Origin of the sequence: Pseudomonas phenolilytica, assembly GCF_021432765.1 — a bacterium.
GTDB lineage: Bacteria > Pseudomonadota > Gammaproteobacteria > Pseudomonadales > Pseudomonadaceae > Stutzerimonas > Stutzerimonas phenolilytica.
In genome coordinates, this window is the sequence record NZ_CP058908.1 from 624,799 (window position 1) to 682,138 (window position 57,340).

Genomic DNA, 57,340 nt, shown 5'->3' on the forward strand with positions numbered 1-57,340 from the left:
TTGCAGAAACCGCAGTGCACGCAGGAGCGCAGGATGCTCTCGGCTTCCTCGGCGCGCGGCAGTTGCTTGGCGGCTTCGCTCAGATTCGTTTGCATACGTCGTCAGACCTCGGAATACATGCGGCCGGGGTTGAAGATCCCCTGCGGGTCGAGCGCGGCCTTGAGCTGGCGGTGATAGCGCAGCAGCGGTGCGGACAGCGGCTGGAACGGATTGGCCGTCGCGCCCGCGGTGAAGCAGCTGGCGTGGCCGCCGACCTCGACGGCGATGCCGCGTACGGTCACCGCATCGGCATCGGTCTTTAGCCAGCGCTGGGCGCCGGCCCAGTCCACCAGATGCTCGCCCGGCAGGTTGAGCGCCGGCGTGTTGTTCGGCAGCGACAGCCGCCACAGCGGCCGTGCGTCGGCAAAGAACGCCAGGCGCTGCTCGCGCAGCTCGCTCCAGTAACCGGCGTCCAGATCGTCGCCACCGATGCGCTCGCGCGCGGCGTTGACCGAACCTTCGCCGCCTTCCAGGCGCAGGTTGAGGAATCGCCCGTCATGGCTGGCCGCGCTGATCGGCACCGGCTGCTGGCCCCACTCGGCGAGCTTGAGCAGCGCGCGCTCCAGATCGATCTCGAGACGCAGGCTGGTGCACTGGCGCGGCTTGGGCAGCACCTTGAGCGAAACTTCGGTGAGCACGCCGAGGCAGCCGAAGCTGCCGGCCATCAGGCGCGACAGGTCGTAGCCGGCGACGTTCTTCATCACCTCACCACCGAAGCGCAGGTGCTTGCCCTGCCCGGTGATGATCCGCGTGCCGAGGACAAAATCGCGGACCGAACCGCTCCACGGCCGGCGCGGGCCGGACAGCCCGGCAGCGATCATGCCGCCGACCGTGGCGCCTTCGCCGAAATGCGGCGGCTCACAGGGCAGCATCTGCCCGGCGGCATCCAGCGCGGCTTCCAGCTCGGCCAGCGGGGTGCCGGCACGCGCGGTGATCACCAGTTCGGTGGGGTCGTAGCTGACGATGCCGCGATGGGCGCGCACGTCGAGCAACTGGCCCTCGACCGCGCGACCGAGGAAGGCCTTGCTGCCGCTGCCCTGGATGCGCAGCGGGGTCTTGCTCGCCAGCGCCTGGTTGACCTGTTCCAGCAACTGCTCGCTGGCATCGAATGAAACCGTCATCAAAAGCGCTCCAGTTCGGGGAAGGGCAGTTCGCCGTTGTGGATATGCATGCGGCCGAACTCGGCGCAGCGGTGCAGGGTCGGGATGTTCTTGCCAGGGTTGAGCAGGCCACTCGGGTCGAAGGCCGCCTTCACCGCGTGGAACAGGGTCAGTTCGTCGCTGTTGAACTGCGCGCACATCTGGTTGATCTTCTCGCGCCCGACGCCGTGCTCGCCGGTGATGCTGCCGCCGACCTTGACGCAGAGTTCGAGGATCTTGCCGCCGAGGTCCTCGGCACGCTCCAGCTCACCGGGCTGGTTGGCATCGAAGAGGATCAGCGGGTGCATGTTGCCGTCGCCGGCGTGAAACACGTTGGCCACGCGCAGACCGAACTGCTCGGACAGCTCGGCGATGCCACGCAGCACGCCCGGCAGCTCGCGCCGCGGGATGGTGCCGTCCATGCAGTAGTAGTCCGGCGAAATGCGCCCGACCGCCGGGAAGGCGTTCTTGCGTCCGGCCCAGAAACGCACGCGCTCGGCTTCGTCTTTCGCCAGGCGCACTTCGGTGGCGCCGGCCAGCTTGAGCACTTCGCTGACGCGCGCGCAGTCGTCGTGCACGTCGGCTTCGACGCCGTCCAGCTCGCAGAGCAGGATCGCCTCGGCATCCACCGGGTAGCCGGCGTGGATGAAGTCTTCGGCAGCGCGGATCGACAGGTTGTCCATCATCTCCAGCCCGCCGGGGATGATGCCGGCGGCGATGATGTCGCCCACCGCACGCCCGGCCTTCTCCACCGAGTCGAACGCGGCCAGCAGCACCTTGGCCACCTGCGGCTTGGGCAGCAGCTTGACGGTCACCTCGGTGACGATGCCGAGCATGCCCTCGGAGCCGGTGAACAGCGCCAGCAGGTCGAAGCCCGGCGAGTCCAGCGCGTCCGAGCCGAGCACCATGCGCTCGCCTTCGACGGTGAGGATTTCCACCTTGAGCAGGTTGTGCACAGTCAGGCCGTACTTCAGGCAGTGCACGCCGCCGGCGTTCTCGGCGACGTTGCCGCCGATCGAGCAGGCGATCTGCGACGACGGGTCCGGCGCGTAGTACAGCTCGTAGGGCGCGGCGGCCTGGGAAATCGCCAGGTTGCGCACGCCGGGCTGAACGCGGGCGAAGCGCCCGGCCGGATCGACTTCGAGAATCTTGTTGAAGCGCGCCATCACCAGCAGGATGCCCTGCTCCAGCGGCAGCGCACCGCCGGACAGACCGGTACCGGCGCCGCGGGCGACCACCGGCACGCCGCGCTGGTGGCAGAGCTTGAGCAGCGTTTCGACCTGCTCGACGCGCTCGGGCAGCACCACCAGCATCGGCGTGGTGCGGTAGGCCGACAGGCCGTCGCATTCGTACGGCTTGAGGTCTTCGCCGCGATGGAGGATTTCCAGGTCCGGCAGCGTGCGCTGCAGCTCGGCCAGCAGGGCGGCCTTGTCGACCTTGGGCAACGCGCCGTCGACGCGTTCGTCGTAGAGGATATTCATGCAGATTCGCCGCTCTCGTACGGTCACCCCAGCACGGCCGCTGCGGTGAGATGCCGCATGTTTAGCCTGCGCGACGCCGACACGTCCATGCCGGCGCCAACTGGTCCTACCAGTTTCTGTAGTGATAGCCGCTCAAGCACTACCTGAATACCAGGCAAGCCGCCATTTCTGCACGCAGGAAGCTACTCGGGGTAAACTGTCCGCAAACTGGTCCTACCAGCAGTGAGAGCACCTGCATGTTGAGCGAAAAGAACAATGACCGTCGTCAAGTCGCTGACGTGGTCGCCGAGCGGATCGAGCGCCTGATCGTCGATGGCGTGCTCAAAGCCGGCCAGGCACTGCCTTCGGAGCGGCGCCTGTGCGAGAAACTCGGCATCTCACGCTCGGCCCTGCGCGAGGGCCTGCGCGTGCTGCGCGGGCGCGGGATCATCGAGACGGCGCAGGGTCGCGGCTCCTTCGTTGCGCAGCTGTCGGACAAGCGCGATGCCAGTCCGCTGATGCACCTGTTCAATTCGCAGCCGCGCACGTTGTACGACCTGCTGGAAGTGCGCGCGCTACTGGAAGGCGAATCGGCGCGGCTCGCCGCGCTGCGCGGCACCGATGCCGATTTCGTGCTGCTGCGCCGGCGCTACGAGGAAATGCTCGCCGCCCATTCCGACGTGCAGGACGCCGACCCGCGCGAGCACGCGCGCCTGGACCATGCCTTTCACCTGGCCATCTGCGAGGCCTCGCACAATCCGGTGCTGGTACACACCCTGCAGTCGCTCACCGACCTGATGCTGTCCACCGTGTTCGCCTCGGTGAACAACCTCTATCACCGCCCGGTGCAGAAGCGGCAGATCGACCGCCAGCACTCGCGGCTGTTCCACGCGGTCACCGAACGCCTGCCCGACCAGGCGCAACGCGCCGCGCGCGACCACGTGCACGGCATTCGCGACAACCTGCGGGAGATCGAACAGGAAGAACAACGCCTGGTGCGAGCCACCATGCGCCTGGAAGGCTGGGCGTAAACCCGAACTGGAACGGATGGACGTAGGGTGAATGTCGTTTTACATCCACCCTGGCGCGCTGGGCGAGTCGCCTTCGGGCTAAGCCAGTACCGCCTGGTTGCGCCCCTGATGCTTGGCCTTGTAGAGCAGGCGATCCACCCTTTCGAGAAAGGCCTGGGGCTGGTCGAGCGGGCCCGGGATGAGGGTACCCACGCCGAGACTGATCGTCAGCAGCGGTGCGACCTGGGAGTGGGCGTGCTGGATGTTCTGCCCGCGAATCAGCTGGCGACAGCGCTCGGCAACCTGGGCCGCGGCCTGGGCATCGGTCTCTGGCAGCAACAGGACAAACTCTTCACCGCCATAACGGGCCAGCAGATCACGCGGGCGCACGGCGGCCCCGCTCAGGGCTTGGCCAACGCTTTTCAGGCAATCGTCGCCGCGCACATGACCATAGTGATCGTTGTACTGCTTGAAGTAGTCGATATCCAACAGGATCAGCGACAGCGGCAGTCTGTTGCGCTGGGCGTTGCTCCACTCCATCTGCAAGCGGTTGTCGAACATGCGCCGGTTGGCCACGCCGGTAAGGCCATCCTGATAGGAGAGTTCTTCCAGCTGTTTCTGCAGCTGCAACAGCTGTTGCTCGGTCTGCTTGCGCTCGCTGATGTCGAACATGAAGCCGACCAGCGCTTCGACCTCGCCCGCGGCATTGCGCAGCACATGCACCACATCGCGAATCCACACATAGCGGCCGTCGCGGGTCAGAGCGCGATAGTCGGCCTCGTGGTCGAGGCCTGACTGGGACTGCGCCACACAGAAATTCACCACCCACTCGCGGTCTTCCGGGTGCATGCGCTCGGCCCAGTCATTGGCGCTCAGCCAACTGCCCTGCGGCCAGCCCAGCAGGGCTTCGATCTGCGGGCCGATATAGGCAAACGTCATGGTGGCCCAGTCGATCTTCCAGGGAATGGCCTTGGTCGATTCGAGCAGTGTCTTGTACACCGCACTATCGTTGATCATCGAGCCGTTCATCATCGAGTCGTGCATGGCGGACCTTCCGGGCGGGGCATGCGCAGGGTTGTAACCAACATCGGCAACCCGTGCAACCGGCGCAGTCAGCGCGCTTGCCGGCTTTCTTGTTAGACTCCCCGCCTTTCCTGAATCGCACCCTCTATCGCCCGTGCCCGAACTCCACACCTGGCTGACCGCCAACCAACTGCCGACGCCGCTCGATCCGCTGCAGCATGACTGGCTCTATGTCGACAAGGGCTCGCTGACCCGTCGCCTGACCGAGCTGGCCGCCGGCGCCTTCAGCGTGATCCCGCTGCACCAGGCCTGGGAGCCGTTGCGCGACGACGAGTGTGTCGCGCTCGGAGTGGCGCCCGGCAGCCAGGGCTGGGTGCGCGAAGTCTACCTGTGCGGCCACGGCCGGCCCTGGGTATTCGCCCGCAGCGTCGCCGCGCGCGCCGCGCTGGAGCGTTCCGGCATGGACCTGCAGGGCCTCGGCAGTCGCTCGCTCGGCGAACTGCTGTTCAGCGATCCGGCGTTCGCCCGCGGCACGCTAGAAGCCTGCCGCTACCCCGCCGCCTGGCTGCCGCCGGAGCATCGCCAGCCCGACCTGTGGGCGCGCCGCTCGCGCTTCAGCCGCGAGCACCTCGGCGTGCTGGTGGCGGAGGTATTCCTGCCCGAACTCTGGCAAGCCGCCGGCATCGCGCCATGAGCCGCGCTGCCCGCGCCTGATTCGTCATCTTCCGCACGGAGACCGCCGATGTATCTGAAACTCCTGCAATCGTGCAATCGCCTGCACCCACGCGCCTGGGACTTCATCCAGCTGACACGCATGGACAAGCCGATCGGCATCTACCTGCTGCTGTGGCCGACCCTCACCGCGCTGTGGATCGCCGCCGAGGGCGTGCCGAGTCTCAAGCATCTGTTCATCTTCAGCGCCGGCGTGGTGCTGATGCGCGCCGCCGGCTGCGTGATCAACGATTTCGCCGACCGCAATTTCGACGGCCACGTGCAGCGCACCAGCAACCGCCCGCTGGCCACCGGGCGCATCCGCGTGCGCGAGGCCTGGATACTGTTCGCCGTGCTGGTGACACTGGCCTTCGGCCTGGTGCTGCTGACCAACGCACTCACGGTCTGGCTGTCGTTCGGCGCGCTGGCGGTCGCCTCGCTGTATCCGTTCATGAAGCGCTACACCTACTACCCGCAGGTGGTGCTCGGTGCGGCGTACTCGTGGGGCATCCTGATGTGCTTCACCGCCACCCGCGGCACGCTGCCGCCGGAGGCCTGGCTGCTGTTCATCGCCAACGTGGTGTGGACGGTGGCCTACGACACCTACTACGCCATGGCCGACCGCGAGGACGATCTGAAGATCGGCATCCGCTCCACCGCCATCCTGTTCGGCGATGCCGACCGGGTGATCATCCTCGGCCTGCAGGGCCTGATGCTGTTCTGTCTGCTGCTGGCTGGCGCGCGCTTCGAGCTGGGGCAATGGTTCCACCTCGGCCTGGCGCTCGCCGCCGCCTGCTACCTGTGGGAATTCCATTACACCCGCTCACGCGACCGGCAGCGCTGTTTCGCCGCCTTCCTGCACAACCACTGGGCCGGCCTGGCGATCTTCGCCGGCATCGTGGCGGATTACGCGCTCAAGGCCGGCTGAACTGCGCTGAGTCAACGTGCGCGATTTTGTGGGCAACAGGCAGCTATCGCGCAAAAAACAGCCAGCCAATGGCGCTTTGATGGCACGCCGGCCGACCTCGCCAGCCGCTGCCCTCGTGCTGTCACATCGCTGCAATAATTCCGTTATCTAATGCCGAACGACAGAATGACCGAGGCGTGACCATGAACGGCAAGAGCATACTGATCGTCGACGACGAAGCGCCGATCCGCGAGATGATCGTCGTCGCCCTGGAAATGGCCGGCTACGAATGCCTGGAGGCGGAAAACAGCCAGCAGGCCCATGCGCTGATCATCGATCGCCAGCCCGATCTGATCCTGCTCGACTGGATGCTGCCCGGTACCTCTGGCATCGAGCTGGCGCGGCGCCTCAAGCGCGACGAGCTGACCGCCGACACCCCGATCATCATGCTCACCGCCAAGGGCGAAGAGGACAACAAGATCCAGGGCCTGGAAGTCGGCGCCGACGACTACATCACCAAGCCGTTCTCCCCCCGCGAGCTGGTAGCGCGCCTGAAGGCCGTGCTGCGCCGCGCCGCGCCGACCGACAGCGAGGCGCCCATCGAGGTTGGCGGCCTGCTGCTGGACCCGATCAGCCACCGCGTCACCATCGACGGCAAGCCGGCCGAGATGGGCCCGACCGAATACCGTCTGTTGCAGTTCTTCATGACGCACCAGGAGCGCGCCTATACTCGCGGCCAACTGCTGGATCAGGTCTGGGGCGGCAACGTCTATGTCGAGGAGCGCACCGTCGACGTGCATATCCGCCGACTGCGCAAGGCGCTTGGCGAGGCTTACGAGAACCTGGTCCAGACCGTACGCGGCACCGGCTATCGCTTCTCCAGCAAGGTCTGACACCTCACCGCCACCCTACCGTCCGCATGGAGCTTCTCGGTTGAACCAGAACTGGCAAGGCACGCTCGTCCGCCGTCTCCTGCTCCTGCTGGGCGCCTGCCTGCTGCTCGGGCTGGTCACTGGCGAATACGCCTGGATGCTCGTGCTCGGTCTGGGCGGCTATCTGGGCTGGACCTTCCATCAGCTGCGCCGCCTGCAGCACTGGCTGCAGCGCAAGGATGCCGACCAGCCACCCCCCGATGCCGCCGGCGTCTGGGGCGAGGTGTTCGACAACCTCTACCAGCTGCAACGCCGCGACCTGCGCCTGCGCGGCCAGCTGCAGGCGGTGATCGACCGCGTGCAGGGCTCCACCGCGGCACTGAAGGACGCGGTGATCATGCTCGACAGCGACGGCAACCTGGAATGGTGGAACATCGCCGCCGACCGCCTGCTCGGCCTGAAGAAACCGCAGGACATCGGCCACCCGATCACCAACCTGGTACGCCATCCGCGCTTCAAGGACTACTTCGAGGGCGGCCAGTACGACGAGCCGCTGGAGCTGCCGGCGCCGGTCAACGACCGCCTGCGCCTGCAGATCACCATCACCCGCTACGGCAACAGCGAACGCCTGCTGGTGGTGCGTGACGTCACGCGGGTGCATCAGCTCGAGCAGATGCGCAAGGACTTCGTCGCCAACGTTTCCCATGAGCTGCGCACGCCGCTGACGGTGATCGCCGGCTATCTGGAGACGTTGCTGGACAACCCGGAGCAGATCAATCCGCGCCTGCTGCGCGCGCTGCAGCAGATGAACCAGCAGACCGATCGCATGCAACACCTGATCAATGACCTGCTGCTGCTGGCCAAGCTCGAAGCCAGCAACCGGCCGACCGACAACCAGCCGATCGCCGTCGCGCCGCTGCTGCAATCGATAACCAGCGACGCGCGCGCCCTTTCCGGCAGCCACGCGCACCGCATCAGCCTCGACGCCGACGCCGCGCTGTGGCTCAAGGGCAGCGAGACCGAGCTGCGCAGTGCGTTCTCCAATCTGGTGTTCAACGCGGTGAAATACACGCCTGGCGGCGGCGATATTCACATCCGCTGGTGGAGCAACGAGGCCGGCGCGCACCTGAGCGTGGAGGATTCCGGCCTGGGTATCGAGCCCAAGCACCTGCCGCGGCTGACCGAGCGCTTCTATCGCGTCGACTCCAGCCGCGCGAGCAATACCGGCGGCACCGGTCTCGGCCTGGCGATCGTCAAGCACGTGCTGCTGCGCCATCAGGGTCGGCTGGACATCAACAGCTCGCCGGGCAAAGGCAGCACCTTTACTTGCCATTTTCCGACGTCACAGATCGCGCAGCGCTGACGACCGGGGCGCCGGCGGATCCCACGGCGCAACCACGCGATCGTCGGATGGTTGCTTGAAAAGCCCGCGCGCCGCCCCCATTCTGAGCGCTCCATTGCCATCCAGAACACCCCATGGACCCTTCCCCCAGTTACGTTGCACCCTCCTATTTCGCTGATTTCGGCCTGATTCTGTTTGCCCTTTTCCTCGTCCTGCTCAACGGCTTCTTCGTCGCCGCCGAGTTCGCCATGGTCAAGCTGCGCGCCACCAAGGTAGAGGCGATCGCCAGTCAGCACGGCTGGCGCGGGCACATCCTGCGCACCGTACATAACCAGCTGGATGCCTACCTGTCGGCCTGCCAGCTGGGTATCACCCTGGCGTCGCTGGGGCTTGGCTGGGTGGGCGAGCCGGCATTTGCCCACCTGCTCGAACCGCTGCTGGCGCTGGTCGGCATCGACAACCAAGCGCTGGTGCACGGCATTGCCTTCTTCACCGCGTTCTTCATCATCTCCTACCTGCACATCGTGGTCGGCGAGCTGGCGCCCAAGTCCTGGGCAATCCGCAAGCCCGAACTGCTGTCGCTGTGGACGGCCGTGCCGCTGTACCTGTTCTACTGGTTGATGTACCCGGCGATCTACCTGCTCAACGCCAGCGCCAACGCCATCCTGCGCCTGGCCGGCCAGGGCGAGCCGGGCGCGCACCACGAGCACCACTACAGCCGCGAGGAGCTGAAGCTGATCCTGCACTCCAACCGCGCGCTGAACCCGAGCGACCAGCAGATTCAGGTACTGGCTTCGGCGGTGGAGATGAGCGAGCTGGAGGTGGTCGACTGGGCCAACTCCCGCGAGGATCTGCTGCAGCTGGAGCACGACGCACCGCTCGGCGACATCCTCGACACCATCCGCCGCCACAAGTACAGCCGCTACCCGGTGTACGACAGCAGCCAGGGCGAGTACGTCGGCCTGCTGCACATCAAGGACCTGCTGCTGGCGCTGGCCGAGGACGAACGACTGGCCGAGCACTTCGACCTGCACGATCTGCTGCGGCCGCTGGAACGTGTCTCCAAGCACATGCCGCTCAACGTGCTGCTCAACCAATTCCGCCAGGGGGGCGCGCATTTCGTGCTGGTGGAGGAAGGCGATCACAAGGTGATTGGCTTCCTGACCATGGAAGACGTGCTCGAGGTGCTGGTCGGCGACATCCAGGACGAGCACCGCAAGACCGAGCGCGGCATCCTCGCCTACCAGCCCGGCAAGTTGCTGGTGCGCGGCGACACGCCACTGTTCAAGGTCGAGCGTCTGCTGAATGTCGACCTCGACCATGTCGAGGCCGAAACGCTGGCTGGCCTGATCTACGAAACCCTCAAGCGGGTTCCCGAGGAAAACGAGGAGCTGCAGGTCGAAGGCCTGCAGATCGTGGTCAAGAAGATGCGCGGGCCGAAGATCGTGCTGGCCAAGGTACTTCGCCAGGAGTCCTAGCAACCGCAGCGGCGTCGGTTACTCGCCGCCCACCGCGAAATTCGGCAGGCTGTCGACCGGCTGGGAGAAGGCGAAGGGAATCGACTCGACCGCCAGGCCGACGTTGCGTTGCACGACGAAATGCAGGTGCGGCCCGGTGCTGTTGCCGGTATTGCCGGAGCGTGCCAGGCGCGTGCCGGTGGCCACCCGCTGACCTTCCTGCACCGTCACCGAGCCCTTCATCAGGTGCAGGTAGACGCCCATCGTGCCGTCGTCGTGCAGGATGCGCACGAAGTTGCCGGCCGGGTTGGTACCACGCCCGCTCTGCTGATTTTCCACCTTCACCACCATGCCGCCACGCGCCGCGATGATCGGCGTGCCCTCGGGCATGGCGATATCCACCGCATGCCGCCCCTTGGGCGTGAAGTGGCTGTACTGGCCGTTGGCGCCCTGGGTCAGGCGGAACGGCCCGCCACGCCAGGGCAGCGGATACTTATAGGGCTTGGGCAGCAGTCGCGGATCGCCCAGCGCATGACGCAGCTTGGGCGTGTAGCGGAGCGGCTTGCTGGCATCGCGCGGCGCCAGCGTGGCCAGGCGAATCTGGCTGCGCGGCGGCAGCACCCAGCGGATCGGCTCGGCCGGGGCACCCACCGCATTGCTGACCCCCTCCAGCTTCAGCTCGATATCCACCGGGGCGAACAGGTCGTTGCGCACCACCAGCGTTTCACCGGCCGCATGCTTGCGGGTTTCCAGCTTCACCTGATTGTCGAGCTTCTCCACCATGCGGTCGCGGAAGACGAACACCTGCGAACCGGGCGCAGCCTGGTCGCTGTAGGTCACCACGCCATTGGCATCGGTGTACTTGTAGATGGTCAGAGCCAGCGCGGGCGAGGCCAGCAGCGACAGCCCGAGCAAAGGAAGAAGACGCCCCAGCATAACGGCAGTTCTAGTCGTGAAGTCTGTTGGAGGGCGAAGACTAGCAGCGCCGCCAGGACGCCGCGAGCCACCGACCGTCGGGGTGTGAAGCCGGTCAGCTTGTGCACGGCGCCTGCCGACGAACTGTGCGCGACGTGCTCAGGCGCCGGGCACGAAGTGCTTCTGCGCGGTGCCGCGCGCGATCAGTCGCGACAGGTAATCGAGCTTCTGCGCATCGCGGTCGACGAAGCGGAACGACAGCTGCAGCCACTCGCTGTCGGGCTTGGGCTCCAGCGCGGCCACTGCGTGCAGGTAGCCGTTCAGCCGAGCGATCTCGCCGCCCTCGCCCTGCTCCAGATCGAGCACGGCGCTTTCCAGCACCTGCGGCAGCAGCTCGCCGCGACGCACCACCAGCAGCGCCTCCTTCAAGCTCAGCGCCTTGATCACGCACGCCAGCGTACCGGCCGCCAGACGCAGTTGGCCTTGCCCGCGGCCGCCGGTTGCCGCGGCCGGCTTGCTCGCGGCTGGCGCGGCGGCTGGCTGCAGCAGCGGAGAAGCGGCAATCGGCGCAGCGGCCGGCGCGGGACGCACCACCTCGGCCTTGCCACCGGTCAGCGCGGCCAGCGAGTCGTTGGCCATCCCGGGCGACAGCGCGCGCACCGGCGCACTGGCGGCCAGCGCGTCGAGCTTGCCGGCGCGGCCGAGTGCCTTGCGCACCTTGCTGGTCAGTTGCTCGTTGGTGAACGGCTTGCCGATGTAGTCCGAAACCCCGGCCTGGATCGCCTGCACGACGTTCTCCTTGTCGCCGCGGCTGGTCACCATGATGAACGGAGTGGTCTTCAGTGCCTCCTGCGCGCGGCACCAGGTGAGCAGCTCGAGGCCGGACATTTCCGGCATTTCCCAATCACAGAGGATCAGGTCGAAGCGCTCGCGACCGAGCATCTGCTGCGCCTTGCGGCCGTTGACGGCCTCCTCGATGCCGATGCCGGGAAAGTGTCCGCGCAGCCCCTTCTTCACCAGATCGCGAATGAACGGCGCATCATCCACTATCAACACACTGACCTTGCTCATCCATCCCCTCCTGCGAATGCCGGCAAGCATAGCCGCAGCGTACCTACCAACAAAAGCACGGCGTCCTTCGCCGCACCTGTCCGTTGCGCCGGATCAGCGAGCGAGGCACCGCGATTGACGCAGCGCACCGCGGGACAGCGCCCGCCGGGCGCGGCATACTCGGGCTTTCCGTCACCGCGAGGCCAGCATGGTTCAGCACATTCTCGTCGCCCACGATCTCAGCCCCGAAGCCGACCTCGCCCTGCGCCGCGCCGCGCAGCTGGCGCAGCAGAGCGGTGCCCGGCTGAGCCTGCTGCATGTGCTCGACAGTCGGGGCGAGCCGCAGGACGAAGCCCTCGTGCGCGCCGATCTGCAGGCGCGCCTGCAAGCCAATGGCGCGGCGACGGCGCAACTGTGGCTGCGACACGGCCAGCCGGTGGAAGAGGTACTGACCCAGGCACAGGGGTTGGAAGCCGACCTGCTGGTCCTGGGCCGCCACCATCGCCACTCCAGCCTGGGCTTCGCCGGCACCACGCTGGAACGCATCCTGCTGGCCAGCCCGGCGCCGCTGCTGCTGGCAGCCCATCCGGCAGTCGAGCCGTACAGTTGCGCGCTCGCCGCGCTGGACTTCTCACCCTGCGCCAACCGCGCGCTGCAGATCGCCTGGCGACTGCTGCCGGCCAGCGGCGAGCTGCACGCCCTGCATATCCACGAAGTGGCCGAGATTCACGGTGCGGATGCCGATGCGCTGGCGCTGGAGCACGAACTGTTCGAGCAACTGGTCGAGGATGTTCAGGCCACGCTGCCGGACAGCGGCGCCACGCTGAGCTACAGCCTGCATCAGGGCGAGCGCAACAACTGCCTGGAGGCGGCACTGGACGAACTGCATCCGCAGTTGCTGGCGCTGGGCGGGCACAGTCGCGGCGAACTCAGCAGCGCCCTGCTCGGCAGCCTGACGCGGCAGTTCCTCGACCAACCGCCGTGCGACGTGCTGGTGGCGCGCTAGCTTTCGATCAGATCATGCAGCTCGACGAACTGCAGGCTCAGCTTGTGCCGCGGGTCGAAGTGGATCAGCGGCATGCACGCCTGGTGCGATTCGCGCATGCGCACCGAACTCATCAGGTTGACCGGTAGCACCGGCAGGCCCTCCTCCAGCAGCTCGGCGATCATCTGCTGCGGCAGCGCGGCACGCGGCTGGAACTGATTGACCACGATGCCTTCGACCTCCAGCGCCTCGTTGTGGTCCTCACGCAGGTCTTCGATCTCATCCAGCAGGCCGTACAGCGCCTGGCGCGAGAAACTGTCGCAGTCGAAGGGAATCAGGCAGCGGTCGGCGGCGATCAGCGCCGAAACGGTGTAGAAGTTCAGGGCCGGCGGCGTATCGAGATAAATCCGCTCGTAGTCGTCGGCGAGGTTGTCGAGCAGTTTGCGCAGCTTGTTGATCTTGTGCTTGGCCTCCAGCTTAGGTTGCAGGTCGGCCAGCTCGGCGGTCGCGGTGATCAGGTGCAAGTTGTCGAACGGCGTTTCGAAGATGGGCGGTCGCGCCTTCTTGCCGGCCGGGCCGCTGGCCAGCACCTGCTTGAAGAAATCGGCGATCCCGGTCGGCACGTCCTCGCCCGTCAGGCCCGTCAGGTAGTGCGTCGAATTGCCCTGTGCATCGAGATCCACCAGCAGCGTGCGATAACCCTGGGCCGCGCTCACCGCCGCCAGATTGCAGGCGATGCTGGATTTGCCGACGCCGCCTTTCTGATTGAACACCACCCTGCGCATGTCGCACCTCCCTAACCTGACCGGTCGAGTCTATACGGCAAAGATGACAAACAGATGAGCGTTCGGAAAAAACCCTAGCCGGTGGCGGCGCGATACGCGCCACACGTCCTGCCCGGTTGCGCCCGTGCGTTCCCCTGCTACGGTTAGCTCTACCGAATAAGAACAACAAGGGATCGCCGATGCGCCTCGTCAGGGCCGGCACCGCCACCCCCTGCGCAGCGTCGCGAATGCCGACGCGCCGCACCGACGCGCCGCCTCCGAGCGAGCGCTGCCGCGCTATTACGTCACCCACCCGTTCCAGGCTGCGCCCCAATCGCGCCGTCCTCCATGGACCTGCGCGGCCGCCGCTGGGCACCCGTCCGCTTGCCGCTTCGATTCTCTTCCCTGCCGGGCCAGTGAACCACTGCGCCGCGGCTCCGCACGTAAGGAGACCTGCATGAGACTTTCCGCCATCGCAACAGCAACCCTCGCGGCCGCACTCGCCACCCCGGCATCCGCCGCCGAGATTTCCGACGGCAAGGTGAAGATCGGCATCCTCAACGACCAGTCGGGGGTGTATGCCGACTTCGGCGGCAAATGGTCGTACGAGGCGGCGAAGATGGCCGCCGAGGACTTCGGCGGCAAGGTGCAGGGCATGCCGATCGAGATCGTCACCGCCGACCACCAGAACAAGCCGGACATCGCCTCCAACATCGCGCGACAGTGGTACGACCGCGAGCAGGTGGACGCGATCATGGAGCTGACCACCTCCTCCGTGGCGCTGGCGGTGCAGGGCATTTCCAAGAGCAAGAAGAAGATCAACCTGGTCACCGGCGCCGCCACCACCGAGCTGACCGGCAAGCAGTGCTCGCCCTACGGCTTCCACTGGGCCTACGACACCCATGCGCTGGCGGTCGGCACCGGCGGCGCGCTGGTGTCCCAGGGCGGCGACAGCTGGTACTTCCTCACCGCCGACTACGCCTTCGGCTACTCGTTGGAGGAGCAGACCGCCAAGTTCGTCAAATCCAAGGGCGGCGAGGTCAAGGGCGCAGTGCGCCACCCGCTGGCCACCACAGATTATTCGTCCTTCCTGCTGCAGGCGCAGTCGTCCGGCGCCAAGGTCATCGGTCTGGCCAACGCCGGCCTGGATACCGCCAACAGCATCAAGCAGGCCGCGGAGTTCGGCATCGTCGCCGGCGGCCAGCGCCTCGCCGCGCTGCTGTTCACCCTCGCCGAGGTACACGGCCTGGGCCTCGACGCCGCGCAGGGGCTGACCCTTACCGAGAGCTTCTACTGGGACCGTGACGACCAATCCCGCGAGTTCGGCGAGCGCTTCTTCAAGCGCACCGGGCGCATGCCCAACATGATCCATGCCGGCACCTACTCCGGGGTCATGCAGTATCTCAAGGCGATCGACAAGGTCGGCAGCGACGCCACCGAGCCGGTGGCCAAGGCGATGCACGAGATGCCGGTCGACGACGTCTTCGCACGCAACGCCAAGGTCGGCGCCAACGGCCGGCTGATCAGCGACGTCTACCTGATGGAGGTGAAAAAGCCGGAGGAAAGCAAGCGCGACTGGGACTATTACAAGGTGCTGGCCACCGTGCCGGGCGACGAGGCCTACCTCAAGCCGGCCGACAGCGGCTGCGAGCTGGTCGGGCAATGAGCGCAGCGGCGGCACGGCCAGAGGCGCCCGCGACGCCGCAAGCGCATCCGGTGCTGCTTGCGGCGCGTGGCCTACGCAAGGAGTTCGGCGGCTTTGTCGCGGTCAACAACGTCGACCTCGACGTGCGCCATGCGCGGGTGCATGCGCTGATCGGCCCCAACGGCGCAGGCAAGACCACGGTGTTCAACCTGCTGACCAAGTTCCTGCAGCCCACCGCCGGCAGCATCCATCTGCTCGATCAGGACATCACCCGCACCGATCCGGCCAAGGTGGCGCGCATGGGGCTGGTGCGCTCGTTCCAGATCTCCGCGGTGTTCCCGCACCTCTCGGTGCTGGACAACGTGCGCGTGGCGTTGCAGCGCCCAAACGGGCTGGCCAGCCAGTGCTGGCTGCCGCTGCGCTCGCTCAACCGGCTCAACGGCCGCGCCATGCAGCTGCTCGAATCCGTGGGACTGGCTGACCGCCGTCACGAGCCGGCGGCCGATCTGTCCTACGGGCGCAAGCGCGTGCTGGAGCTGGCCACCACGCTGGCGCTGGAGCCCAAGGTGCTGCTGCTCGACGAGCCGCTGGCCGGCATGGGCCACGAGGATGTGCACGTGGTGGCCGACATCATCCGCGAGGTGGCCACCGAGCGCGCGGTGCTGATGGTCGAGCACAACCTCAAGGTGGTTGCCGATCTCTGCCATCAGGTGACCGTGCTGCAACGCGGCGAAATTCTCACCTCCGGCGATTACCGCAGCGTCAGTCAGGACGAGCGCGTGCGGGTGGCCTACATGGGGACCGAAGATGACTGAAGCGCTGCTCAGCGTGCGCGATCTCAACGCCTGGTATGGCGAGAGCCATGCGCTGCACGGCATCGACCTGGACGTGCAGCAGGGCGAAACCGTGACCCTGCTCGGGCGCAACGGTGTGGGCAAGACCACCGCGCTGCGCGCCATCGTCGGCATTATCCGCAAGCGCAGCGGCAGCATCCGCTTCGACGGCAAGGACATGCTGCACGTGCCGCTGCATCGCACCGCGCGCCACGGCATCGGCTACGTGCCGGAGGAGCGCGGCATCTTTTCCACGCTGACGGTGGAGGAGAACCTCACCCTGCCGCCGGTGATCGCCAAGGGCGGCATGACGCTGGCGGAGATCTACCAGTTGTTCCCCAACCTCGAGGAGCGCCGCAAGAGCCCCGGCACCAAGCTCTCCGGCGGTGAGCAACAGATGCTGGCGATGGCGCGCATCCTGCGCACCGGCGCGCGCCTGTTGCTGCTCGACGAGCCCACCGAAGGCCTGGCGCCGGTGATTGTCCAGCGCATCGGCGAGGTGCTGCAGACGCTCAAGCAGCGCGGCATGACCATCCTGCTGGTGGAACAGAATTTTCGCTTCGCCAGCAAGGTCGCCGATCGCTTCTACGTGGTCGACCACGGCACGGTGATCGACCGCTTCGCCGTCGCCGAACTGCCCGGCCGCATGGCGACGCTCAACGACGCCCTGGGGGTCTGATGACGACGATCTTCGATGTACCGATCCAGGCGTTTCTCGGCCAGCTGCTGATCGGCCTGATCAACGGTTCGTTCTACGCCATGCTCAGCCTCGGCCTGGCGATCATCTTCGGCATGCTGAAGATCATCAACTTCGCCCACGGCGCGCAGTACATGATCGGCGCCTTCGCCGGCTACCTGCTGTTGGCCACGTTGGGTATCGGCTACTGGCCGGCATTGATCCTCGCGCCGCTGATCGTCGGCCTGGGCAGCGCGCTGGTCGAGCGGCTGGCACTGTCGCGGCTATACAACCTCGATCACCTCTACGGGCTGCTGTTCACCTTCGGCCTGGCGCTGGCGCTGGAAGGCGCGTTCCGCTATTTCTACGGCTCGTCCGGGCAACCCTATGCGGTGCCGAAGGAGCTGGCCGGCGGCTACAACCTGGGCTTCATGTTCCTGCCCAAGTACCGCGCCTGGGTGGTGCTGGCATCCTTGGTGATCTGCATCGCCAGCTGGCTGCTGATCGAGAAAACCAAGCTGGGCGCCTACCTGCGCGCGGCCACGGAGAACCCCACGCTGGTGCGCACCTTCGGCATCAACGTGCCGCTGCTGCTGACCTTCACCTATGGCATGGGCGCGGCGCTGGCCGGCCTCGCGGGCATGCTCGCCGCGCCGATCTACCAGGTCAGCCCGCTGATGGGCTCGAACCTGATCATCGTGGTGTTCGCCGTGGTGGTGGTCGGCGGCATGGGCTCGATCCTCGGCGCGATCCTTACCGGCTACATGCTCGGCATCCTCGAGGGGCTGACCAAGGTGTTCTACCCCGAAGCCTCCAACATCGTGATCTTCGTGATCATGGCGATCGTACTGCTGGTCCGCCCCGCCGGCCTGATGGGGAGGGACGCCGGATGAACAGTCAAACCCGCATCGTCACGACCAAGCGCCCGGCGCTGCGTCTGGAAACCCTGCTGATCGGCGTCGGGGTGCTGGCGCTGGTGCTGGCGCCGTTCTATTTCTATCCGATCTTCATCATGAAGGTGCTGTGCTTCGCGCTGTTCGCCTGCGCCTTCAACCTGCTGCTCGGCTATACCGGCATCCTCTCGTTCGGGCACGCGGCGTTCTTCGGCGGCGGAGCGTATTTCACCGCTCATGCGGTGAAGGAGTGGGGGCTGACGCCGGAACTGGGCATCCTGGTCGGCGTTGCTGGCGCCGCGCTGCTCGGGCTGGTGATCGGCTTCCTGGCGATTCGCCGCCAGGGCATCTACTCGACGATGATCACCCTGGCGCTGTCGCAGATGTTCTTCTTCTTCTGCCTGCAGGCGCCGTTCACCCACGGCGAGGACGGCATCCAGAACATCCCCCGCGGCCGGCTGTTCGGCCTGCTCGATCTCGCCGAGCCGCTGTACATGTACTTCTTCGTGCTGACGGTGTTCCTCGCCGGCCTGCTGGTGATCTGGCGGGTGATCCACTCGCCGTACGGCATGATCCTGCGCTCGATCCGCGAGAACGAGAACCGCGCGATCTCGCTCGGCTACTCGGTGGCGCGCTACAAGCTCGGCGCGTTCGTCATGTCGGCGGCGCTGGCGGGGCTGGCCGGCGGGCTCAAGGCGCTGGTGTTCCAGTTCGCCACGCTCACCGACGTCAGCTGGCAGATGTCCGGCGAGGTGGTGCTGATGACCCTGCTCGGCGGCATCGGCACGCTGATCGGCCCGGCATTCGGCGCGGCGCTGGTCACGGGGCTGGGCAACTACTTCGCCACGTCGGAGCTGCCGGTGACGCTGGTCACCGGGGTCATCTTCATGATCTGCGTGCTGGTGTTCCGCCGCGGCATGATCGGCGAGTTCTATGCCTCGCGCTTCGGCCGCCGGCTAACCCGGCGCGACGACGAGGACTGAGGCGTCCGCCACGCACGTCAGACGGCGACTGGCGCCTTGATGTGCGGATGGCTCTGGTAGCCGACCAGCTCGAAATCCTCGAAGCGGAAGGCGAACAGGTCCTGCACGGCGGGGTTGAGCTTCATCGTCGGCAACGGCAGCGGCTCGCGCGACAGCTGCAGGTCGGCCTGCTCCAGATGGTTGACGTAGAGGTGGCAGTCGCCGCCGCTCCAGATGAACTCGCCGGGCTGCAGACCACAGACCTGGGCGATCATCAGCGTCAGCAGCGCGTAGCTGGCGATGTTGAAGGGCACGCCGAGGAAGATGTCAGCCGAGCGCTGGTACAGCTGGCAGCTCAACTTGCCGTCGGCGACGTAGAACTGGAACAGCGCATGACAGGGCGGCAGCGCGGCCTGCTCGACCAGGGCCGGGTTCCAGGCCGAGACGATCAGCCGGCGCGAATCCGGATTCTTTTTGATCATCTGCAGCAGGTTGGCGATCTGGTCGACCGACTCGCCGTTCGGCCCCGGCCAGCTGCGCCACTGATAACCGTAGACCGGGCCGAGGTCGCCGTTCTCGTCGGCCCACTCGTCCCAGATCGATACGCCGTTTTCCTTCAGGTAGCCGATGTTGGTGTCGCCCTTCAGGAACCACAGCAGTTCGTGAATGATCGAGCGCAGGTGGCACTTCTTGGTGGTCACCAGCGGGAAGCCGTCGGCCAGGTTGAAACGCATCTGGTAGCCGAACACCGAATAGGTGCCGGTGCCGGTGCGGTCGCTCTTGAAGGTGCCGTGCTCGCGCACGTGGCGCATGAGGTCGAGGTACTGTTTCATCGCGGGCTCGGAACTGGAAAAAGGGGCAATGGTAAGAGGCCCCGCCGCGCTTGTCGCGCCGGCGGAGCCGGACGGTCAGGCGATGGCCTTGCGCGGGTTGTGCTTGTAGGCCCAGGCAATCATGCCGACGCCCAGCAGAATCATCGGCACGCAGAGCACCTGCCCCATCGTCAGCCAGCCGAAGGCCAGGTAGCCGAGCTGCGCATCCGGCACGCGGACGAACTCGACGATGAAACGGAAGATGCCGTAGCACACCGCGAACAGGCCGGACACCGCCATGGTCGGGCGCGGCTTGCGCGAGTAGATCCAGAGGATGACGAACAGCGCCACGCCCTCCAGGGCGAACTGGTAGAGCTGCGACGGATGCCGCGCCAGCTGTTGCGGATCGGTCGGGAAGACCATCGCCCAGGGCACGTCGGTCGCCTTGCCCCACAGCTCGGCGTTGATGAAGTTGCCGATGCGCCCGGCGCCCAGGCCGATCGGCACCAGCGGCGCGATGAAGTCCATCAGCTCGAAGAAGCTCTTGCCGTTGCGCCGGGCGAAGATCCAGGTGCACAGCAGCACGCCGAGCAACCCGCCGTGGAACGACATGCCGCCCTTCCATACTTGCAGAATCAGGCTTGGCTGATTGAGGTAAGCGGCCAGGTCGTAGAACAGCACATAACCCAGGCGGCCACCGACGATCACCCCCATCGCCACCCAGAACACCAGGTCGGAAAGCTTGTCCTTCGGCCACTCGGGGGCGAAGCGCGCGACGCGCCCGGAGGCCAGCCACCAGGCGCCGCCGATGCCGATCAGATACATCAGCCCGTACCAGTGAATCTGCAACGGGCCGATGGCAACCGCCACCGGATCAATCTGCGGGTAAGCCAGCATGGTGATTCCTCAAATCAAGAAATGGGTACCGACACTCAGCAGCAGCAGCGCGAACAGCAGCCGCAACACGCGCGGCGAAAGGCGATGCGCCAGCCGAGCACCGAGGCGGGCGAAGAACATGCTCGTCGCTGCAATACCGAGCACGGCCGGCAGATAGACGAAGCCCAGACTCCACTCGGGAAGGTCGGGCGTCTGCCAGCCGACAACGATGAAACTCACAGCCCCAGCCAGAGCGATCGGCAGGCCGCAGGCCGCCGAGGTCGCCACCGCCTGCTGCATCGGCAGGCCGCGCCAGGACAGGTAGGGCACCGACAGCGAACCGCCGCCGATACCGAAGATCGCCGACGCCCAGCCGATCACCACGCCGGCGAGCGACAACCCGGGCTTGCCGGGCTGGCCGGTGCTGGCCTTGGGACGCAGGTCAAAGGCCATCTGCACCGCCATCACGATGGCAAAGATGCCGATGATGCGCTGCAGCATCGCGCCCTGCAGCGCCGCGGCCGTCAGGCTGCCGAGCGCCGCGCCGAGCAGGATGCCGATGGTCATCCACAGCACCATCGGCCAGCGCACCGCGCCCTTGCGGTGGTGGGTGAGAATCGAATTGATCGAGGTAAAGACGATGGTGGCCAGCGACGTACCGACCGCCAGATGCGTCAGCACCTCCGGCGAGAACCCCTGGGCACCGAAGCTGAGCACCAGCACCGGCACGATGATCAGCCCGCCGCCCACGCCGAACAGCCCGGCCAGCACGCCGGCACCGCTTCCCAACAGCAGATACAGCAGAAACTCCATCGCTTCTGTCCCGGCGCAACGAAAGCGGCATGGTAGCGGAAACCGCTGCAAAACGGAGGCGGCGGTAGCGCAAACGCCCGTCACGGCAGCGAGTGCGGCGCGCATGCCCCGGCGCGGCGAATCCGGCAGGTGGGCACGGCGGTACCCAGCCGGTGGCTGCGCCAATGCCGTCGCCAGTTATACTGCCGCCCTGTTTTCCTGCGAGGTCGCGCCATGTCCGAATCCCTCAGCACCGACGTCCTCATCGTCGGCGGCGGTGTCGCCGGTCTCTGGCTCAATGCCCGCCTGCGCCGCCTGGGCTTCGCCACTCTGCTCGTCGACAAAGGCGCACTGGGCGGCGGGCAGAGCGTGAAATCCCAGGGCATCATCCACGGCGGCACCAAGTATGCGCTGCACGGCGCGCTGACCGGCGCCTCGGAAGCCATCGCCGACATGCCACGCCGCTGGCGCGAGGCGCTCGACGGCCAGGGCGAGCTGGATCTGACCGGCGTGCGGCTGCTGTCCGATGCGCACTACCTGTGGTCGCCGGGCACGCTGGCCGGCAATCTCACCAGCTTCTTCGCCAGCAAGGCGGTGCGCTCGCGGGTCGGCCAGGTCAAGGGCGATGCGCTGCCGCCGGCACTGCAGCATGCGCAGTTCAAGGGCAAGGTGTACCGCCTCAGCGAGCTGGTGCTCGACGTGCCGAGCCTGATCGCGCGCCTGGCGGAACTGGCCGGCGACAGCCTGCTGGCCGGTGAGCGGATCGAGCCGCTGCACGAGGACGGCGAGCTGGTCGGCCTGCGCGTCGACGGCCGCGCCATCCGCGCACAACGCATCGTCTTCAGCGCCGGCGGCGGCACCGCCGAGCTGCTCGCCGCCGTCGGCCTGCAGCAGCCGGCCATGCAGCGCCGACCGCTACACATGGTCATGCTCAAGGCGCCGACGCTCAAACCGCTCTACGCGCATTGCCTGGGCGGCGGCAGCAAGCCGCGGCTCACCGTGACCAGCCATCCGGCCGCAGACGGCGAATGGGTCTGGTATCTCGGCGGCGACCTGGCCGAAGCCGCCGGCGTGGCGCGCGACGAGGCCGCGCAGATCGCCGCAGCACAACAGGAACTGGCCGAACTGGTGCCGTGGATCGACCTGTCCACCGCGCGCTGGGCCACGCTGCGGATCGACCGTGCCGAGCCGGCACAGTCCAGCCTGGCGCGCCCGGACAACGCCTTCCTTGCCGAACAGGGCCGACTTTTGGTCGGCTGGCCGACCAAGCTGGCACTGTCACCGGACTTCTCCGACCGCGTCGAAGCTGCCCTCGCCCGCGACGGCATCCGCCCGGGCAACCATCCGCCCCTGCCGGCGCTGCCGCGACCGCCGGTCAGCGGTCCGTTCTGGGAGGGTCTGCTATGAGCGCCACGCTGCATGACCTGCATCGGCCGCTCGGCAGCACCGGACTGACGATCTCCCCGCTGGGCCTGGGCACGGTCAAGCTGGGCCGCGATCAGGGCGTGAAATATCCCAGCGGCTTCGCTATTCCCGACGACGCGCAGGCCCGCCGACTGCTGGCGCTGGCCCGCGAGCTGGGCATCAACCTGATCGACACCGCTCCGGCCTACGGCGTCAGCGAGGAGCGCCTGGGCCCGTTGCTGGCCGGCCAGCGCGACGACTGGGTGATCGTCAGCAAGGTCGGCGAGGAGTTCGACAACGGCCAGTCGCGCTTCGATTTCTCCGCCGCGCACACGCGCTTCTCGGTGGACCGCAGCCTCGCGCGCCTGCGCACCGACCGCATCGACCTGGTGCTGGTGCACTCGGACGGCAACGACGTGGATATCCTGCGCCACACCGAGGTCTACCAGACACTCGCCGAGCTCAAGCGCGAGGGCAAGATTCTCGCCTACGGGCTCTCCGGCAAGACCGTCGAGGGCGGCCTGCTGGCGCTGCAGGACGGCGATTGCGCGATGGTCACCTACAACCTTAACGAGCAGGCCGAACGCCCGGTGCTCGACTACGCCGCCGCCCACGCCAAGGGCATCCTGATCAAGAAGGCGCTGGCCAGCGGCCACGCCTGCCTACGGCCAGGCGAGGACCCGGTGCGACGCAGCTTCGAGCTGCTGTTCGGCCACCCCGGCGTCGGCGCGGCGATCATCGGCACCATCAACCCGCAGCATCTGATCGACAACGTGCGCACCGCCGCCGCCGTACTGACGGGCAACTGAGGCACGCCTGGGCTAGGCTGTTTCCTCCGCCCAAGGCTGCTACTGCCGAATTCGCCGCCAGGAGGAACCGCATGCCGACCGTTCTGCTGCGCAAGAGCCCCACCGCCTTCAAGACGCTGCCGCTGTACGTCGAGGCCAACCCGGACCGCCTCAATTACCAGAGCCTGGGCCGGCCGCTGAACTTCGGCGAAGTCATCGAGCGTCGGCGCCCGGTCGAGGTCCCCAGCACCCACCGCTTCGCCCTCGAGCTGGCCAATCTGGGCGTTTCGGTGCGCCTCACCCTCGGCTGGCAGGATCGCGAATACTGGGTGCTGGTACGCCAGCAACGGCTGGATCGCGGCGACGTGGTACTCAAGCTGATCTCCGGCTACGTGCCGGCTCACGAACTCAACCTGCCGCTGCTCACCGCCATTCAGGAAATTGCCGAGGAGTGCCTGCTGGAAACCCCGGAAGGCTGGCTGAGCGGTCGCTTCGGCGATACCTGGCTGCCGGCGCCATACGAAGGCCCGCTGCAGTACCGCGAAACACCGCACTTCTCACTCGCCTCGCTGACCGGCGCCACACGACCCGTGCACTGCAGCGAGCGGGTGCTGATGGAGCGCCCACGTGCCTATGTGCACTTGCCCACGGCCTCATTGCAGCTGGTTTACGACATGCGTCTGGAAGTGCCGAAGGACGTGCATCGGCCAAGCCTGTTCCATGTCGACGAGCGCCTCGAGGACGGCGAACTGGTCGCCCGACTGGATCGCAGTCAGGCCGATCTCTACCTGATTCCGCTGCAGCATGGCGAGCCGCAGGAGCAGCTGCTACAGCTGCACAACGGCCGTCTGAGCCCGGTGGCGACCCGCGGACTGTGGCTGTCGGAAAGTTTCGCGCCGCAGGACGGCTGGGTGGTGCGCGACGAGCGCATTCGCTGGAAGGACTGGTGGATCGGCCGCGCCCTGGCCGTCGCGCGCTGAGTGGCGACGGCCGGGCGCGGCAGCTAGGCCTTGCGGATCTTCTCGACGATGGCGGTGGTCGAGCTGTTCTCTACCAGCCCCAGCACACGCACCTCGCCGCCATAGGCGCGGACCAGCTCGGCGCCGACCACCTGATCGACACCGTAGTCGCCCCCCTTGACCAGCACATCGGGGCGTACCTGAGCCAGCAGCGCCTCGGGGGTGTCCTCAGCGAAGCACACCACCCAATCCACCGCCTCCAGACCGGCGAGCACCGCCATGCGCCGGTCGACGCTGTTGATCGGCCGGCCCGGCCCCTTCAGGCGGCTGACCGAGGCGTCGTCGTTGACCGCGACGATCAGCCGGTCGCCCTGGGCACGCGCCTGCTCCAGATAGGTCACGTGACCGGCGTGCAGAATGTCGAAGCAGCCGTTGGTGAAGACGATCTTCTCGCCCTGGGCGCGGGCATCCTCGACCACGGTGAGCAGTTGCTCCACCGTCATCATGCCGCGCCCGGAGCCTTCCTCGCGCTGGATCGCGCGGCGTAGCTCAGGCGCGCTGACACAGGCGGTGCCCAGCTTGGCGACCACGATGCTGGCGGCCAGGTTGGCCAACGCAACGGCCTGCGGCAGCTCGGCACCGGCGGCCAGCGCAGCGGCCAGTGTGGAAATCACGGTATCGCCGGCGCCGGTCACATCGAACACCTCGCGCGCCCGCGCCGGCAGATGCAGCGCGGCGTGTTCGGGACGCAGCAGGGTCATGCCGTGCTCGCCGCGGGTCACCAGCAGGGCGTCCAGCTGCAGGCGGCGCATCAGCTCGGCGCCCTTGGCGACCAGCTCGGCCTCATCGGCGCAATGCCCGACGATCGCCTCGAATTCGCCGAGGTTCGGCGTGATCAACGACGCACCACGATAGATCTCGAAATCCTTGCCCTTGGGATCGGCCAATACCGGAATCCCGCGCCGCCGAGCGGCCTGGATCAGCGCCTGATGATTCTTCAGCGCGCCCTTGCCGTAGTCGGACAGCACCAGCACCTTGACCCCGGCCAGCAGCGCCTCGACCTCGGCCAGGATCGCGGCCGGATCGGTATCGAACGGCTCCTCGAAATCCATGCGCAGCAATTGCTGATGACGGCTCATGACGCGCAGCTTGACGATGGTCGGCTGGTGCTCGATGCATTGGAAATGCGCTTCAACGCCGGCGGCAGCGAGGCTGTCGACCAGGCTCTGACGCGCTTCATCCTGGCCGGTCACTCCGATCAGCCGGGCAGGCGCGCCCAGCGCGGCGATGTTCAACGCAACGTTCGCCGCACCACCGGGGCGATCCTCGATCTGCTCGACCTTGACCACCGGCACCGGCGCCTCCGGTGAAATGCGCGACGTGCCGCCATGCCAGTAGCGATCGAGCATGACGTCACCCACCACCAGGACGGGGGCTTGGTCGAAACGGGGCATGGACAGCTTCATTGAGAGGGCTCCGGGGCGCTGGAAAACGCCGCGGATCATAGCATGCCGGCGCGCCGCGGCTCGCGCGGCCCAGCAGACACGCGGATCACGCCGGCTCGTCGTCCTTGAACTGCTTCTCGTGCAAACGAGCATAAGCACCGTTGGCCGCCAGCAGCTGCGCATGGTTGCCGCGCTCGACGATACGCCCCTGCTCCATCACCAGAATCAGATCAGCTTTCTCGATGGTGCTTAGACGATGGGCGATGACCAGCGTGGTGCGGCCACTCATGGCGTGGTCCAACGCGCTCTGGATATGTCGCTCGGATTCGGTGTCCAGCGCCGAAGTCGCCTCGTCGAGGATCAGTACCGGCGCGTTCTTCAACAGCGCGCGGGCGATCGCCAGACGCTGGCGCTGACCGCCGGAAAGCAACACACCATTCTCGCCAACCAGCGTCTGGTAGCCTTGCGGCATCTGCTGGATGAACTCGTCCGCATAGGCATCGCGAGCCGCGCGCTGGATGTTTTCCAACGGGGCACCAGCCAGATCGCCGTAGGCGATGTTGTTAGCGACAGTGTCGTTGAACAAGGTCACCTGCTGAGTCACCAGAGCGATATGCCGGCGCAGGTTGCGCAGCGTGTAGTCCTCAATATCCACACCGTCGAGCAGAATCTGCCCTTGATCGTGGTGGTAGAACCGCGGAATAAGATTGGCCAGGGTGGATTTGCCACTGCCCGAACGGCCGACCAGCGCAACCATCTGCCCCGGCTCGACATTGAAGCTGATGTCGTGCAGCACCTGCTTATCGGTGCCCGGATAGACGAAGCTCAGCCCGGTGATTTCCAGACGCCCCGCCACTCGCTCACGCTCCAACGTACCGCCATCGACTTCCGAGGCTTCGTCCAGCTGCTCGAAAATGCTTTCGGCACCGGAAACACCCTTTTGTATGGTGGAACTGACCTCGGAGAGCTGCCGAATTGGTTTCGGCAGCAGGCCGGCCAGGGTGATGTAAGCAACCAGATCGCCGGCAGAAGCATCGCCGCGCATGTACAGCACCAGAAACATCAGCACTGCCATCGCGCTGTAGATCACCAGCTGCAGCGTCGGCGTATAAACTGCGTTGGTCTTGACCATGCGCAGCTGCTTGCCGGTGTTGTCCTGACTCGCCCCGAGAAAACGCGCCTGCTCGTAGGCCTCGCCACCGAAACTGCGCACTACCCGGTAACCTTGAATGGTCTCCGAGGCCACATGGGTGACATCGCCCATCGCGACCTGGATTTTCTTGCTCTGCTTGCGAAATTTCTTGCTGGCACTGGACACCATCACACCAATCACCGGCAGGATCGCCACCATCACCAGCGTCAGCTTCCAGTTCATCCACAGCAGCGTCGCGAACAGAAAGATCACCGTCATACCCTCGCGCACCACCACCTTGATCGCATCGGTCGCCGCTCCGGTGACCATGGTCACGTTGTAGGTGATGCGCGAGATCAGATGCCCGGAGTTGTGGCTGTCGAAGTAGCGATTGGGGAGCGTCAGCAGGTTGTTGAACAGCGCTACACGCAGGTCATGTACCAATCCCAGCGAGACGCGGGCGAGGAAATAGTTGCCAAGAAACGAACCGACACCCTGCAACAGCGCGATGACCACGATCAGCAAGGGCACCGCGTGCAGCAGCTTCAGCCCGGCCAGCCACTCCAGCTCGTTGAGATGAGGTACCTGGGCAAAAAAACTGGCGTCCGGGTTGTTCAGCCCATCGACGAAGAACTTGAGGATGTAGCCCAGCATGGGCTGGGTGGAGGCGAAGAGCAGGAAGCCGAGGATGCTGATTGCGAACAGGCCCGAATAGGGGAGTACGTAGCGCAGCAACCTCAGATACACCTTTACGCTGGATTGCTGGGTAGAATTGGCCATTCGGCAAGCCCCATGAAATGGCTAGAGGAACAAGATGCGGATTGTATCAGCGCAGGAGCTGGAAGATTGGTTGGCCAGTGGTGAGGTTCTGGAGAAGGACGCTCGTGGGCCGAAGGTAATCGCGCTGGAGGATGGTCTGTTCCTAAAGATATTTCATACTCGGCGACAACCTTGGTTAGCACGTTTGCGTCCTGCAGCCTCACGTTTCGCCCACAATGCCGAGCGGCTACGTCTGGCTGGCATACCAGTTCCCGAGGTACGGGAGCAGCTCTGGTTGAGTCGGCAAGCAGGACTCAGTGCCTGCCTATATCGACCCCTTCCCGGACAATCCATCGAACAGCTTTATCTTCAAGCCCCCCAAAATGCGGAACAGCTGCTGCCTGCACTCGCCAGTTTTATCTATCAACTTCACCGTAGCGGCATCTACTTCCGCTCCCTGCATTTGGGCAACATCTTGCTGTTACCGGATGGCGGCCACGGCTTGATCGACATCTTGGATTTGCAGTGTAAACGCCAGCCTCTCAGTCCCTGGCTGGTGCAGCGAAATTTCCAGCATCTGAAGCATTATCTGGGCCGGCGCAAGTTGACTGAATTCCCCATCGACAGCCTGATCGCACATTATCAACTCTGCGCTGAGCGCTGAATATAGCGTGATTGAAAATATTCCCGTACCGCACCTCGCTGACTATCCACCACAGCCATAAACACTGGCAGCCAAAAATAAATCCATAACGGTTGCGGTGAAGTCAGCACACCATTACTGGTTGTCAGCAAGCAGCCCCAGCCAAGCAGTGCAAGTAGTAGCCAACGCGATCGGAAACGCCATGCGCAATGTAGCCACAGCAATGCAAAAAGACTGAACAACAAGCCACCTAACAGGCCATTGCGGTAGAGCATGGCAAAGTAACCACTATGTGGATGTTCAAACCTACCCAGGAACCGATACCCATCGATACCACAGCCGAACCAGACACCACATTGATTGACCAAGCGCGACCCAGCATCCAGCCATATATCCAAGCGATAGCTGAAACCACGACGCAGCAGCAACTCGTCACCGCCCAAGGCATATAACAGAGCCACCAATAGAAGAAGCACCGCCAATCCCAGCAGAAACATGCGCCGATATAGTAAATAACCGAAAAAGAACAAGATGAAGCCTGCCACTGCCGAGCGAGATTGAAATATAGTAGCGCACAACAAAATGACAGAACCCAGCAACAGCAACCCGACTGCCAAGATCAACGGCGAGCGCCGTTCAAATAAATCCGCTACTCGAAAAAGCCAAAGAAAAATCAGTGCATTACTGATCAGCAATGAGAAGTGCACCGGATTAATCGGCACGCCAAGAAAGTGACCATAGCGCACCCATTTTCCAGTCTGCAACCAGATCCATAGCCAGTCGAGGGCAATGAATACCAAAATGCCCAAACTGATCCAGGCGCATAGATCGTAAATCGCCTGCACATCCCAGCGTCGGCCCTGCAATAACAGGCAGCTGGCGCAAAAAAGCAGCAGATACAGTGCTTTCTTCAGGCCAGCCGCATCGCCCGCATCCAGCGCAACTAATGCCACCAGCAGTATCACCAGCCAGCCAAAAGGACGGACCAGTACGATCAAGGCAGCCGGTCGCAATAGCAACCACCCAAGGCAGGGTAAGGCCAAGCCAGCATAGAAGATATTATTGATTGCCTTGGAAGACAGCGGTAGATAGAACGCTAAGCAGAACAATCCGAACAGTGTGGCATACAACCAAGGACCGTAGCGCAGCCACTCCTTGCCAAACCACGTCATTAGAAAACCTCAAAAAAAAGGAAAAGAGCGCAGCAGGCCAGCCTGCAAGCCAGATAACCCCGGACGCACATATTCGCCAATCAACTCAGCCACATCCTGTCGTATAAGACGCTCTAGTGCAGAAGAGCATAAGGGTTCGGGCTCGTTCAGCGAGAAGGCCGAGTAGTAGTCAACAAATTTGAAATCAGAAATCAGCCCGCTCGACAGACGCAGACGTCGATTAGGCACCTCGAATGCATCCGCCACGATCAGTCCGTGCATGCTTGAAGAAAGCACGAAATCACAAGCCTGTATCGAACGTAGCACTTCCTCCACGGGCCAGAAAACATCAATTAGCAACACTCCGGGCTGCTTCGATGCATCAATTATGGCGGGATGCTGGCGATCGACATAATGCGGAATGATGCCCACCTTGTGAGTCTTGGCCGGCCTGGCCTTGCCGCCCCACCAGTGATTGGCCAGCAACCCCGGATCGCCCAGGGCTGGGCTGCCACGCAAACCAATTACCTGCTCACAGCTTTTGACACCCCGTAGCGCATGATAATGATGTCGCGCGGAGAAGCTTAGCCCTGGCGCATCCGTGCCGGCCCCCCAGATATGCAAGCGATGCGGTAAGAAAAAACGCTTGGCCTTACGCTCCCTCGGCAAGATTGAGCCAATAGCCATCATCTCTGCCCGATTTATCGGTGCGTAAACCACCGGCTTACCTGCCAACATCTCAACCAGCAGCGGAGACAGATAATCACCAAAATTTTGCTGGCTAGGATCGCTACGCCCCTTGCCACGGCACCAGTAAAGTTTAATTGCCATTCTAGATTCTCAATCCATATCGAATGCGCACCCAGGTCCGTTGCCAGAAGGTCAATCCTGGCCAAGGCCGCATGGGCTCGATAATTGCCCTCGCCAGATCTCGTCCGACACGAGTGAAGGTATACCGCTGGCGGGCAAACGCCTGTCCCGATCTGGCGATGCGTTCCACTAGAGCGGGGTCCTCCTTGAGGCGTTCAAGCTTTGCTATTCCCTCCTCGACAGAGCGATAGAGCATGACATTATCGCCATCCCTAAAGCCCATAGCCGCATCTTCTTCCTCGCCCTGACTCCAGGCAAGCAGCGCACAGCCGCAAGCCATGGCTTCGAAATTCTTAATCATATATTCGCCCATACCCACATCAGCACTGACGAAGATACGGATACGATTAAGCAACTCCACATATTGCTGACCTGAGTCGGTACGCGTTATCAACAGTTCGCTCCTTGCGGCGATAGAGTTCAGCATTTCCCTGCGTCCCTCATAGGAATGGCCATTTACGCTACCAAGGAAAGCAGCCGTAATATCGCGCTCAGTACCTTTATCCAGCACCAATTGCTCGTCGTAGCCTTTAGAAATGAAATGCGCATCCACACCTTCGCTACGCAGGCGCTTAGCAACTCCCAAGCCAGAGCTAAGGACCCTCGCCCAAGGCAACTTTCGATAAAAGAGAGAATAAAGGCGATAGTATTTACTTCCCGGCATGTAATTCTGGCAAGCGTCATGTTCCAGAAATACTAGACCAGGAACGCACCGCAGCACATCAACTTGACGTCGTAGACGCTTCAAGCGTGAGAAAATCACTACACGGTCATAGGTCGAACTGTTGCAATGGCGAAGTACCCGTCCTATTTTTTTTTGCTGCGACTTACTCAAGCGGATGATGTCGCAATCACCAAGAGCCAAGCGAGTTGAGTCATACAGATGATCGAGATTGATGCGCTGCTCATCCATCACAAGCATCAAAACTTTCACAGACTTTTCATCTCCAAAAAGAACTAAATCGCAAATAGCACCCTTGAAAAAACTTTATACGACTCTATAAAAATCGCTGAAGCTATATGTATTAGGTATCACTGGCGCATGATGGTGCCTACCTACTGGGCCACAGCATCATCGAAACACGGCACCATCGGCTCCTGGGTAAGAAAATTAACAGCCCCTACCACTGCATCGATGTCGGCCTAGGAGATTAAATATTCCCGATCTTTTCGCGATTGGCCTCGATCCAGGCTTGCAGTTCACTGTCGCTCATCCACTCGCTATTGTTGTTGCTGGCATAGACGAAGCCCTCCGGGACCTTCTTGCCGGCCTTGATACGCTTCAGACAGGTGGCCCAACTGTGAATGGACGGCAGAATTTTGAAATGCTCGGGATACTCGTAGGTGTAGTAAGCATCCTCGGCACTGATCATCTGCTCGTGCAGTTTCTCACCAGGGCGGATACCGATGATTTCCTGGCGAGCCTCGGGGGCAACGACGCGGGCTAGGTCGGTGACCTTCATCGAGGGGATCTTCTTCACATAGATCTCACCGCCTTCCATGTCGTTGAAGGCATGCCAGACCAGCTCCACGCCCTCCTCCAGGGAGATCATGAAGCGTGTCATGCGCTCGTCAGTGATCGGCAGCACCCCTTTGTCCTTGATGGACATGAAGAACGGAATCACCGAACCGCGTGACCCCATGACGTTGCCATAGCGCACCACCGAAAAGCGGGTACCGTGCTCGCCGGAATATGAGTTGCCAGCAACGAACAGCTTGTCAGAAGCCAGTTTGGTGGCGCCATACAGGTTGATCGGACTGCTGGCCTTGTCGGTGGACAGCGCAACCACGCCCTTGATGCCCTTGTCGATACAGGCATCGATCAGGTTGATGGCGCCGTCAACGTTGGTCTTGACGCACTCGAAGGGGTTGTATTCGGCGGTCGGCACGATTTTAGTGGCGGCAGCATGCACCACATAATCGACCCCATCCAAGGCTCGGTAGAGGCGATCCTTGTCTCGCACGTCGCCAATGAAGAAACGCACACGGCTGTCGCCCTCGAACTTCTTGGCCATGTCCCACTGCTTCATCTCGTCACGGGAAAAGATGATGATTTTCTTTGGGTTGTACTTGGCCAGGGTCATCGGCACAAATGTGTTGCCAAACGAGCCGGTCCCACCGGTAACAAGGACGACCTTATCTCTCAACATACTGTTCACCTAACAAGAAGACTGGCGGATATGGCTTCAGCAACCCGTTGATTTGCCAAACGATCCCGTTGGCCAAAAACCCAGGAAAAATACTCCTGACGCCGCTGTGCACGATCATCTCGCTCCAGCAAAGCTCTTTCGATAGGAACGGAAAGATCCACTCCCTCTTCTTTTACAAATACCGAGGGCCCACACTCGTAAAGCGTCAACAGCTGCGCCATGTCGTCAGGGTGCATCCCCTCATCACGCCCCATTTGGGCCATTACGTCCCGCGAAAGTTGGGGGGTCTCGATCAACAGTTGCGGCACATCGTAGAAAAGTGACTCCTCGGCCGGAGAGTTGGCATCCGACACCACCAAATCCGCCACGGATAGCAGCGCCGAGAGAGGATAAGACGTTAAGTCCAGCAGCGTATGCGGGCGCCGTTGAACCAACGCAGCCACTCGCCGAAAGCTATCACGATCCTTCGCGCGCGAGGTCAGCGCCTGGCTGGGATGGGGGCGCAAGATGAGATTGAAATGCGACGGGACGTTCTGCACCAGGCTTTCTGCCAGCAGATCCCACGAACCAACGCCACGCCGACTCGGCGTAAAAAGTATGGTTTGCCGGTCCGCTGCCAATCCCAAACCAACCAGCACAGACTCGCGTTGAGCCGGCGACTGCTCGGGAAACTCGCAAAAAGGGAGAAACCCTGTCGCAGCGGTATTGACCCTAACTTGGTCGGAAAACCGGTCGATCATCTGCTGCATACGCGGCCCAATCACACAGAGCAGATCGAAATGTGCATTGCTGAGCAACGCATCCTTGCTCAGCAACATGTAGGTGCCATGAAAAACCGTACACTTCTTCGCCGCATAGGGCTTCAGGAAACTGCGATAAGGCGATCCAGTAACGATCACATCGGCGTTGTTCAACATCCGGTTACCCATTGCCAACCGCCCCAGCCACCTCGAATACCGAGCCTGTTCAAGCTGAGGGTAGAGCTTGCGAGCAGCCATCAACGTCGAGCGCCGGCTTGAAACAAAGGTGCCGGGTAGCAGGGCAGCTACCTGCGCCAGGTGAGGAACAGCCTGAAACATCTTCGAGAAATAAACGATACGGCCCATCTCACCTGTCCCTGATGCAACTCAAAATAGCCGAAGCCGGCAGGTGCCATACGCACCCAATCGTCTAATGCAACTCATACCTCCCCCCTTCCTTCACCACCAACACATCCTCCATGATCAGATACTGCAGATCCGACCCATAGAACATATTCAGCGCATCGGTCGGCGAGCAGATCATCGGTTCGCCGCGGCGATTGAGGGAAGTATTCAAAGACACGCCGTTGCCGGTGAGCTTTTCCAGTTCGAGCATCAGGTCATACCAACGCGGATTGTATTCGCGCTTCAGGACTTGGGCGCGGGAGGTGCCGTCCTCGTGGACGACTTCGCCGACGCGCTCTTTCCAGCCTTCGTTGACTTCGAAGGTAAAGGTCATGAACGGGCTCGGGTGGTCGACCTTGAGCATCTGCGGCGCGACGGTGTCGAGCATCGACGGGCAGAACGGCCGCCAGCGTTCGCGGAACTTGATTTGCTCGTTGATCCGGTCGGCCACGCCCGGCACGCTGGGACAGCCGATTATGGAGCGACCGCCGAGGGCACGCGGGCCAAACTCCATGCGGCCTTGGAACCAGGCGACCGGATTGCCGTCGACCATGATCTTGGCGATGCGCTCGGGCACGTTGTCGATCTTCTGCCATACGGGCTTGTTAGGGTGGCGCGCGCAGGCCGCGATAATGTCCTCGTTGCTGAAGCTCGGACCGAGATAGACGTGCTCCATCTTTTCCACCGGCACGCCGCGCTGATGGGAGATGTAGGCAGCAGCACCGACCGCAGTACCAGCGTCGCCAGAGGCAGGCTGGACGAACAGCTCCTTCACTTCGGGGCGGGCAATGATCTTCTGGTTCAGCTTGACGTTCAGCGCGCAGCCGCCAGCGAAAGCGATCTTGCCGGTTTCGCGGATGATGTCGCCCAGGTAGTAGTCCATCATCTCCAGCGCCAGCTTCTCGAACAGCGCCTGCATGCTGGCGGCGTAGTGGATGTAAGGATCGTCAGCGATGTCGCCTTCGCGCTTGGGACCGAGCCAGTCGATCAGCTTGGGCGAGAAGTAGTAGCCCTTGCCGTTTTCCTTGTAGCGACGGAAACCGATAACGTTGGCGTAATCGGTGTTGATGATCAGCTCGCCGTTCTCAAATTTCGCCAAGCGAGAGAAATCGTACTTGGCCGCGTCGCCGTAGGGCGCCATGCCCATGACTTTGAATTCGCCATCGAGCATCTCGAAGCCGAGGTATTCGGTGATCGCTCCGTACAGACCGCCCAGCGAGTCCGGATCGTAGAATTCCTTGATCTTGTGGATCCTGCCGTTCTCGCCCCAGCCGAAGAACGTGGTGGCGTACTCACCCTTGCCGTCGATGCCCATGATCGCGGTCTTCTCGGTGAAGCCGGAGCAGTGGTAGGCACTAGAGGCGTGGGCCAAGTGGTGCTCGACCGGCTGCAGCTTGACCTTTTTCAGATCGAAGCCAAGCTGCTGCAGGCACCACTGGATGCGCTTCTTGTAGCGATAATAGCGACGGTTGCCCATGAGAATGGCGTCGAGCGCGCGGTCCGGGGCGTACCAGTAGCGCTTGGCATAGTGCCAGCGGGCTTTCTCGAAAATACTGATGGGCGCGAAGGGAATCGCCACCACGTCGACGTCGCTCGGCTTGATACCGGCCTGCTCCAGGCAGAACTTGGCGGATTCGTAAGGCATGCGGTTCTTGGCATGCTTGTCACGCACGAAGCGCTCCTCCTCGGCAGCAGCGATGAGCTTGCCGTCGATGTAGAGGGCAGCGGAAGGATCATGGCTGAGGGCGCCGGAAAGGCCGAGAATCGTCAATGCCACGGATGAAAGCCTCTTGAAAAGCGAGCTGAACGCCTGAAGCCGGAGGCTTGAAGCAACAGCGGATGTTTAGTTCAGCTCCGCAGAGCGTGTTCTTCCAGCTTCAAGCATCGGGCTCCAAGCTGTCCTTCGGTATTCGTTCGGCCAGTAGCCGATGCAGCGCAGAATCTGACGGCCAGTTGCGCAGAAAACGTGCGCGATCACGCGTATAGGCGCGCCTGAAGCCCGCCTCGCTGCGGTGCTGCTGCGCAGCATCCAGATCGATCAGCGTCCAACGCCCCTGATTCCAGAGCAGGTTGGTGCCCTTAAGATCACCGTGGCTGATGCGCTCGCGACGTAGCGCGGCGAACAACTGATCAAGCGCCAGCAACTCGATTTCGGGCGGCGAACCGGCGAGGTATGGCTGGAAACGCGCAATTATATCCTCGCCGCCGCTGTATTCGGTAATCAGATAGCTGCGTTGGCGCAGGCCCAGCCAACGGCGCTCCAGCATGGCCAGCGGTCGTGGCGTGGCGATGCCGAGAAAATCCAGGCGATTTCCCTCGACCCAGCTGTGCCAGGCACGACTGGGCCGCCAGCAGCGACGCAGCCAGTGGCCCAGGCCCTTGATGTTGTAGCGCTTGATCACCAGCGGCCGGCCGGCTGTCTCGATCAGCGCCACGCTGGCACTGCCGCCCCGCTTCATTGCACGCCCGGACTCGAGCGCCATATCCGGCGCGTCCAGCAGACTCTCCAGTACAGTCGCCTCACTGCGACGAACGATGCGTAGCTCACTCAGGCTGCGCCTTGCGCTGAACAGCGAGCAGTCGCGGCCAAGCTTGCCGAGATAGTCGCGCAGTCGCCAGCGACGTACGCCCGCGATCTCCCGCAGCAGAGCTTCCAACGGCAGAGCATGCTCACCATTGACCAAGATGTAGTGCACCAGCAGCTCTTCGATGTACGGTTCCAGGCCTGCCGGCAGCTGCGCGAAGAACACGCCGAGGTTAGCCAGTACCTTATCGCGTGCCAGCGGTTGGCCCGGAGTCTGCGCCTGAATGCCGCCGCCATCGATGATGAAGAGATGGCCATCATGTCGCAGCAGGTTGTCCAGGTGGAGATCATCCTGCCACAGGCCGCGCGCGTGTAATTGCGCGATGGCGCCCAGCGCGGCGCCCAGTACCGTCTGCTGGAGATCGGACAACGGCGGTTCGTGCTCCACTGCCCGCCAGGCCTGCTCCAGACTTTCGGCGCCGACGAGGAAGTCGAAGAGCAGCCAGCCACCCTGCCCGGCCTCGAAGCCCTCAGCGAGCAACGCCGGGGTGCTCATGCCCTGCTCGGCCAATAAGCGAGCGCCCTGGCGCTCGCGCTGGAAATGGCGCTCGGCCTTAGCGCCGACCAGCAGCTTGGCCAGCACAGTACGCCCCTGCCATTCGGCCCGACCTACATATCGCTGCCCCGGCAGTACACGCAGCCACTGCAGCACGCGCAGTTCGCCGACGGGGAGCAGAAGCGTCAGAGGCAATGTTGGCGAGCGGCCGCCACGGGTGAGTTCGTTCAGTTTCATGCACGCGCCTGCTTGCTGCGTCGGCGGCCGGCGATCCTTTCCAGCCAAGTGTCGATAAGCGGATCATCCTCATCTCGTTGCAGATAGCCCGCCAACAGATGCCGCACTTCGTTCTGGCTCCAGGTCGCGGCACGGCGCAACAGCGCTTCGAGATCGACGATACGATCATTACGCCCGGGCAGCAGCAGCCGGGTCTTTTCCAGATCGATAAGGCAGGCTTCGTAGCGCTCTCCGACCGGACGCAGAAAGATGTGCTTGGGATAGAAACAGCCATGGCGCTGACCGGCCGCATGCAGTGTGCGGGCGAGTTCAGCACAGGCTCGCAGCACGGCCGCCCGAGTTGCCAAAGGTTGCTCACTCCAACCGATCAGCCAGCTGTCGAGGTCCCGCCAGCCATCAAGAGCGCGGGTGAGCAGGATGGCACGATGCTCGCCGGCGACTCGCCGCGCGCCGAAGTACGCGGCCTGCAGCGCCGGTATACCCAGGCGCTGGTAGCGCTGAATGTTGCGAAACTCGCAAGCAAAGGTCGGCTCGCCGAACGGATGGCGCAGACTGTGGGTCAGGTAGTTGCTCTGTCGCTTCAGGTAATAGGTCGTATCGCCCAATTCCAAGCGGAACACGCTACTCCAGCCGCCGCGACTGGTATTGGGCATATCGACCGAATCGAGCTGCACGGCCCAGAGCGCATCGAAGCTGGCCAGCCCGTGCATGTCGAGCAAGAGCCGATCGGCGACGGAAAAAAACTCGCTCATTCGCGTCCCTCAAAATACTCAAGCACCTGCCCGATCAGCGCTCGATCGGCCGGTATCAGCCGCCCACGCCGCTGGTACTGCAGGTAGAAGCGCAGGCGCTGAGTGCGACTCAGATGGTACTTGGCGACCTTGTCCAGGCAGGCCAGGTCCTTGATGATGCGTCGACGCAAGAAAGGCCCCCACCAGAAGTTGCCCGAGGGGCAGTCAATCAGGAACAGCTCGCCGTCCTCATTGATCAGCAGGTTGCGCCATTTCAGGTCGTTGTGGGCGAAATGATGGTCATGCAGGGTGCGGGTGGCATGCGCCAGTTGGCGACTGATGCGCGCGACCCAGTGGCGATCGCCAAGACGCGGGTCGTTGTTCGTCGCCATTGCCGCCATGTCGACGGTATTGGGCACCTCCAGCGTGATCAGCGCCCCGCGCAGGAATGCACCTCCACGGCGCTCCATCCCCCAGGCCACGACTGGCGCGACGGGAATACCCCAGCGCGCAAAGTGCCGCAGGTTCTGCCATTCGGCCTTGACCCGCGGACGTCCGAGAAAGCGCCGCAAACCTTTCCCAGCCGCCCAATAACGTTTGACGTAATAGCGCAAGCCGCCGCACTCGACGCGGATCACCTCGGATAACGGATCGCGGGCAATCGCCTCGCCGGTCAGCGCGAACACCGTCGGCAGATCGGCGAACGCCGAGGCTGCCTCGACGGGCATGCCGGATGCGAGCTGCCAGCCACTCACGCCTGTGCGCCCGGTGCGTACTTGCGCGCATAGCGACTGGATAGCCGCTCGGCCTTGCGCTGCAGCCAGGCGAGCAGACGCGCCTCGTCGTGCAGGATGTCGCGCAAGGGCCGCTGAAAGTAGCCGCGCAGAAAGCGCAGCCTATCGCCGCGCGTCAGGCCGATGCCCAGCGCCGAGAAGTACAGCCCGGCCAGATCCTTGTCGCGCCAGCGGCGCGGTGTCTGCGCTCGGGTCTGGGCACGGTGCAGGTCGATCAGCGACAGCCGCAGGTCGTTGGCAGATACCGGACGCTCGGTGTGCAGCAGGAAATGGCAGATATAGAAGTCGCGATGGTTGACCCCTGCGCGGTGCATGGTGCCAGCCATGCGCGCCACCTCGGCAATCAGCGCACGCTTGAGGGTCGGCGCCGGCGGCTGCTCGCGCCAGTTCGCCGAGAAATCCTCAAGGCTGACGGTCGGTGCCAGCTCTTCGGTGATGATGAACGAATGCTGACTGGCTGGATTGGCGCCGCGCTCGCCGTAGGCCACGGCGGTCATGGTCGGTACGCCGACTTCGTGCAGGCGCTGGATCGCCCGCCACTCCTGGCCTGCACCGAGTACCGGAGCCTTGACGGTGAGCAGATTCTTGACTATCTCGCCCCAGCCGATACCGCGGTGAATCTTGACGAAGTAGCCGCGCCCCTCGACCTCGGTGCGCAGCGTGCGACGGCCTTCCAGTTCGCGGTAGACCTGGCCTTCGAGGCGCTCGACCTCCGCGAAGGCATCCTTGCCCCGCCACAGGGTCTTGAAGGGTTCGGCGAGGATCAGTTGCATGGCGGCCCCTCCGCCGGACGGGTAACGACGTAGCCTTGTCCACCGCAGGCGCGGTGCGACAGCGCCGACAGATAAGCGCTACGGGTCTCATCCAGCCTGCGGGACAGGCAGCGAGGCTGGATCATGCGCCCTCCCCGAGGATCACGTCGGCCGCCATCTGCGGCATGGAATACAGATCCGCGGTCTCGGCATAAGCCAGTGCGTTGCGCCGCCAGCGGGCACGCTGCTCGTCGTCCGCGAGCGTCTGCGCCAACAGTTGATCGAGCGTCGCCTGCTCGAACGGACTGGGCACCACGCAGCCGCAGGCGGCGTCTTCGATGTAGTGCGCGTAGCCACAGACGTCGGTAACCAGCACCGGCAATCCGGCGACCAACGCTTCCAGCAGCACAGTGCCGGTGTTCTCGTTGTAAGCCGGGTGGATCAGCAGGTCGGCGCCGAGCAGGAAGCGCGGGATGTCGCTGCGCCCCTTGAGGAACTCGACCATGCTGGAAACGCCCAGCGTCTTGGCCTGCAGCTTGAACGGCTTGGGATCGTCCTGGCCGATCACCAGTAGCCGCGTGCGCTGCTTCAGCTCGCGCGGCAATGCGGCGAGCGCCTTGAGGCTGCGGTCGACGCCCTTGGTCTTGAAGCCGGAGCCGATCTGCACGAGCAGCAGCTCGTCGGGGCGCAGCTCGAACTCCTCGCGAAACTCGGCGCGGATCGCTGCGGCATTGGCCGGCGCGCGGCGATCCGCGGCGATGCCCGGCGGCAGCAGATGAAAACGCTCGGCCGGTGTGCCGTAGTGCTTGACGAACAACGGCTGCTGCACCTCGGAGATCATCAGGATCTCGGTCTTCGCCTGGGGCGCGAACACCGCGCGCTCGTACTCGGCGAAGTGCTTGTAGCGGCCCCAACGGCGGTAGATCGGGTTGCGCAGCGTCTGCGCCTTATCCTCGAAGCAAGGATCGGCGGCGTAATAGACGTCGAGCCCCGGCATCTTGTTGAAACCGATCACGCGGTCCACGGGACGACGCGCCAGATCGGCCTCGACCCACGCGGTGAAGCGCTCGTTACGGGTGTGGTTGAACAACGCCTTGACCGGCGCAATCAGCACGTCGAAACCGGCCGGCACCTCGCCTTCCCAGATCATGGCGTAGACGCGGATGGCATGGCCGCGACGCTGGCATTCCAGGGCGATGCGCATGAAATCGCGCTGCAGCCCGCCGAAGGGGAAGTATTTGTAGAGGATGAACGCCAGTTGCATCAGTCGGACTCCGTGGCCCGCAGCAGGGCATTCAATTCAGCGACGACGCGCTCGGGGCGCAACTCGTCGAAACAGGGCCGGTGCCGGTCGCCGCTGCCGGCGTTCGGCCCGCTGGCGCACAGGTGCACCTGCGAGCGCCCGTAGGCGCCAACGCGCCCGGGCAGCGTCGGACCATAGAGCGAAATGCTCGGCACATCCAGCGCCGCCGCCAGATGACCGAGGCCGGTATCCACCGCCACGCACGCGCGCGCGCCGGCGATCACCCGGGCGATACCCGCCAGATTCAGTTTCGGCAGCACCGCCGCGTTGCCAATGCCGTCGGCGATGCGCTCGGCGCGGGCCTTCTCCTCGGCGCTGCCCCACGGCAGGCGGATCGCCCAGCCGGCACCGCTCATGCGCTCGGCCAGCGCGCGCCAGTAGGCTTCCGGCCAATGTTTGCTCGGCCAGGTGGTGCCGTGGAGGAACAGCAGGTACGGCTGCTCGCCCGACGCGGCCATCCGCGCGCGGTCCAGCCCGTAGTCGCCAATGCCGGCCGGCAGCGGATAACCGAGCGCCTGGGCGAACAGCTGGCGCACCCGCTCCAGCGCGTGCTGCTCGCGCGGCACGGCGTAACACCGGTCATAGAAGCGCGCGGCCAGCGGCTCGCGGGCCGAATCACGGTCCAGGCCAGCCACCGGTGCCTTGACGTAGCGGGTCAGCCAGGCGCTTTTCAGCAGCCCCTGGGCGTCGATCACCAGGTCGTAGCGCGTTTCGCGCAGGCGCGCCTTGAAGCGCCGCCATTCACCGGAACGCAGGGTCTGCCACGGGCTCTTGCGCCAGCGACGGATGGCCACCGGAATCACCTGATCCACCGCCGGATGCCAGGTGGGAATCTCGGCGAAGCCTTCCTCCACCACCCAGTCGAAGCGGATGCCGGGTATGGCCCGCTGTGCGTCGGTGAGCGCCGGTAGCGTATGCACGACGTCGCCCAACGAAGAGGTCTTGACCAGCAGCACCTTCAATCAGCGTACCTCGACCGGCTGCGGCAACAGCCGCCCCAGCGCCTCGATCACGCGAGCCGGGTCCAGCTCGCGCAGGCAGTTGGTATGGCCGAAGCGGCAGGTGCGCTCGAAGCACGGGCTGCACTCAAGGCCCAGACGCACGACCTCGACCTGCTCGGACAACGGCGGGGTGAACGCCGGTGAAGTCGAGCCGTACACCGCCACCAGCGGACGGCCAAGCGCGGCGGATACGTGCATCAGCCCCGAGTCGTTGGACACCACCGCCTCGGCGCAAGAGAGCAGGTCGATCGCCTCGGCCAGGCTGGTCTCGCCGGCCAGGTTCACAGCCTCCTCGCGCAGGCCGGGAATCAGCCGCGCGCGGATGTCTTCGCCGACCGCATGGTCGTTCTTCGAGCCGAACAGCCAGACCTGCCAGCCTTCGCGGATCTTCGCCTCGGCAACCTGGGCGAAGTGCTCGGCCGGCCAGCGCTTGGATTCGCCAAACTCGGCCCCCGGACACAGCGCCAGCACCGGCTGCTCGACATTCAGGCCGAAGCGCGCCAGCGCCGCCGCGCGCGTCGTCGCATCGATACGCAACGACGGATGCGGATAGGGCCGAGGCAGTTCGGCATCCGGCTCGAAGGCCAGCGCCATGAAACGCTCGATCATCAGCGGATAGCGCTGCTTGTCGAGCTTGCGGATATCGTTGAGCAGGCCGAAGCGCATCTCACCGCGCCAGCCGGTGCGCTTGGGAATCCCGGCAAGGAATGGTACCAGCGCGGACTTCAGCGAGTTGGGCAGCAGAATGGCCTGCTGATACTGGCCACGCAGGCCCTGAGCAACCTTGCGCCGGGTCGCCAGGTCGAGCACGCCGTGGCCGAGCGGAAAGCTCAGCGCCTGGCGCACTTCGGGCATGCGCTCGAGGATCGGCCGGCTCCACTCGGGCGCCAGCACGTCGATCTGGCAGTCGGGGTGGCGCTGTTTGAGGCAGACGAACAGCGTCTGCGCCATCACCATGTCGCCGACCCAGCTGGGACCTACGATCAGAATATTCATAAGCGGGGAGTCATCAGCGTGAAGCGGAAAGCCGGCGCTGGCGTGCTTGTCACGTCCAGGCGCCGGCTTACCGCCCTTGGCTTATTTGACCAGCGTGCGCCATTCGGCGTGGGCATCGGTCTTGCCGGTGACCAGGTCGAAATAGGCCTTCTGCAGCTTCTCGGTCACCGGGCCGCGGCGGCCGATACCGATCTGGCGGCCGTCGACTTCGCGGATCGGCGTAACTTCGGCGGCGGTGCCGGTGAAGAAGGCCTCGTCGGCGATGTACACCTCGTCACGGGTGATGCGCTTCTCGACGATTTCGATGCCCATCTCGCGCGCCAGGGTCAGCACGGTGCCACGGGTGATGCCGTTCAGGCATGCGGTGACTTCCGGGGTGTAGATCACGCCATTCTTGACGATGAAGATGTTCTCGCCCGAACCCTCGGCGACGTAGCCTTCCGGATCCAGCAGCAGCGCCTCGTCGGCGCCGCCGGAGACCGCTTCCTGCAGCGCCAGCATCGAGTTGACGTAGCTGCCGCTGGATTTCGCGCGGGTCATGGTGATGTTGACGTGGTGACGGGTAAAGGAGCTGGTGCGAATCTTGATGCCGTTCTCCAGCGCCTCGTCGCCCATGTACGCGCCCCAGTGCCAGGCGGCGACGATCACGTGCACCTTCAGGTTGTCGGCGCGGATACCCATGCCCTCCGAACCGTAGAAGGCCAGCGGGCGGATGTAGGCGCTCTCCAGGCCGTTCTCGCGCACCGCGGCACGGGTGGCTTCGTTGATCTCAGCCTTGGTGAACGGAATCTTCATGCCCATGATGTGGGCGGAGTCGAACAGGCGGTCGGTGTGCGCTTCCAGACGGAAGATCGCGGTGCCCTGCGGCGTGTTGTAGGCACGCACGCCCTCGAAGACGCCCATGCCGTAGTGCAGGCTGTGGGTCAGCACGTGAGTGGTCGCGTTGCGCCACTGCACCAGTTCACCGTCATACCAGATCACGCCATCACGATCGGCCATCGACATCGTTGCCAGCTCCTCAGAATTCGAAATTGCTTGGTAGCCCGACGAGGGGCTTCACTCGAGCCCCAGCTCGCGCCAGATACGCATGACCGCGCGGCGCTCGTCGTGGAATTGATCCCCACTCACCACTCCGGGCTGCTTCTGCAGTGATTGCCGGTGGGCGGCTGCACGGTAGGCCTTGTAGGCGTCCTGCAGCAGCCGAACCTCATCGCCGGTCATCAACCCGGCCTGCTCCAACCCATCGAGAATGCGGATGTTATCGGTATAGCGCAGCAGTTCAGGATGCTGGTGCGACCACGCCAAAGCGGCGTATTGCACCATAAATTCGATATCCACGATACCACCGGCATCCTGCTTGAGATTGAACTCCGCCGCGGCCTCGAACGCGTTGTCATCCACGCCGGCATGGCTGGAGCGGGTGCCGAGGTTGTCGCGCATTTTGGCGCGCATCTCGCTGACTTCGCGGCGCAGTGCGTCGAGATCGCGCGCCCGCCCGAGTACCGCGGCGCGCACTCGCTCGAAGTCGGCGGTCAGGCGCGCACAGCCGGCCAGTACCCGCGCGCGCACCAGCGCCTGATGCTCCCAGGTCCAGGCCTCCTGGCTCTGATAGCGCTCGAAGGCGGCCAGCGAGCCGACCAGCAGACCCGCCGCGCCGGATGGCCGCAGGCGCATGTCCACCTCATACAGCTGGCCGGAGGTGGTCTGGGTGGTCAGCAGATGAATGATGCGCTGGCCCAGGCGGGTGAAGAACTGCGCGCTGTCGATAGGCTTGGCGCCATCGGTTTCAACCGCCGGATCGCCGTCGTGAATGAACACCAGATCGAGGTCGGAGCCGTGCCCCAGCTCGATGCCGCCGACCTTGCCGTAGCCAACGATGACGAATCCCGGATCGCAGGGCGTGCCGTCGCTGCGCCGCGGTACGCCGTGGCGGGCGACCATGTAGCGCCAGGCGAGCATCAGCACCTCTTTCAGCACCGCCTCGGCCAGCCAGGTGAGGTAGTCGCTGACCTTCATCAGCGGCAGCGTGCCGGCGATCTCCGAGGCCGCAACGCGTAGCCGATGCGCCAGCTTGAAGTGGCGCAGCGCTTCCATCTGCTGCTCCAGATCGTCCTCGGGGATGCGCATCAACCGCTCGCGCAGCTCGGCCGCCAGTTCCGGGGCCTGCGGCGGGCTGTACAGGCGCCCGGCGTTGAGCAACTCATCGAGCAACAACGGAAAGCGCGCGATCTGTTCGGCTACCCAGGGACTCGCGGCGCACAGCTCGAGCAAACGCCGCAGCGCGTGCGGGTTCTCGCTGAGTAGCACCAGATAGGCCGAACGCCGCGCGACCGCCTCGACCAGCGGCAGCACGCGCTCGAGCACCAGATCGGGATCGTCCTGCTCGACGACCAGCCCCAGCAGGCGCGGGATGAAGGCATCCAGCCGTTCGCGACCGAGCCGCTGCATGGTGCGCACCTGCTTGCCGTCGCGCAGCAGCGCCAGACGCTGGCAGGCCGTCGGGCCGTCGCGGAAACCCGCCTCGCTCAGCTGACCGGCGGCGAAGTCCTCGTCCCAGTCCTGCTGCCACAGCGCCAGCCATTCGCCGCCGTCAGGCAGCTCGCCGTCCTCGCTGTCGTCCTCGTCAGGGTCGGCGATGACCTGGCGAAAATGCCAGTCGATACGCCCGCGCCAGTGCAGCAGGCGTTCATGGAATTCGGTCCAGCTATCGAAGCCCAGCATGAAGGCGACACGATCACAGTCGACCTCACTCTCCGGCAGCATCTGCGTCTGCCGGTCGGCGATCGCCTGCAGGGCATGCTCGGTGTAGCGCAGGAACTCATATCCCTCGCGCAGCTCGTCGACCGCAGCCGGCGGCATGTAACCCTGCGCGGCCAGCGTCGCCAGCACATCCAGCAACGGCCGCTGCTGCAGGCTGAGATCACGACCGCCGTGGATCAGCTGGAAGGCCTGGGCGACGAACTCCACTTCGCGGATACCGCCAGCTCCCAGCTTGATATTGCCGGCCATACCCTTGCGGCGGACTTCCTGCTGGATCAGTTGCTTCATGCCGCGCAGCGCTTCGATCGCGGAGAAATCCAGGTAGCGCCGGTAGACGAACGGCCGCAGCATTTTCAGCAGCTCCCGGCCCGCCTGCTGATCGCCGGCGACCACGCGCGCCTTGATCATCGCGTAGCGCTCCCAGTCGCGCCCCTGATCCTGGTAATACTGTTCCAGCGCGTTGAAGCTGAACACCAGTGGCCCGGACGAGCCGTAGGGGCGCAGGCGCATGTCGACGCGGAAGGCGAAGCCGTCGACGGTGATGGCATCCAGGGCTTTGATCAGGCGCTGGCCGAGCCGCACGAAGAACTCCTGATTGTCCAGCGAACGCTTGGCCCCGACGGTTTCACCGCCTTCCGGATAACCGAAGATCAGGTCGATGTCCGACGACAGATTGAGCTCGTGCGCGCCCAGCTTGCCCATGCCGAGCACGACGAGATGCTGCTGCCGGCCGGAGCGATTACCAGTCGGCACGCCGAACTGCTCGCAATGGCGGGCGTAGAGCCACTGGTAAGCGAGGTCGACACAGGCGTCGGCCATGTCCGACAGCTCGCGGCAGGTTTGCGCCAGGTCCGCCTGGCGCGCCAGATCACGCCAGACGATGCGTACCTGATGGCGATTGCGAAAGCGGCGCAGCGATACGGCCAGCGCATCCTCGCTGTCGCACTCGGCCAGCGCCGCCGTCAGCAGGTCGCGCATCTCGCCGGGCGCCAGGGCGCGCTCCAGCAGCCCGGTTTCGGCCAGCTCCAGCAGCATCTGCGGATCTCGGCTAACCTGTTCGCTGACAAAATCGCTGGCGGCACAAACGCGACCGAACGTTTCGCGCCGGGCAGCGGGCCACGCCGCCAGCACCTGTTCGGACGATTCGCCAAGGGCGCGCCGGAACGTCTCCTGCGCCCGGCTGACAAAAGGCTGAAGTGAAACAGGCAATGCAGCCAGTGGAGGCAGGCTCATGTAGGTCGTTTCCTTTTGTCACGTCGGAACAGCCGGATCGCGCGAGCTAGAGCCGCGCAAGCGCCACTTTGGAAGTATGGCCGCACCCTGTGATTGTAGTTTTACTACTAAAGAATGCTGCAGGGGGCTGATCGCCGCGCAGTTTTGTAGTAAAACTACAGACGACCGGCCTACCCCGGCATATCCAAGAACATATATACGCCCCCGCCCACAAAGCGGGTGCGCAGCAGGCAACCGATTCTGGAAGCCTTTCCGCCCTGGAGCAAGCCATGCAAGATCTCGATCCCGTCGAAACCCAGGAATGGCTGGACGCCTTGGAGTCCGTCCTCGACCGTGAGGGCGAACAACGCGCCCATTACCTGATGACCCGGATGGGCGAGCTGGCCACCCGCAGTGGTACCCAGCTGCCCTACGCGATCACCACGCCGTACCGCAACACCATCCCCGTCACCCACGAAGCACGCATGCCCGGCGACCTGTTCATGGAACGCCGCATCCGCTCGCTGGTACGCTGGAACGCCCTGGCGATGGTGATGCGCGCCAACGTCGCCGACCCGGATCTGGGCGGCCACATTTCCACCTTCGCCTCCAGCGCGACGCTGTATGACATCGGCTTCAACTACTTCTTCCAGGCCCCGACCGAAGAACACGGCGGCGACCTTATCTACTTCCAAGGCCACGCCTCGCCCGGCATCTACGCCCGCGCCTTCCTCGAAGGCCGCATCAGCGAGGAACAGCTGAACAACTTCCGTCGCGAAACCGACGGCGGCGGCCTGCCTTCCTACCCGCACCCGTGGCTGATGCCGGACTTCTGGCAGTTCCCCACCGTGTCGATGGGCCTAGGCCCGATCCAGGCGATCTACCAGGCCCGCTTCATGAAGTACCTGGAAAGCCGCGGCTTCATTCCGGCCGGCAAGCAGAAGGTCTGGTGCTTCCTCGGCGACGGCGAGACCGACGAGCCGGAATCGCTCGGCGCCATCTCCCTGGCCGGCCGCGAGAAGCTGGACAACCTCATCTTCGTCATCAACTGCAACCTGCAGCGCCTCGATGGCCCGGTGCGCGGCAACGGCAAGATCATCCAGGAGCTGGAAGGCAACTTCCGCGGCGCCGACTGGAACGTCATCAAGGTCATCTGGGGTCGCCTGTGGGACCCGCTGTTCGCCAAGGACGAAGCCGGCCTGCTGCAGGCGCGGATGGACGAAGTGGTCGACGGCGACTACCAGAACTACAAGGCCAACAACGGCGCGTTCGTGCGCAAGCACTTCTTCGGTGCACGCCCCGAGCTGCTGGAAATGGTCAGCGACATGTCCGATGACGAGGTCTGGAAGCTCAACCGCGGCGGCCATGATCCGTTCAAGGTGTACGCAGCCTACCACCAGGCGGTCCACCACAAGGGCCAGCCGACCGTCATCCTGGCCAAGACCATCAAGGGCTACGGCACCGGCTCGGGCGAAGCGCAGAACATCGCGCACAACGTCAAGAAGGTCGACGTCGAGAGCCTGAAGATCTTCCGCGACCGCTTCGGTGTACCGATCGCCGACGATCAGCTCAAGGACCTGCCGTTCTACAAGCCGGAGCCGGACAGCCCGGAAGCCAAGTACCTGCAGAAGAAGCGCGAGGCGCTCGGCGGCTTCGTACCGCAGCGGCGCACCAAGAGCTTCAGCATCCCGACGCCGCCGCTGGAAACCCTCAAGGCGATCCTCGACGGTTCCGGCGATCGCGAAATCTCCACCACCATGGCCTTCGTCCGCGTGCTGGCGCAGCTGATCAAGGACAAGGACCTGGGCAAGCGCATCGTCCCGATCATTCCCGACGAGGCGCGCACCTTCGGCATGGAGGGCATGTTCCGCCAGCTCGGCATCTACTCCTCGGTCGGCCAGCTGTATCAGCCGGTGGACAAGGATCAGGTGATGTTTTACCGCGAGGACAAGAAGGGTCAGATCCTCGAGGAAGGCATCAACGAAGCCGGCGCCATGTCCAGCTGGATCGCGGCGGCGACCGCCTACAGCAACCACAACCAGCCGATGCTGCCGTTCTACGTGTTCTACTCGATGTTCGGCTTCCAGCGCATCGGCGACCTCGCCTGGGCGGCCGGCGACAGCCAGGCGCGCGGCTTCCTGATCGGCGGAACCGCCGGTCGCACCACGCTCAACGGCGAAGGTCTGCAGCATGAGGATGGCCACAGCCACATTCTCGCGTCGACCATCCCCAACTGCCGCACCTATGACCCCACCTACGGCTACGAGCTGGCGGTGATCATCCGTGAAGGCATCCGGCAGATGACCGAAGAGCAGCAGAACATCTTCTATTACATCACCGTGATGAACGAGGCCTACCAGCAGCCAGCCATGCCTGAGGGTGTCGAGGAAGGCATCATCAAGGGCATGTACCTGCTCGAAGAAGACAAGATGGACGCCGCGCATCACGTCCAGCTGCTCGGCTCGGGCACCATCCTGCGCGAAGTGCGCGAGGCAGCGAAGATGCTGCGCGAAGACTACGGCGTCGCCGCCGACGTCTGGAGCGTACCGAGCTTCAACGAACTGCGCCGCGAAGGCCTCGCCGTGGATCGCTGGAACCTCCTGCACCCGCACGAGAAGCCGCGCCAGTCGTACGTCGAGCAGTGCCTGACCGGCCGCAAGGGTCCGGTGGTGGCCTCCACCGACTATATGAAGCTGTTCGCCGACCAGATCCGCCAGTGGGTTCCGTGCAAGGAATTCCGCGTGCTCGGCACCGACGGCTTCGGCCGCAGCGACACGCGCAAGAAGCTGCGCCATCACTTCGAAGTGGATCGCAACTGGGTCGTGCTGGCCACGCTGGAACAGCTGGTCGCACGCGGCGAGATGGAAGCCAAGGTACTGGCCGAAGCCATCGTCAAGTTCGGCATCGATGCCGATAAACCCAATCCGCTGGACTGCTGAGGAGCGAAGCCATGAGTGAATTGATTCGCGTACCCGATATCGGCAGCGGCGAAGGCGAAGTCATCGAACTGTTCGTCAAGGTCGGCGACCGCATCGAGGCCGAGCAGAGCCTGCTGACGCTCGAGTCGGACAAGGCCAGCATGGAGATCCCGGCACCCAAGGCCGGGGTGATCAAGGCGCTGAAGGTCAAGCTGGGCGATCGCCTGAAGGAAGGCGATGAGCTGCTCGAGCTGGAAAGCGACGGCGGCGAAGCCAGTGCCGAGGCGCCCGCCGAACCGGCCGCACAACCGGCCCAGGCACCCGATACCGCCGCAGCCAGCGCCCCGACCGCCAGTGCCGAACCGGCGCCGGTAGCGGCTGGCGGTGCAGAGCAGAGCCAGCAGGTCCATGTGCCGGACATCGGCTCGTCGGGCAAGGCCCGCGTGATCGAGCTGTACGTCAAGGCCGGCGACCACATCGAAGCCGATCAGAGCCTGCTGACCCTGGAGTCCGACAAGGCAAGCATGGAAATCCCCTCGCCGGCCACCGGCGTGGTGGAAAGCGTGGCGATCAAGCTGAACGACGAAGTCGGCACCGGTGACCTGATCCTGACCCTCAAGGTCCAGGGCGCCGTAGCGGCCCCGCCCGCTCCGGCAGCGGCACCGACCACCCCGACCGAGCCGACCAAGGCCGCCACGCCTGCCGAAGCCGATCGCAAGCCGGCCCCCACCGCGCAGACCGAAGCGGCCAAGCCGGTTGGTGCACCCAGCCGCGACGGCACCAAGGTCCATGCCGGACCGGCCGTGCGTCAACTGGCGCGTGAGTTCGGCGTCGAGCTGGCGGCGGTCACCGGCAGCGGTCCGAAAGGACGCATCCTCAAGGAAGACGTGCAGCAGTACGTCAAGAGCATGATGCAGCAGGGGCCGCAGACCGCGGCCGCGAGCGGTGGCGCCGGCATTCCGCCGATTCCGGCGGTGGACTTCAGCAAGTTCGGCGAGATCGAAGAAGTCGAGATGAGCCGCCTGATGCAGATCGGCGCGGCAAACCTGCATCGCAGCTGGCTGAACGTGCCGCACGTGACACAGTTCGAGTCGGCCGACATCACCGAGCTGGAAGCCTTCCGCGTGGCGCAGAAGGCTGCTGCGGAGAAGGCCGGCGTCAAGCTGACCGTGCTGCCACTGCTGCTCAAAGCCTGTGCGCACCTACTGCGTGAACTGCCGGACTTCAACAGCTCCCTGGCCCCCAGCGGCAAGGCGCTGATCCGCAAGAAGTACGTGCACGTGGGCTTCGCGGTGGATACCCCGGACGGCCTGATGGTCCCGGTGATCCGCAACGTCGACCAGAAGAGCTTGCTGCAGCTGGCCGGCGAGGCCGCCGAGCTGGCCGAGAAGGCGCGCACCAAGAAGCTCTCGCCGGATGCCATGCAGGGAGCCTGCTTCACCATCTCCAGCCTCGGCCACATCGGCGGTACCGGCTTCACGCCGATCGTCAATGCGCCGGAGGTGGCGATCCTCGGTGTCAGCAAGGCCACCATGCAGCCGGTGTGGGATGGTTCGGCCTTCCAGCCGCGCCTGATGCTGCCGCTATCGCTGTCCTACGATCACCGGGTGATCAACGGCGCCGCCGCCGCGCGCTTCACCAAGCGCCTGTCGGAACTGCTGGCGGATATCCGCACGCTGCTGCTGTAACTCGCGGAACGAAAAACGCCGCATCCCTCACAAGGATGCGGCGTTTTTGTTTGCCGTCCGATGGCTCTGCCGCCGCCGCTAACCCTTCTGCAGATTGCGGATGAGGAACGACAGCGCCTTGGCCAGTTCTTCGGCGCCCGCGGGATCGCGCAGGATCGTGACCAGCGGCGTACCGTCGGCAGGACTGTCGATGATGCACACCCGCCCTTGCGGCGGACAGCGGTAGCTCAGATAGGGATCGAGACCGAAGACCGACAGATTGCGATTGTGTACCGCGATGCCGTTGCCCGGGCCACGCACCTCTTCGCGAACCTGCAGTTCGCCGGATTCGCCGACGCTCAGGCGATAGCTGAGATCCTGCGGATTGGCGACACCGACCTGATAGGCAACCCGCAATGCGTAGCGGTCGAGCAGGCCGTTGCCATGCGCCAGCAGCGCTTCGCGCTCACCGGAAAGACCGTAGCGAGACTTCAGTTCGGAGAGGTAGCGCTCGGCTTCGCCGCCATTGAACTGCGCCGGTTCGACAGCGTGTGCATGCAGTGCGACATAGCTGCAGATCGACGCCGCCAATAACTTCAACCACCGACTTGTCAGCCTCTGTCGCATGATGCACCCTTGCCCGAAGTTAATATTATTTCGCCATCCTTGAAGTCCGCTGTAGCAGTGCAACAGCGCAACCAGCCGGTCCGGCCAGCATACTGGAAGCCAAGCGCTCGATGAAAATACATCCCGATGCCGCCAGCTGCCTGGCGCCCGAGGTTGTGATGCAGTTGCCAGTGCCCTCCCGGCTTGGAATGCTGCGTTTCGAGCGCCTGAACGAGGCCAGCTGGCTGCTGCTCTATCTGGATCCTGCCTGCGAGCGCCACTTCGACGTGGCGGCCAACGAGCTGTGTTCTCTGATCGACTCGCCCTACGCGAGCCTGATGGAGCCGTACGCCCGGCACCAGCTGCACGACGATATCCAGCAGCAGCTCCTGAACCAGCCGCACTATTGCGTCGAATATCAGCTGCACACTCCGCGTGGCACGCTCGCGCTGACCGAAGTGGGCGAGCGCTGCCGCAAATACGGACGCGAACTGCTGGCCGGCTACCTGATCGTCGGCAAATCGGCCGCTGCCGCGCCGCTCAATGGCACCACCTCCGGCATGCACACCCTGCTCGACCCGCCCGCACGCGATAAGCAGCTGGAACAGCTGGTGCGCTCGCGCGCGCAGCAGCAGCTGATCGTCCGCCTGGCCCGTCATCGCTACGCCTCCGACAACCCGCAACTCGAAGCCGCCGAACTCATCACCCAGGCCGCCTGCGAGGCCTACGAGGTCTGCCGGGCCGCTATCTGGCAGCTCAACGGCACGCAGCTGGAGGCAGTCGCCGCCTTCCGTCGCGACGACGACGGCTACGAGTATCCCGCCGTGGTCGATCTGGCCCCGTATCCGCATTACCTCGAGACGCTGCACAGCAGTCGCACCCTCGATGTCAGCGACGTCGCGCACGACCCGCGCACACATGAACTGGCGCAGAACCTGCTGATTCCGCGCGGGGTCAGCTCCATCCTCAGCGCAACGATCCGTATCGGCGGTGAAATGGTCGGCCTGCTCTGCCTGCAGCACGACGGCCCGCCGCGCCGCTGGCAGCCTGACGAAGTGGCGTTTGCCGGCGAGCTCGCCGACCAGTACGCGCAGGTCCTGGCCAACCAGCAGCGGGTCAGCGCAACCCACATGCTGCATCTGTTCCAGCGCGCGGTGGAGCAAAGCGCCAGCGCCTTCATCCTGGTCGACCGCGAGGGCCGGGTGGAATACGTCAACCCGAGTTTCAGCGCGATCACCCAGTTCTCCGCCGAGGAGGTGCGCGGGCAGCTGCTGACCGAGCTCACCAGCCTGGAGAACCTCGGGGCGCTGCTGTCGGATACGGCCTCCTCGCTGGCGCATGGCAACAGCTGGCAAGGCGAATTCCGCAGCCGACGCAAGAATCTGGAGCCGTACTGGGGCCAGCTGTCGATCTCCAAGGTACTCAACGATGCCGGCGAGCTGACGCACTACATCGGCATCTACGAGGACGTCACCCAGAGCAAGCTGGTGCAGCAGCACATCGAGCGCCTGGCCTACACCGACAACCTGACCAGTCTGGGCAACCGCCCGTACTTCATCCGCAGCCTGGAAGAGCGCTTCGCCAGCGACCGCTCACCCCAGCTGTGCCTGCTGCTGGTGGACATCGACAACTTCAAGCGGATCAACGACAGCCTGGGGCACCAGACCGGCGACCGACTGCTGACCAGCCTGGCACAGCGCCTGCGCAACGGCCTCAGTCGCGACGGCGTGCTGGCGCGCTTCGCCAGCAACGAGTTCGCCCTGCTGCTCGACGACATGGACCTCGAGGCCGGCCAGCGCCTGGCGCAGCAGGTCCTGCGCACACTCGACAAGCCGCTGTTCGTCGACAAGCAGCTGATCAGCGTCAGCGGCTCGATCGGCCTGGCCTGCGCGCCGCTGCACGGCAACGACCCGGAGACGCTGATGAAGCATGCCGGCCAGGCGCTGCACAAGGCCAAGGCCAACGGTAAGAACCAGCTCCAGGTGTTCACCGACGCACTGCACACCGAGGCCAACAACAAGCTGTTCGTCGAAAACAACCTGCGTCGCGCGCTCACCCACGACGAGCTGGAGCTGTTCTACCAACCCAAGCTCTGCCTGCGCACGGGGCGGCTGCAAGGCGTCGAGGCGCTGCTGCGCTGGAATCATCCCACCCGCGGCATGATCAGCCCGGACCAGTTCATCAGCGTGGCCGAAGAAACCGGGCTGATCATCCCGATCGGCAAATGGATCGCCCGCGAAGCCTGCCGCATGGGCGTACGGCTGTCCGAGCTGGGGCTGGGCCGGCCGCAGGTAGCGATCAACCTGTCACCCAAGCAGTTCTCCGACCCCGAGCTGATCGCCTCCCTGGCCGCCACCCTGCGCGAGGAACAGCTGCCGGCCGCGCAGCTGGAACTGGAGCTGACCGAAGGCCTGCTGCTCGATGCTACCGAACAGACTCGCCAGCAGCTGCTCGGCCTCAAGGCGCTGGGCGTGACGCTGGCGATGGACGATTTCGGTACCGGTTACTCGTCGCTCAGCTACCTGAAGAAATTTCCCATCGACGTGATCAAGATCGATCGCAGCTTCATCAAGGACATTCCCGACAACCAGGACGACATGGAGATCACCTCGGCGGTCATCGCGATGGCGCGCAACCTGCGCCTCAAAGTCGTCGCTGAAGGCATCGAGAGTCCCGCCCAGGCGGCCTTCCTGCGCCGCCAGCGCTGCGATATCGGCCAAGGCTACCTGTTCGACAAGCCGATCCCGTCGTCCCGCCTGCTCGAGGCCTTACAGCGCTATCCGCGCTGGGCCTGAACGCCGCAGCGACCGGACGGCGCCTGACGCTTCAAGACGCTGCCGACCTCCGGTAGCCTGACTGACGTCTTTCGCTCCGGCCGAGGTTGTCACCATGCCGCTACGCTCGCAGATTCTCGTGCATCAGAACGCGCTGCCCACCGCCGAACAGGCGCTGCCGGGCCGCTCCACGCCGATGGCGGTGCCTGAGGCCCATCACGTCAACGGCCACCCGCTGCAACCGCCGTTTCCCGCCGGCCTGCAGCAGGCGTTGTTCGCCCTCGGCTGCTTCTGGGGTGCCGAGCGGCGCTTCTGGGAACAGCCTGGGGTGTGGACGACCGCAGTGGGTTATGCCGGTGGCTTCACGCCGAATCCGACCTACGAGGAAGTCTGCTCGGGTCTGACCGGACACACCGAAGCCGTACTGGTGGTGTTCGATCCGCAGCAGATTGATTATCGGACGCTGCTCACCGTGTTCTGGGAGTCGCACAATCCCACTCAGGGCATGCGTCAGGGCAACGATGTCGGCAGCCAGTATCGCTCGGCAATCTACTGGCTGGACGACAGCCAGCGCGAGCAGGCACAGACCAGCCAGGCGGCGTTCCAGCGCCAGCTCAGCCAGGCCGGCTATGGCGCGATTACCACGGAGATTGCGCAGGCACCGACGTTCTATTACGCCGAGGGCTACCATCAACAGTACTTGGCAAAAAACCCTGGCGGCTATTGCGGCCTGGGCGGTACCGGTGTGCGCCTGCCCGGCTGACGCCGGCGCGGATACCGTTGCGCGCAAAAAGAAAAACCCCGCCGAGGCGGGGCTTTGCAGACTGTGAATCCTGACATCCGTGATCGTGCGCCATCCTGGCGCCACTCCGTTCTCGTCCTTATTTTCGATTGCGCTACCCTGCGCCGAGGTCCGAGTGCAGAAGAGTACTGACCGCCTCGCCGAGGCAGTAGTAGCCATTTTGCATCACGCGCTGTAAGCAATTTCCTACACGCGAGTCATCCTTGATTCGCTTTGTAGGTGATTGCTTACAGCGACGTGCTTTCTAGGACCGAAGTAGTGGCGCAAACGTTCCACGCACATGGCCGATTAATTTCATTAGGCCGCCAGATTAAGCCGGCGTTCAGAACTCCTCGGCCGCCAGTAGGTACAGCGACGCGCTGCCGGCGCGTACCGAGGCGGTCAGCGAATGGATGCGTGGCAGCAGACGGGCGAAGAAGAAACGCGCGGTGCCAAGCTTGCTGCGGTAGAAGACTTCGTCCTTGCCCAGCGCCGCGCGCGCCATCATCGCCCACATGTAGGCGTAGGCGGTGTAGCCGAACACGTGCAGGTATTCCACCGAGGCTGCGCCGATTTCGTTCGGATTCTGCTTGGCCTGCTCCAGCACCCAGGCGGTCAAGTCGTCCAGATTGTCCAGCGCGGCCTGCAGCGGCTCGACGAACTCGGCCAGTTCCTGCCCGGCAGAGGCAATGAAACCACGCACCTCGTCGGCAAAGTTGCGGTACAGCTCGCCACCGCTGCCCACCACCTTGCGGCCGACCAGATCGAGCGCCTGAATGCCGTTGGTGCCTTCGTAGATTTGCGTGATGCGGCAGTCTCGCACCAGCTGCTCCTGCCCCCATTCGCGGATGAAGCCGTGACCGCCGAACACCTGCTGGCCATGCACGGTGGCCTCCAGGCCCATATCCGTGAGGAAGGCTTTGGCTACCGGCGTCAGCAGGGCGACCTGCGCATCGGCACGCTGGCGAGCTTCGGCATCATCGCTGAACTTGGCAATATCCAGCTGCAGCGCCACATAGCTGGAGAATGCGCGGCCACCTTCGTTCAACGCTTTCATGGTCAGCAGCATGCGGCGCACGTCCGGATGCACGATGATCGGGTCGGCCGCCTTGTCCTGCGCCACCGGACCGCTCGGTGCGCGGCTCTGGATGCGCTCGCGGGCGTAGTCGATAGCGCTCTGGTAGGAACGCTCGCCGGTGGCCAGGCCCTGGATGCCGACGCCCAGACGCTCGTAGTTCATCATGGTGAACATCGCCGCCAGGCCTTTGTTCGGCTCGCCGACCATCCAGCCGGTGGCACCGTCGAAGTTCATCACGCAGGTGGCCGAGGCCTGGATACCCATTTTGTGCTCGATGGAACCACAGGACACGGCGTTGCGCGTCCCCAGCGAGCCGTCCTCGTTGACCAGCACCTTGGGCACCAGGAACAGCGAGATACCGCGCGAACCGGCCGGCGCGTCCGGCAGTTTGGCCAGCACCAGATGGATGATGTTCTCAGTCAGGTCGTGCTCACCGCCGGTGATGAAGATCTTCGTGCCACTGACCTTGTAGCTGCCGTCGGCCTGCGGCTCGGCGCGCGTGCGGATCATGCCCAGATCGGTTCCGGCGTGCGGCTCGGTCAGACACATGGAGCCGGCCCAGACGCCGCTATACATGTTCGGCAGATACTTCTGCTTCAGCGCCTCGCTGGCATGCGCGTGAATCGACAGGCAGGCGCCGGACGTCAGCATCGGGTACAGACCGAAAGCCAGGCTTGCGGAGTTCATCATCTCCTCCACCTGCGCCGAGATGACCTTGGGCATGCCCATGCCGCCGTAGGCCGGATCACCGCCAACTCCGACCCAGCCGCCCTCGGCGTACAGGCGATAGGCCTCGGGGTAGCCCGCCGGCGTGCTGACCTGCCCGGCGTCCCAGCGACAGCCTTCCTCGTCGCCGCTGCGATTCAGCGGGGCGATGGTACCGGCGGTAATCTTGCCGGCTTCTTCGAGAATGGCCTCAGCCGTCTCGGCATCCACCGCCTCGGCGAGCGCCGGCAGTGTTTGCCAGAGCTTCGGCGCCTCGAAGACTTCATTCAGGACGAAACGCATATCGCGCAGCGGCGCTTGGTAATCAGCCATGTG

At 64.4% G+C, this 57,340-nt stretch carries 49 protein-coding genes (1 of these 49 cut by a window edge); 20 read left to right on the forward strand and 29 right to left on the reverse strand.

Annotated features, from left to right (window positions below; translation table 11 throughout):
• The 3 genes in view from glcF to glcD are tightly spaced (at most 6 nt apart) and all read right to left on the reverse strand, a layout consistent with a single transcriptional unit that may run on beyond the window.
• Window positions 1-95: the 5' end (the start) of a glycolate oxidase subunit GlcF gene (gene glcF, locus HU825_RS03035; protein ID WP_234302875.1), read on the reverse strand. Its footprint begins 1,123 nt before the window's first position; only the first 95 of its 1,218 coding nucleotides appear in the window; its start codon is at window positions 93-95; the stop codon falls past the left edge of the window.
• 6 nt (window positions 96-101) lie between these two features.
• Complete coding sequence (gene glcE, locus HU825_RS03040; protein ID WP_234302876.1) at window positions 102-1,160, reverse strand: glycolate oxidase subunit GlcE; 1,059 nt, start codon at window positions 1,158-1,160, stop codon at window positions 102-104.
• Window positions 1,160-2,659 (reverse strand): glycolate oxidase subunit GlcD, encoded by a 1,500-nt coding sequence (gene glcD / locus HU825_RS03045; protein ID WP_234302877.1) that lies wholly within the window; start codon window positions 2,657-2,659, stop codon window positions 1,160-1,162. The genes glcE and glcD overlap by 1 nt, the downstream gene beginning before the upstream one ends.
• Before the next feature lie 236 nt (window positions 2,660-2,895).
• Here glcD and glcC point away from each other — a divergent pair, with 236 nt between their 5' ends.
• Window positions 2,896-3,669 (forward strand): transcriptional regulator GlcC, encoded by a 774-nt coding sequence (gene glcC / locus HU825_RS03050; RefSeq protein ID WP_043299576.1) that lies wholly within the window; start codon window positions 2,896-2,898, stop codon window positions 3,667-3,669.
• Between the two features lie 78 nt (window positions 3,670-3,747).
• Here glcC and HU825_RS03055 read toward each other — a convergent pair whose 3' ends face one another.
• The gene (locus tag HU825_RS03055) at window positions 3,748-4,692 is read right to left on the reverse strand and encodes a sensor domain-containing diguanylate cyclase (protein WP_234302878.1); all 945 of its coding nucleotides are present in this window, start codon (window positions 4,690-4,692) and stop codon (window positions 3,748-3,750) included.
• Window positions 4,693-4,825: 133 nt separating this feature from the next.
• Between HU825_RS03055 and HU825_RS03060 the strand changes: the two genes are divergently transcribed.
• The 5 genes from HU825_RS03060 to HU825_RS03080 all read left to right on the forward strand — a co-directional run bounded on the left by HU825_RS03060 (window position 4,826) and on the right by HU825_RS03080 (window position 9,981).
• Window positions 4,826-5,365, forward strand: coding sequence for a chorismate--pyruvate lyase family protein (locus HU825_RS03060; protein ID WP_077682176.1), 540 nt, complete (start codon window positions 4,826-4,828; stop codon window positions 5,363-5,365).
• 48 nt (window positions 5,366-5,413) lie between these two features.
• Window positions 5,414-6,310 carry a 4-hydroxybenzoate octaprenyltransferase gene (ubiA, locus tag HU825_RS03065; RefSeq protein ID WP_234302879.1) on the forward strand — a complete coding sequence of 299 codons (897 nt, stop codon included), beginning with the start codon at window positions 5,414-5,416 and terminating at the stop codon, window positions 6,308-6,310.
• A gap of 182 nt (window positions 6,311-6,492) precedes the next feature.
• A complete protein-coding gene (gene phoB / locus HU825_RS03070; protein WP_008569580.1) occupies window positions 6,493-7,182 on the forward strand; it encodes a phosphate regulon transcriptional regulator PhoB in 690 nt (229 codons plus the stop codon).
• Window positions 7,183-7,222: 40 nt separating this feature from the next.
• On the forward strand, window positions 7,223-8,524 hold the full coding sequence (phoR, locus tag HU825_RS03075) for a phosphate regulon sensor histidine kinase PhoR (RefSeq protein ID WP_043295489.1): 1,302 nt from the start codon (window positions 7,223-7,225) through the stop codon (window positions 8,522-8,524).
• Window positions 8,525-8,637: 113 nt separating this feature from the next.
• On the forward strand, window positions 8,638-9,981 hold the full coding sequence (locus tag HU825_RS03080; protein WP_043295488.1) for a hemolysin family protein: 1,344 nt from the start codon (window positions 8,638-8,640) through the stop codon (window positions 9,979-9,981).
• Between the two features lie 18 nt (window positions 9,982-9,999).
• Here HU825_RS03080 and HU825_RS03085 read toward each other — a convergent pair whose 3' ends face one another.
• Window positions 10,000-10,896 (reverse strand): peptidoglycan DD-metalloendopeptidase family protein, encoded by an 897-nt coding sequence (locus HU825_RS03085; protein ID WP_077682178.1) that lies wholly within the window; start codon window positions 10,894-10,896, stop codon window positions 10,000-10,002.
• Window positions 10,897-11,034: 138 nt separating this feature from the next.
• Entirely contained in the window at window positions 11,035-11,946 is a 912-nt protein-coding gene (locus HU825_RS03090; RefSeq protein ID WP_077682179.1) for a response regulator, read from the reverse strand.
• Between the two features lie 187 nt (window positions 11,947-12,133).
• Between HU825_RS03090 and HU825_RS03095 the strand changes: the two genes are divergently transcribed.
• Window positions 12,134-12,931: a universal stress protein gene (locus HU825_RS03095; RefSeq protein WP_043295485.1), complete on the forward strand. Its 798-nt coding sequence runs from the start codon at window positions 12,134-12,136 to the stop codon at window positions 12,929-12,931.
• Here the strand turns inward: HU825_RS03095 and HU825_RS03100 are convergent.
• Window positions 12,928-13,695 carry a ParA family protein gene (locus HU825_RS03100; RefSeq protein WP_234302880.1) on the reverse strand — a complete coding sequence of 256 codons (768 nt, stop codon included), beginning with the start codon at window positions 13,693-13,695 and terminating at the stop codon, window positions 12,928-12,930. The two genes, HU825_RS03095 and HU825_RS03100, sit on opposite strands and share 4 nt — an antisense overlap.
• A 436-nt stretch (window positions 13,696-14,131) precedes the next feature.
• Here HU825_RS03100 and HU825_RS03105 point away from each other — a divergent pair, with 436 nt between their 5' ends.
• The 5 genes from HU825_RS03105 to HU825_RS03125 are packed head-to-tail and all read left to right on the forward strand — an operon-like array spanning window position 14,132 to window position 18,704.
• Window positions 14,132-15,340 (forward strand): ABC transporter substrate-binding protein, encoded by a 1,209-nt coding sequence (locus HU825_RS03105; protein WP_077682181.1) that lies wholly within the window; start codon window positions 14,132-14,134, stop codon window positions 15,338-15,340.
• Window positions 15,337-16,134 (forward strand): ABC transporter ATP-binding protein, encoded by a 798-nt coding sequence (locus HU825_RS03110; protein ID WP_008569572.1) that lies wholly within the window; start codon window positions 15,337-15,339, stop codon window positions 16,132-16,134. The genes HU825_RS03105 and HU825_RS03110 overlap by 4 nt, the downstream gene beginning before the upstream one ends.
• The gene (locus tag HU825_RS03115) at window positions 16,127-16,831 is read left to right on the forward strand and encodes an ABC transporter ATP-binding protein (RefSeq protein ID WP_008569570.1); all 705 of its coding nucleotides are present in this window, start codon (window positions 16,127-16,129) and stop codon (window positions 16,829-16,831) included. The genes HU825_RS03110 and HU825_RS03115 overlap by 8 nt, the downstream gene beginning before the upstream one ends.
• Window positions 16,831-17,721, forward strand: a complete 891-nt coding sequence (locus HU825_RS03120) for a branched-chain amino acid ABC transporter permease (protein ID WP_008569569.1) — start codon at window positions 16,831-16,833, stop codon at window positions 17,719-17,721. Before HU825_RS03115 ends, HU825_RS03120 begins: the two co-directional genes overlap by 1 nt.
• Entirely contained in the window at window positions 17,718-18,704 is a 987-nt protein-coding gene (locus HU825_RS03125) for a branched-chain amino acid ABC transporter permease (RefSeq protein ID WP_043295481.1), read from the forward strand. The genes HU825_RS03120 and HU825_RS03125 overlap by 4 nt, the downstream gene beginning before the upstream one ends.
• Window positions 18,705-18,721: 17 nt before the next feature.
• Here HU825_RS03125 and HU825_RS03130 read toward each other — a convergent pair whose 3' ends face one another.
• From HU825_RS03130 to HU825_RS03140, 3 genes are all read right to left on the reverse strand, one after another.
• The gene (locus HU825_RS03130; protein ID WP_234302881.1) at window positions 18,722-19,516 is read right to left on the reverse strand and encodes a thymidylate synthase; all 795 of its coding nucleotides are present in this window, start codon (window positions 19,514-19,516) and stop codon (window positions 18,722-18,724) included.
• Window positions 19,517-19,591: 75 nt separating this feature from the next.
• Window positions 19,592-20,392, reverse strand: coding sequence for a prolipoprotein diacylglyceryl transferase (lgt, locus tag HU825_RS03135; protein ID WP_077682182.1), 801 nt, complete (start codon window positions 20,390-20,392; stop codon window positions 19,592-19,594).
• 9 nt (window positions 20,393-20,401) lie between these two features.
• Window positions 20,402-21,184: a sulfite exporter TauE/SafE family protein gene (locus HU825_RS03140; protein WP_234302882.1), complete on the reverse strand. Its 783-nt coding sequence runs from the start codon at window positions 21,182-21,184 to the stop codon at window positions 20,402-20,404.
• Window positions 21,185-21,397: 213 nt separating this feature from the next.
• Between HU825_RS03140 and HU825_RS03145 the strand changes: the two genes are divergently transcribed.
• The 3 genes from HU825_RS03145 (at window position 21,398) to HU825_RS03155 (ending at window position 24,335) form a co-directional block, all read left to right on the forward strand.
• The gene (locus HU825_RS03145) at window positions 21,398-22,570 is read left to right on the forward strand and encodes an NAD(P)/FAD-dependent oxidoreductase (RefSeq protein WP_234302883.1); all 1,173 of its coding nucleotides are present in this window, start codon (window positions 21,398-21,400) and stop codon (window positions 22,568-22,570) included.
• Entirely contained in the window at window positions 22,567-23,376 is an 810-nt protein-coding gene (locus HU825_RS03150; protein ID WP_234302884.1) for an aldo/keto reductase, read from the forward strand. The genes HU825_RS03145 and HU825_RS03150 overlap by 4 nt, the downstream gene beginning before the upstream one ends.
• A 71-nt stretch (window positions 23,377-23,447) precedes the next feature.
• Complete coding sequence (locus HU825_RS03155; RefSeq protein ID WP_234302885.1) at window positions 23,448-24,335, forward strand: metal ABC transporter ATPase; 888 nt, start codon at window positions 23,448-23,450, stop codon at window positions 24,333-24,335.
• Between the two features lie 23 nt (window positions 24,336-24,358).
• On the opposite strand, the gene hldE is transcribed toward HU825_RS03155, so the two are convergent.
• Together hldE and msbA are read right to left on the reverse strand one after the other, a co-directional pair.
• A complete protein-coding gene (gene hldE / locus HU825_RS03160) occupies window positions 24,359-25,780 on the reverse strand; it encodes a bifunctional D-glycero-beta-D-manno-heptose-7-phosphate kinase/D-glycero-beta-D-manno-heptose 1-phosphate adenylyltransferase HldE (protein WP_234302886.1) in 1,422 nt (473 codons plus the stop codon).
• An 85-nt stretch (window positions 25,781-25,865) separates the two neighbouring features.
• Window positions 25,866-27,671 (reverse strand): lipid A export permease/ATP-binding protein MsbA, encoded by a 1,806-nt coding sequence (gene msbA / locus HU825_RS03165; RefSeq protein ID WP_234302887.1) that lies wholly within the window; start codon window positions 27,669-27,671, stop codon window positions 25,866-25,868.
• Window positions 27,672-27,705: 34 nt separating this feature from the next.
• Between msbA and HU825_RS03170 the strand changes: the two genes are divergently transcribed.
• Window positions 27,706-28,314 (forward strand): lipopolysaccharide kinase InaA family protein, encoded by a 609-nt coding sequence (locus HU825_RS03170; RefSeq protein WP_102827928.1) that lies wholly within the window; start codon window positions 27,706-27,708, stop codon window positions 28,312-28,314.
• Here HU825_RS03170 and HU825_RS03175 read toward each other — a convergent pair.
• From HU825_RS03175 to glnE, 15 genes are all read right to left on the reverse strand, one after another.
• Window positions 28,293-29,465 (reverse strand): hypothetical protein, encoded by a 1,173-nt coding sequence (locus tag HU825_RS03175; RefSeq protein ID WP_234302888.1) that lies wholly within the window; start codon window positions 29,463-29,465, stop codon window positions 28,293-28,295. The genes HU825_RS03170 and HU825_RS03175 overlap by 22 nt on opposite strands.
• Window positions 29,466-29,474: 9 nt before the next feature.
• A complete protein-coding gene (locus HU825_RS03180; protein ID WP_102827930.1) occupies window positions 29,475-30,275 on the reverse strand; it encodes a polysaccharide pyruvyl transferase family protein in 801 nt (266 codons plus the stop codon).
• A gap of 1 nt (window position 30,276) precedes the next feature.
• Window positions 30,277-31,248: a glycosyltransferase family protein gene (locus HU825_RS03185; protein WP_234302889.1), complete on the reverse strand. Its 972-nt coding sequence runs from the start codon at window positions 31,246-31,248 to the stop codon at window positions 30,277-30,279.
• Window positions 31,249-31,465: 217 nt separating this feature from the next.
• Window positions 31,466-32,464 carry a UDP-N-acetylglucosamine 4,6-dehydratase (inverting) gene (pseB, locus tag HU825_RS03190; protein ID WP_234302890.1) on the reverse strand — a complete coding sequence of 333 codons (999 nt, stop codon included), beginning with the start codon at window positions 32,462-32,464 and terminating at the stop codon, window positions 31,466-31,468.
• Window positions 32,465-32,469: 5 nt separating this feature from the next.
• Complete coding sequence (locus tag HU825_RS03195) at window positions 32,470-33,570, reverse strand: hypothetical protein (protein ID WP_234302891.1); 1,101 nt, start codon at window positions 33,568-33,570, stop codon at window positions 32,470-32,472.
• A 64-nt stretch (window positions 33,571-33,634) separates the two neighbouring features.
• Entirely contained in the window at window positions 33,635-35,386 is a 1,752-nt protein-coding gene (locus HU825_RS03200; protein WP_234302892.1) for a carbamoyltransferase family protein, read from the reverse strand.
• Between the two features lie 100 nt (window positions 35,387-35,486).
• Window positions 35,487-36,926 carry a lipopolysaccharide kinase InaA family protein gene (locus HU825_RS03205; RefSeq protein ID WP_234302893.1) on the reverse strand — a complete coding sequence of 480 codons (1,440 nt, stop codon included), beginning with the start codon at window positions 36,924-36,926 and terminating at the stop codon, window positions 35,487-35,489.
• Entirely contained in the window at window positions 36,923-37,678 is a 756-nt protein-coding gene (locus HU825_RS03210; protein WP_043295466.1) for a lipopolysaccharide kinase InaA family protein, read from the reverse strand. The genes HU825_RS03205 and HU825_RS03210 overlap by 4 nt, the downstream gene beginning before the upstream one ends.
• Complete coding sequence (locus HU825_RS03215; protein ID WP_234302894.1) at window positions 37,675-38,412, reverse strand: lipopolysaccharide kinase InaA family protein; 738 nt, start codon at window positions 38,410-38,412, stop codon at window positions 37,675-37,677. Before HU825_RS03215 ends, HU825_RS03210 begins: the two co-directional genes overlap by 4 nt.
• A complete protein-coding gene (rfaP, locus tag HU825_RS03220; protein WP_054094039.1) occupies window positions 38,409-39,224 on the reverse strand; it encodes a lipopolysaccharide core heptose(I) kinase RfaP in 816 nt (271 codons plus the stop codon). Before rfaP ends, HU825_RS03215 begins: the two co-directional genes overlap by 4 nt.
• A 121-nt stretch (window positions 39,225-39,345) precedes the next feature.
• Window positions 39,346-40,467 carry a glycosyltransferase family 4 protein gene (locus HU825_RS03225; RefSeq protein ID WP_234302895.1) on the reverse strand — a complete coding sequence of 374 codons (1,122 nt, stop codon included), beginning with the start codon at window positions 40,465-40,467 and terminating at the stop codon, window positions 39,346-39,348.
• Window positions 40,467-41,468, reverse strand: a complete 1,002-nt coding sequence (waaC, locus tag HU825_RS03230) for a lipopolysaccharide heptosyltransferase I (protein ID WP_234302896.1) — start codon at window positions 41,466-41,468, stop codon at window positions 40,467-40,469. The genes HU825_RS03225 and waaC overlap by 1 nt, the downstream gene beginning before the upstream one ends.
• Window positions 41,469-42,503 (reverse strand): lipopolysaccharide heptosyltransferase II, encoded by a 1,035-nt coding sequence (waaF, locus tag HU825_RS03235; RefSeq protein WP_043295461.1) that lies wholly within the window; start codon window positions 42,501-42,503, stop codon window positions 41,469-41,471.
• Between the two features lie 81 nt (window positions 42,504-42,584).
• Window positions 42,585-43,508 (reverse strand): branched-chain amino acid transaminase, encoded by a 924-nt coding sequence (locus HU825_RS03240; protein WP_043295460.1) that lies wholly within the window; start codon window positions 43,506-43,508, stop codon window positions 42,585-42,587.
• Window positions 43,509-43,559: 51 nt separating this feature from the next.
• Window positions 43,560-46,496, reverse strand: coding sequence for a bifunctional [glutamate--ammonia ligase]-adenylyl-L-tyrosine phosphorylase/[glutamate--ammonia-ligase] adenylyltransferase (gene glnE / locus HU825_RS03245; RefSeq protein ID WP_234302897.1), 2,937 nt, complete (start codon window positions 46,494-46,496; stop codon window positions 43,560-43,562).
• 269 nt (window positions 46,497-46,765) lie between these two features.
• On the opposite strand from glnE, the gene aceE reads away from it, so the two are divergent.
• Both aceE and aceF read left to right on the forward strand, forming a co-directional pair.
• Window positions 46,766-49,414, forward strand: coding sequence for a pyruvate dehydrogenase (acetyl-transferring), homodimeric type (gene aceE, locus HU825_RS03250; RefSeq protein WP_043295458.1), 2,649 nt, complete (start codon window positions 46,766-46,768; stop codon window positions 49,412-49,414).
• A gap of 11 nt (window positions 49,415-49,425) precedes the next feature.
• A complete protein-coding gene (aceF, locus tag HU825_RS03255; RefSeq protein WP_234302898.1) occupies window positions 49,426-51,081 on the forward strand; it encodes a dihydrolipoyllysine-residue acetyltransferase in 1,656 nt (551 codons plus the stop codon).
• Window positions 51,082-51,159: 78 nt separating this feature from the next.
• Here aceF and HU825_RS03260 read toward each other — a convergent pair whose 3' ends face one another.
• On the reverse strand, window positions 51,160-51,651 hold the full coding sequence (locus HU825_RS03260) for a hypothetical protein (protein ID WP_081973302.1): 492 nt from the start codon (window positions 51,649-51,651) through the stop codon (window positions 51,160-51,162).
• A gap of 146 nt (window positions 51,652-51,797) precedes the next feature.
• Between HU825_RS03260 and HU825_RS03265 the strand changes: the two genes are divergently transcribed.
• Together HU825_RS03265 and msrA are read left to right on the forward strand one after the other, a co-directional pair.
• Window positions 51,798-54,461 carry a putative bifunctional diguanylate cyclase/phosphodiesterase gene (locus HU825_RS03265; protein WP_234302899.1) on the forward strand — a complete coding sequence of 888 codons (2,664 nt, stop codon included), beginning with the start codon at window positions 51,798-51,800 and terminating at the stop codon, window positions 54,459-54,461.
• Between the two features lie 94 nt (window positions 54,462-54,555).
• Entirely contained in the window at window positions 54,556-55,203 is a 648-nt protein-coding gene (gene msrA, locus HU825_RS03270) for a peptide-methionine (S)-S-oxide reductase MsrA (protein ID WP_043295455.1), read from the forward strand.
• 361 nt (window positions 55,204-55,564) lie between these two features.
• On the opposite strand, the gene HU825_RS03275 is transcribed toward msrA, so the two are convergent.
• Window positions 55,565-57,337, reverse strand: coding sequence for an acyl-CoA dehydrogenase C-terminal domain-containing protein (locus HU825_RS03275; protein ID WP_043295454.1), 1,773 nt, complete (start codon window positions 57,335-57,337; stop codon window positions 55,565-55,567).
• Window positions 57,338-57,340: the final 3 nt, after the last annotated feature.

Bases quoted from the DNA above. Each gene is read 5' to 3' on its own strand.
- glcE (WP_234302876.1), bottom strand. From the start codon at position 1,160: ATGACGGTTTCATTCGATGCCAGCGAGCAGTTGCTGGAACAGGTCAAC.
- glcD (WP_234302877.1), bottom strand. From the start codon at position 2,659: ATGAATATCCTCTACGACGAACGCGTCGACGGCGCGTTGCCCAAGGTC.
- glcC (WP_043299576.1), top strand. From the start codon at position 2,896: ATGTTGAGCGAAAAGAACAATGACCGTCGTCAAGTCGCTGACGTGGTC.
- HU825_RS03055 (WP_234302878.1), bottom strand. From the start codon at position 4,692: ATGCACGACTCGATGATGAACGGCTCGATGATCAACGATAGTGCGGTG.
- ubiA (WP_234302879.1), top strand. From the start codon at position 5,414: ATGTATCTGAAACTCCTGCAATCGTGCAATCGCCTGCACCCACGCGCC.
- phoB (WP_008569580.1), top strand. From the start codon at position 6,493: ATGAACGGCAAGAGCATACTGATCGTCGACGACGAAGCGCCGATCCGC.
- HU825_RS03080 (WP_043295488.1), top strand. From the start codon at position 8,638: ATGGACCCTTCCCCCAGTTACGTTGCACCCTCCTATTTCGCTGATTTC.
- HU825_RS03085 (WP_077682178.1), bottom strand. From the start codon at position 10,896: ATGCTGGGGCGTCTTCTTCCTTTGCTCGGGCTGTCGCTGCTGGCCTCG.
- HU825_RS03090 (WP_077682179.1), bottom strand. From the start codon at position 11,946: ATGAGCAAGGTCAGTGTGTTGATAGTGGATGATGCGCCGTTCATTCGC.
- HU825_RS03095 (WP_043295485.1), top strand. From the start codon at position 12,134: ATGGTTCAGCACATTCTCGTCGCCCACGATCTCAGCCCCGAAGCCGAC.
- HU825_RS03100 (WP_234302880.1), bottom strand. From the start codon at position 13,695: ATGCGCAGGGTGGTGTTCAATCAGAAAGGCGGCGTCGGCAAATCCAGC.
- HU825_RS03105 (WP_077682181.1), top strand. From the start codon at position 14,132: ATGAGACTTTCCGCCATCGCAACAGCAACCCTCGCGGCCGCACTCGCC.
- HU825_RS03110 (WP_008569572.1), top strand. From the start codon at position 15,337: ATGAGCGCAGCGGCGGCACGGCCAGAGGCGCCCGCGACGCCGCAAGCG.
- HU825_RS03115 (WP_008569570.1), top strand. From the start codon at position 16,127: ATGACTGAAGCGCTGCTCAGCGTGCGCGATCTCAACGCCTGGTATGGC.
- HU825_RS03120 (WP_008569569.1), top strand. From the start codon at position 16,831: ATGACGACGATCTTCGATGTACCGATCCAGGCGTTTCTCGGCCAGCTG.
- HU825_RS03125 (WP_043295481.1), top strand. From the start codon at position 17,718: ATGAACAGTCAAACCCGCATCGTCACGACCAAGCGCCCGGCGCTGCGT.
- HU825_RS03130 (WP_234302881.1), bottom strand. From the start codon at position 19,516: ATGAAACAGTACCTCGACCTCATGCGCCACGTGCGCGAGCACGGCACC.
- lgt (WP_077682182.1), bottom strand. From the start codon at position 20,392: ATGCTGGCTTACCCGCAGATTGATCCGGTGGCGGTTGCCATCGGCCCG.
- HU825_RS03140 (WP_234302882.1), bottom strand. From the start codon at position 21,184: ATGGAGTTTCTGCTGTATCTGCTGTTGGGAAGCGGTGCCGGCGTGCTG.
- HU825_RS03145 (WP_234302883.1), top strand. From the start codon at position 21,398: ATGTCCGAATCCCTCAGCACCGACGTCCTCATCGTCGGCGGCGGTGTC.
- HU825_RS03150 (WP_234302884.1), top strand. From the start codon at position 22,567: ATGAGCGCCACGCTGCATGACCTGCATCGGCCGCTCGGCAGCACCGGA.
- HU825_RS03155 (WP_234302885.1), top strand. From the start codon at position 23,448: ATGCCGACCGTTCTGCTGCGCAAGAGCCCCACCGCCTTCAAGACGCTG.
- hldE (WP_234302886.1), bottom strand. From the start codon at position 25,780: ATGAAGCTGTCCATGCCCCGTTTCGACCAAGCCCCCGTCCTGGTGGTG.
- msbA (WP_234302887.1), bottom strand. From the start codon at position 27,671: ATGGCCAATTCTACCCAGCAATCCAGCGTAAAGGTGTATCTGAGGTTG.
- HU825_RS03170 (WP_102827928.1), top strand. From the start codon at position 27,706: ATGCGGATTGTATCAGCGCAGGAGCTGGAAGATTGGTTGGCCAGTGGT.
- HU825_RS03175 (WP_234302888.1), bottom strand. From the start codon at position 29,465: ATGACGTGGTTTGGCAAGGAGTGGCTGCGCTACGGTCCTTGGTTGTAT.
- HU825_RS03180 (WP_102827930.1), bottom strand. From the start codon at position 30,275: ATGGCAATTAAACTTTACTGGTGCCGTGGCAAGGGGCGTAGCGATCCT.
- pseB (WP_234302890.1), bottom strand. From the start codon at position 32,464: ATGTTGAGAGATAAGGTCGTCCTTGTTACCGGTGGGACCGGCTCGTTT.
- HU825_RS03195 (WP_234302891.1), bottom strand. From the start codon at position 33,570: ATGGGCCGTATCGTTTATTTCTCGAAGATGTTTCAGGCTGTTCCTCAC.
- HU825_RS03205 (WP_234302893.1), bottom strand. From the start codon at position 36,926: ATGAAACTGAACGAACTCACCCGTGGCGGCCGCTCGCCAACATTGCCT.
- HU825_RS03210 (WP_043295466.1), bottom strand. From the start codon at position 37,678: ATGAGCGAGTTTTTTTCCGTCGCCGATCGGCTCTTGCTCGACATGCAC.
- rfaP (WP_054094039.1), bottom strand. From the start codon at position 39,224: ATGCAACTGATCCTCGCCGAACCCTTCAAGACCCTGTGGCGGGGCAAG.
- HU825_RS03225 (WP_234302895.1), bottom strand. From the start codon at position 40,467: ATGCAACTGGCGTTCATCCTCTACAAATACTTCCCCTTCGGCGGGCTG.
- waaF (WP_043295461.1), bottom strand. From the start codon at position 42,503: ATGAATATTCTGATCGTAGGTCCCAGCTGGGTCGGCGACATGGTGATG.
- HU825_RS03240 (WP_043295460.1), bottom strand. From the start codon at position 43,508: ATGTCGATGGCCGATCGTGATGGCGTGATCTGGTATGACGGTGAACTG.
- glnE (WP_234302897.1), bottom strand. From the start codon at position 46,496: ATGAGCCTGCCTCCACTGGCTGCATTGCCTGTTTCACTTCAGCCTTTT.
- aceE (WP_043295458.1), top strand. From the start codon at position 46,766: ATGCAAGATCTCGATCCCGTCGAAACCCAGGAATGGCTGGACGCCTTG.
- aceF (WP_234302898.1), top strand. From the start codon at position 49,426: ATGAGTGAATTGATTCGCGTACCCGATATCGGCAGCGGCGAAGGCGAA.
- HU825_RS03265 (WP_234302899.1), top strand. From the start codon at position 51,798: ATGAAAATACATCCCGATGCCGCCAGCTGCCTGGCGCCCGAGGTTGTG.
- msrA (WP_043295455.1), top strand. From the start codon at position 54,556: ATGCCGCTACGCTCGCAGATTCTCGTGCATCAGAACGCGCTGCCCACC.
- HU825_RS03275 (WP_043295454.1), bottom strand. From the start codon at position 57,337: ATGGCTGATTACCAAGCGCCGCTGCGCGATATGCGTTTCGTCCTGAAT.